Source organism: Pseudonocardia wallangbongensis, from assembly GCF_054486945.1.
In genome coordinates, this window is record NZ_JBRERS010000025.1 from 1 (window position 1) to 40,721 (window position 40,721).

General features: G+C 73.1%; 37 protein-coding genes. 15 read left to right on the top strand and 22 right to left on the bottom strand.

Going from position 1 to position 40,721, the window contains the following annotated elements; genetic code table 11:
- Both ACU436_RS41380 and ACU436_RS41385 read left to right on the top strand, forming a co-directional pair.
- Positions 1 to 288 (top strand): hypothetical protein (locus ACU436_RS41380; protein WP_459032652.1); only part of this gene is annotated, 288 nt, incomplete at its 5' end.
- Positions 289 to 461: 173 nt separating this feature from the next.
- Positions 462 to 1,343, top strand: a complete 882-nt coding sequence (locus ACU436_RS41385; RefSeq protein WP_459032653.1) for a formylglycine-generating enzyme family protein — start codon at positions 462 to 464, stop codon at positions 1,341 to 1,343.
- A 2-nt stretch (positions 1,344 to 1,345) separates the two neighbouring features.
- On the opposite strand, the gene ACU436_RS41390 is transcribed toward ACU436_RS41385, so the two are convergent.
- The 4 genes from ACU436_RS41390 to ACU436_RS41405 all read right to left on the bottom strand — a co-directional run bounded on the left by ACU436_RS41390 (position 1,346) and on the right by ACU436_RS41405 (position 3,907).
- On the bottom strand, positions 1,346 to 1,627 hold the full coding sequence (locus ACU436_RS41390) for a YggT family protein (protein ID WP_459032655.1): 282 nt from the start codon (positions 1,625 to 1,627) through the stop codon (positions 1,346 to 1,348).
- Between the two features lie 78 nt (positions 1,628 to 1,705).
- On the bottom strand, positions 1,706 to 2,440 hold the full coding sequence (locus tag ACU436_RS41395) for a dihydrofolate reductase family protein (RefSeq protein WP_459032656.1): 735 nt from the start codon (positions 2,438 to 2,440) through the stop codon (positions 1,706 to 1,708).
- Entirely contained in the window at positions 2,440 to 3,315 is an 876-nt protein-coding gene (gene folP / locus ACU436_RS41400; RefSeq protein WP_459032657.1) for a dihydropteroate synthase, read from the bottom strand. The genes ACU436_RS41395 and folP overlap by 1 nt, the downstream gene beginning before the upstream one ends.
- 37 nt (positions 3,316 to 3,352) lie before the next feature.
- On the bottom strand, positions 3,353 to 3,907 hold the full coding sequence (locus ACU436_RS41405) for a TetR/AcrR family transcriptional regulator (protein WP_459032658.1): 555 nt from the start codon (positions 3,905 to 3,907) through the stop codon (positions 3,353 to 3,355).
- A 99-nt stretch (positions 3,908 to 4,006) separates the two neighbouring features.
- Between ACU436_RS41405 and ACU436_RS41410 the strand changes: the two genes are divergently transcribed.
- The 6 genes from ACU436_RS41410 (at position 4,007) to ACU436_RS41435 (ending at position 8,551) form a co-directional block, all read left to right on the top strand.
- Entirely contained in the window at positions 4,007 to 4,945 is a 939-nt protein-coding gene (locus ACU436_RS41410; RefSeq protein WP_459032659.1) for a zinc-binding dehydrogenase, read from the top strand.
- 114 nt (positions 4,946 to 5,059) lie between these two features.
- Positions 5,060 to 5,446: an SCO5389 family protein gene (locus ACU436_RS41415; RefSeq protein ID WP_459032660.1), complete on the top strand. Its 387-nt coding sequence runs from the start codon at positions 5,060 to 5,062 to the stop codon at positions 5,444 to 5,446.
- 80 nt (positions 5,447 to 5,526) lie between these two features.
- On the top strand, positions 5,527 to 6,531 hold the full coding sequence (locus tag ACU436_RS41420) for a 4-hydroxythreonine-4-phosphate dehydrogenase PdxA (RefSeq protein ID WP_459032661.1): 1,005 nt from the start codon (positions 5,527 to 5,529) through the stop codon (positions 6,529 to 6,531).
- Positions 6,532 to 6,626: 95 nt separating this feature from the next.
- A complete protein-coding gene (locus tag ACU436_RS41425; RefSeq protein WP_459032662.1) occupies positions 6,627 to 7,262 on the top strand; it encodes a hypothetical protein in 636 nt (211 codons plus the stop codon).
- 50 nt (positions 7,263 to 7,312) lie between these two features.
- Positions 7,313 to 8,047, top strand: coding sequence for a B3/B4 domain-containing protein (locus ACU436_RS41430; protein ID WP_459032663.1), 735 nt, complete (start codon positions 7,313 to 7,315; stop codon positions 8,045 to 8,047).
- A gap of 30 nt (positions 8,048 to 8,077) precedes the next feature.
- Positions 8,078 to 8,551, top strand: a complete 474-nt coding sequence (locus tag ACU436_RS41435; RefSeq protein WP_459032664.1) for a hypothetical protein — start codon at positions 8,078 to 8,080, stop codon at positions 8,549 to 8,551.
- Between the two features lie 2 nt (positions 8,552 to 8,553).
- Here ACU436_RS41435 and ACU436_RS41440 read toward each other — a convergent pair whose 3' ends face one another.
- From ACU436_RS41440 to ACU436_RS41460, 5 genes are all read right to left on the bottom strand, one after another.
- Positions 8,554 to 10,974: a glycoside hydrolase family 65 protein gene (locus ACU436_RS41440; RefSeq protein WP_459032665.1), complete on the bottom strand. Its 2,421-nt coding sequence runs from the start codon at positions 10,972 to 10,974 to the stop codon at positions 8,554 to 8,556.
- Positions 10,975 to 11,035: 61 nt separating this feature from the next.
- Positions 11,036 to 11,878, bottom strand: a complete 843-nt coding sequence (locus tag ACU436_RS41445; protein WP_459032666.1) for a carbohydrate ABC transporter permease — start codon at positions 11,876 to 11,878, stop codon at positions 11,036 to 11,038.
- Positions 11,875 to 13,188, bottom strand: a complete 1,314-nt coding sequence (locus ACU436_RS41450; RefSeq protein WP_459032667.1) for an ABC transporter permease — start codon at positions 13,186 to 13,188, stop codon at positions 11,875 to 11,877. Before ACU436_RS41450 ends, ACU436_RS41445 begins: the two co-directional genes overlap by 4 nt.
- The gene (locus ACU436_RS41455) at positions 13,185 to 14,483 is read right to left on the bottom strand and encodes an ABC transporter substrate-binding protein (RefSeq protein ID WP_459032689.1); all 1,299 of its coding nucleotides are present in this window, start codon (positions 14,481 to 14,483) and stop codon (positions 13,185 to 13,187) included. Before ACU436_RS41455 ends, ACU436_RS41450 begins: the two co-directional genes overlap by 4 nt.
- Before the next feature lie 2 nt (positions 14,484 to 14,485).
- Positions 14,486 to 15,673 carry an ABC transporter ATP-binding protein gene (locus tag ACU436_RS41460; RefSeq protein ID WP_459032668.1) on the bottom strand — a complete coding sequence of 396 codons (1,188 nt, stop codon included), beginning with the start codon at positions 15,671 to 15,673 and terminating at the stop codon, positions 14,486 to 14,488.
- A gap of 48 nt (positions 15,674 to 15,721) precedes the next feature.
- Here ACU436_RS41460 and ACU436_RS41465 point away from each other — a divergent pair, with 48 nt between their 5' ends.
- Together ACU436_RS41465 and ACU436_RS41470 are read left to right on the top strand one after the other, a co-directional pair.
- Entirely contained in the window at positions 15,722 to 16,426 is a 705-nt protein-coding gene (locus ACU436_RS41465; RefSeq protein WP_459032669.1) for a response regulator transcription factor, read from the top strand.
- A complete protein-coding gene (locus tag ACU436_RS41470) occupies positions 16,402 to 17,634 on the top strand; it encodes an ATP-binding protein (RefSeq protein WP_459032670.1) in 1,233 nt (410 codons plus the stop codon). The genes ACU436_RS41465 and ACU436_RS41470 overlap by 25 nt, the downstream gene beginning before the upstream one ends.
- Before the next feature lie 460 nt (positions 17,635 to 18,094).
- Here ACU436_RS41470 and ACU436_RS41475 read toward each other — a convergent pair whose 3' ends face one another.
- From ACU436_RS41475 to ACU436_RS41490, 4 genes are all read right to left on the bottom strand, one after another.
- Entirely contained in the window at positions 18,095 to 19,132 is a 1,038-nt protein-coding gene (locus tag ACU436_RS41475) for a MinD/ParA family ATP-binding protein (RefSeq protein ID WP_459032671.1), read from the bottom strand.
- A 35-nt stretch (positions 19,133 to 19,167) separates the two neighbouring features.
- Positions 19,168 to 19,401, bottom strand: a complete 234-nt coding sequence (locus ACU436_RS41480; protein WP_459032672.1) for a hypothetical protein — start codon at positions 19,399 to 19,401, stop codon at positions 19,168 to 19,170.
- Positions 19,402 to 19,703: 302 nt separating this feature from the next.
- A complete protein-coding gene (locus tag ACU436_RS41485) occupies positions 19,704 to 20,846 on the bottom strand; it encodes a MinD/ParA family ATP-binding protein (RefSeq protein WP_459032673.1) in 1,143 nt (380 codons plus the stop codon).
- 165 nt (positions 20,847 to 21,011) lie between these two features.
- Complete coding sequence (locus ACU436_RS41490) at positions 21,012 to 21,704, bottom strand: GntR family transcriptional regulator (protein ID WP_459032674.1); 693 nt, start codon at positions 21,702 to 21,704, stop codon at positions 21,012 to 21,014.
- 240 nt (positions 21,705 to 21,944) lie between these two features.
- Here ACU436_RS41490 and ACU436_RS41495 point away from each other — a divergent pair, with 240 nt between their 5' ends.
- Positions 21,945 to 24,311: a hypothetical protein gene (locus ACU436_RS41495; protein ID WP_459032675.1), complete on the top strand. Its 2,367-nt coding sequence runs from the start codon at positions 21,945 to 21,947 to the stop codon at positions 24,309 to 24,311.
- Positions 24,312 to 24,379: 68 nt separating this feature from the next.
- Here the strand turns inward: ACU436_RS41495 and ACU436_RS41500 are convergent, their stop codons facing one another.
- The 6 genes from ACU436_RS41500 to ACU436_RS41525 form a co-directional block, all read right to left on the bottom strand.
- Complete coding sequence (locus ACU436_RS41500) at positions 24,380 to 25,333, bottom strand: MinD/ParA family ATP-binding protein (protein ID WP_459032676.1); 954 nt, start codon at positions 25,331 to 25,333, stop codon at positions 24,380 to 24,382.
- Positions 25,330 to 26,181, bottom strand: coding sequence for a MinD/ParA family ATP-binding protein (locus ACU436_RS41505; protein ID WP_459032678.1), 852 nt, complete (start codon positions 26,179 to 26,181; stop codon positions 25,330 to 25,332). Before ACU436_RS41505 ends, ACU436_RS41500 begins: the two co-directional genes overlap by 4 nt.
- 294 nt (positions 26,182 to 26,475) lie before the next feature.
- The gene (locus ACU436_RS41510; RefSeq protein WP_459032679.1) at positions 26,476 to 27,222 is read right to left on the bottom strand and encodes a DivIVA domain-containing protein; all 747 of its coding nucleotides are present in this window, start codon (positions 27,220 to 27,222) and stop codon (positions 26,476 to 26,478) included.
- 171 nt (positions 27,223 to 27,393) lie between these two features.
- Positions 27,394 to 27,876, bottom strand: a complete 483-nt coding sequence (gene coaD, locus ACU436_RS41515) for a pantetheine-phosphate adenylyltransferase (RefSeq protein WP_459032680.1) — start codon at positions 27,874 to 27,876, stop codon at positions 27,394 to 27,396.
- Positions 27,873 to 28,451, bottom strand: a complete 579-nt coding sequence (gene rsmD / locus ACU436_RS41520; RefSeq protein ID WP_459032681.1) for a 16S rRNA (guanine(966)-N(2))-methyltransferase RsmD — start codon at positions 28,449 to 28,451, stop codon at positions 27,873 to 27,875. The genes coaD and rsmD overlap by 4 nt, the downstream gene beginning before the upstream one ends.
- 64 nt (positions 28,452 to 28,515) lie before the next feature.
- Positions 28,516 to 31,893 carry a pyruvate carboxylase gene (locus ACU436_RS41525; RefSeq protein ID WP_459032690.1) on the bottom strand — a complete coding sequence of 1,126 codons (3,378 nt, stop codon included), beginning with the start codon at positions 31,891 to 31,893 and terminating at the stop codon, positions 28,516 to 28,518.
- Between the two features lie 201 nt (positions 31,894 to 32,094).
- Between ACU436_RS41525 and ACU436_RS41530 the strand changes: the two genes are divergently transcribed.
- On the top strand, positions 32,095 to 32,895 hold the full coding sequence (locus ACU436_RS41530) for a hypothetical protein (RefSeq protein ID WP_459032682.1): 801 nt from the start codon (positions 32,095 to 32,097) through the stop codon (positions 32,893 to 32,895).
- Positions 32,896 to 33,795: 900 nt separating this feature from the next.
- Here ACU436_RS41530 and ACU436_RS41535 read toward each other — a convergent pair.
- Genes ACU436_RS41535 through ACU436_RS41545 form a run of 3 tightly spaced genes read right to left on the bottom strand, consistent with a single transcriptional unit; the run spans position 33,796 to position 38,581 of the window.
- Positions 33,796 to 34,713, bottom strand: a complete 918-nt coding sequence (locus ACU436_RS41535) for an anti-sigma factor RsbA family regulatory protein (RefSeq protein ID WP_459032683.1) — start codon at positions 34,711 to 34,713, stop codon at positions 33,796 to 33,798.
- A gap of 56 nt (positions 34,714 to 34,769) precedes the next feature.
- Positions 34,770 to 36,953 carry an ATP-dependent DNA helicase RecG gene (recG, locus tag ACU436_RS41540; protein ID WP_459032684.1) on the bottom strand — a complete coding sequence of 728 codons (2,184 nt, stop codon included), beginning with the start codon at positions 36,951 to 36,953 and terminating at the stop codon, positions 34,770 to 34,772.
- A complete protein-coding gene (locus tag ACU436_RS41545) occupies positions 36,950 to 38,581 on the bottom strand; it encodes a DAK2 domain-containing protein (RefSeq protein ID WP_459032685.1) in 1,632 nt (543 codons plus the stop codon). Before ACU436_RS41545 ends, recG begins: the two co-directional genes overlap by 4 nt.
- A gap of 117 nt (positions 38,582 to 38,698) precedes the next feature.
- Between ACU436_RS41545 and rpmB the strand changes: the two genes are divergently transcribed.
- The 3 genes from rpmB to ACU436_RS41560 all read left to right on the top strand — a co-directional run bounded on the left by rpmB (position 38,699) and on the right by ACU436_RS41560 (position 40,512).
- On the top strand, positions 38,699 to 38,890 hold the full coding sequence (rpmB, locus tag ACU436_RS41550; protein ID WP_459032686.1) for a 50S ribosomal protein L28: 192 nt from the start codon (positions 38,699 to 38,701) through the stop codon (positions 38,888 to 38,890).
- A gap of 162 nt (positions 38,891 to 39,052) precedes the next feature.
- On the top strand, positions 39,053 to 40,174 hold the full coding sequence (locus ACU436_RS41555) for a serine hydrolase domain-containing protein (protein ID WP_459032687.1): 1,122 nt from the start codon (positions 39,053 to 39,055) through the stop codon (positions 40,172 to 40,174).
- A 5-nt stretch (positions 40,175 to 40,179) separates the two neighbouring features.
- The gene (locus ACU436_RS41560) at positions 40,180 to 40,512 is read left to right on the top strand and encodes a hypothetical protein (RefSeq protein ID WP_459032688.1); all 333 of its coding nucleotides are present in this window, start codon (positions 40,180 to 40,182) and stop codon (positions 40,510 to 40,512) included.
- Positions 40,513 to 40,721: the final 209 nt, after the last annotated feature.

Here is a 40,721-nt window from a genome sequence, read left to right on the forward strand (position 1 = left end):
GACAACCTCGTCCTCACCTGCACCCACCACCACAAGCTCATCCACGACGCCGGCTACCGGATCCGACGACTGCCCGGGCGGTGGGAGTTCCTCCGCCCAGACGGCACCCCGATTCCGATCACTGCAGCACCGTTGACCGGCAACACCGAAAGTTTGATCGAGATGCACACCCGGGCCCGGCAGCGGATCGGCCGCAGCACGTTGACCCCGGACTGGGACGGCGATCGCCTCGACCCCGAACCCATCCTGGACGTGCTGTTGCCGAAGCGGATCAGGACAGCAGCCTGAATGGGTCGCGTTCCGCGGAACGCGCCGCGCAAAAAGGGAGAGGGGAACGGGACCACAGGATAGTTGAGCAGGCACCCGGCAGAAGGGCGCCGGCGACGTGACCTGGCCGCGTTCCGCCGGGACGTACCCGCCGGCAGCGAGCACGTAGGCTCCGCCGAGGAGGAGGTGTTCCGATGTCGTCCTGCTGTCCCCCCGGTCGTTCCGGCGCGGAGTCGCTGGAACGGGCGCCGGTGGCGGTCGGCGCGACCCGGCTCGACGGCATGGTCGCGCTGCCGGGCGGCACGTTCCGCATGGGTACCGAGGACCCGGACGGGTTTCCCCAGGACCGCGAGGGGCCCGTGCGGGAGGTGTCGGTGGAGCCGTTCGCGATCGGGGCGCACGCCGTCACGAACGAGCGGTTCGCCGAGTTCGTCGACGCCACCGGCTACGAGACCGACGCCGAGCGGTTCGGCTGGTCGTACGTGTTCGCGAGGTTCCTGCCCAAGGAACTGCGACGGGCCTCCCCGCGGCTGGAGCAGACACCGTGGTGGTGCGGGGTGACCGGGGCGCTGTGGCGGCGGCCGGAAGGGCCGGGGAGCGACCTCGACGGGCGCTGGGGCCACCCCGTCGTGCACGTGTCCTGGCACGACGCGGCCGCGTTCTGCACGTGGGCGGGCGCGCGGCTGCCGGCGGAGGCGGAATGGGAGTACGCCGCGCGGGGCGGGCTCGACCAGGCCCGCTACCCGTGGGGCGACGAGCTCACGCCCGGCGGCGAGCACCGCTGCAACATCTGGCAGGGCCGGTTCCCGGTGCAGAACACCGAAGAGGACGGGTTCACCGGCACCGCCCCCGCGGACTCGTTCGAGCCGAACGGCTTCGGCCTGTACAACGTGGCGGGCAACGTGTGGGAGTGGTGCGCCGACTGGTTCGACCGGGCCGAGCAGAGCCGCGCGATGCGCGGCGGCTCCTACCTGTGCCACGAGTCGTACTGCAACCGCTACCGCGTGGCTGCCCGCACCGCCAACACGCCGGACAGCTCGGCCGGCAACCTCGGGTTCCGCGTCCTGACCTCCTGATCTCAGAGCCAGACGACGACCTGGCGCAGCAGGATCGCCGCGACGAAGACGACGATGAACGCCAGGTCGATCCCCACGGAGCCGAACCGGACCGGCGGGAGTACCCGGCGCACCGGCGCCAGCACCGGCTCGGTGACGCCGTGCGTGACACGCCGGGCGGTACGCCGCCACTCGGGTTCGGGACCCGACGACAACACGGCGATCCAGTCGACTGCCATCCGCGCGATCAGCACGAGCTGGAAGAGCAGCAGCACCGTACCGAGCAGTGCACCGATCGCGGACATTCAGGTCTCCTCCCGTTTCCTGCTCGGTGAACGTCCGAGGAGGCGGCAAAGTGTCCGGATCGTCCGGGAAGAACTCGCTCAGCGCAGCACGCCGTAGCGCACCATCAGCGTGTCGCTCTCCGCCACCACCGAGAGGAGCTCCAGGCGTGCCGGATCGATCTCGACGCCGGAGGCGATCCGGCTCGCGCCTCCCGACACGAGCACGGGCGAGACGGTGAGCCGCAGCTCGTCGACCACTCCCGCCGCGAGCAGCGAGCCGAAGAGCTGCGCCCCGCCCTCGGAGTCGACGCGCTGCAGCCCGTCCGCGGCGAGCCCGTCCACGGCCAGGCGCAGGTCGACCTCCCGCTCCCCGGCAATCACGACGGTGGCGCCGGCCGCGGCCCAGGCTGCGCGCTTGCGCTCCGGTGCCGTCGCGGTGGTGATCACGTAGGTGGGCACGAGCGCCTCGGTGACGACCGGTGCGTCCTCCGGCAGCCCGCCCATCGTCACCACGGCCGTCGGCGGGATCGGGGCGAGGCCGTGGCGCTCACGCCGGGCGGCGGTCTCCTCGTCCGGGTGCGCGCCGCGGAACTCCTCGACCATCGCGGTCGTCGCCCCCACCAGCAGGACGTCGGCGAGGTCGCTGCCCAGCCGCAGCACCCGCCGGTCGGGATCGTTGGACAAGGCACGCGCGCGTCCGTCCAGCGACACCGCGCCGTCGGCGCTCGCCACGAAGTTGACGCAGAGCCACCGCCTCGCGGGGTACGCGTAGAGCCGCTCGAGCTGCTCGTCGCCGAGCACGCCCGCATCCTGGGGCGGCCAGATCTGCCGCATCAGGCGATCCACTCCGACGCCCGCACCGGGCGCCTCCCGTCGAAGACGCTGGCGACGATCTCCAGCGCGTGCCGGGTGGGCTCCACCTCGTGCGCCCGGAAGACGCGGGCGCCCGCCTGCGCGGCGATGGTGGTGGCCGCGAGCGTGCCGGCGAGGCGCCGGTCGAGCCCGACGCCGAGCGTCTCGCCCACGAACGTCTTGTTGGACAGCGCCATCAGCACCGGCCACCCGGTGGCCACGAACCGCGGCACCGCTCGGAGCAGTTCGAGGTGGTCGGCCGTGTTCTTGCCGAACCCGGTGGCGTCGATCAGGATGCCCGCCCGCGGCACGCCCCGCGCCTCGGCCAGCTCGGCGAGCCCCACGGTGTGGTCGAGGACGGCCGCGGCGACGTCGTCGTAGTCGGGACGGACCGGCGCGGAACGCGGCTCCCGCCCGCCGGTGTGCGTGCACACGTACCCGGCGCCGTACTCCGCGGCGACGTCGATCAGCTTCGGGTCGTAGCCGGCCCACGCGTCGTTGAGCAGGTCGGCGCCGGCCCGGCACGCCGCGGCGCCGACCTCGTGCCGCCAGGTGTCGATGCTGATGATGATGTCCGGGTACCGGCCGCGGATGTACTCGACCGTCGGCACGACCCGGCGGATCTCCTCGTCGGCGTCCACGTCGTCGCCCGGGCTCGCGGCCACCCCACCGATGTCGATCATGTCGGCGCCCTGGGAGACGGCCCGGTCGATCGCGGCCTTCGCGGGCTCGTCGGCGAACGTCGCGCCGTTGTCGTAGAACGAGTCGGGGGTGCGGTTGACGATCGCCATGACCAGCGCGCGGTCGCGCACCGGCCGGCGTCCACGTATCACCAGATCGCTCGCCGCGTCCGCCATGCGCACCCGCTCCCGCTCGATACCCCTGAATCGGACTCTACGTCTCGACCGCGCCGGCCAGCACGACCGGCAGGATCGCCGAACGGATCAGGGACTCGGCCGGTGGAGTGCCGTGCGTGACCAGGTGCAGGACGATCAACGCGGGCCCCACGTCGGCACGCACCTCGAGGTCGGGCACCGGGCCGATCACGCGCCGGAGCAGGTCCCTGATCTCCGCGCGCACCGGCTCGACCTTGGCCTCGCGCACGGCGGCGGCCAGCTCCGACTGCGGGGCGGAGAACAGGACCGCCAGCAGCGCGGCGCGGCGGCCGAACGCGTCGGCGATCCGCACCAGGCGGGCCACCAGGTCCTCGAGCGGGTCGCCGGTCGGCTCGGCGTCGTGGTCCGCCACCGCGGCGCACAGGGCGTCGACGACGAGCTCGTACTTCGTGGGCCAGCGCCGGTAGAGCGAGCCGAGGCCGACACCGGCCTTGCGCGCGACGTCGGCCACGCGCAGCCCGTCGTAGCCGTGCTCGTCGAGCAGCACCAGCGTCTCGCGGAGTGCGGCCCGGCCGACCTCGGGGTCGCGCGGCCGCCCCCTGTCCTTGCCCACCCGCACGAGCTTACGGGAACGTTGACTTCCGGAAGTCGCGGTGCTAAACCGGTAACCGTCATTATCGGAAGTGGCAGTTATCGAAATCTGGAGCACGAGATGAAGGCAGTCGTCACCGACCCCGGCACGACCCCGGGGCTGCGCCTCTCCGACGTTCCGCCGCCCGAGCCCGCCGCGAACCAGGCCGTGGTCAGGGTCGAGGCGTTCTCGCTGAACGCCGGCGAGACCCGCACCGCTCAGGAGGCGACCAGCAGCTACGTGCCGGGCTGGGACTTCGCCGGCGTCGTCGACGAGCCGGCGGCGGACGGGAGCACCCCACCCAAGGGGACCCGGGTGTTCGGGTTCATCCCGCAGGGATCCTGGGCGGAGTACCTCGTCGCGGACTCGCGGATGATGGCCGAGACCCCGGACGGCGTGTCGAACGCGCAGGCCGCTGCCCTGCCGGTGGCAGCCGTGACGGCCCTCGCCTCGCTCGAGTCGGCCGGCACGCTGCTGCGCCGCACGGTCCTCGTCACCGGCGCCGCGGGTGGCGTCGGGCGCTTCGCGTGCCAGCTGGCACGCCTCGCCGGCGCCGACGTCGTGGCCGTCAGCCGGCGTCCCGCCCTGCCGGAGCAGCTGCGCTCGGACGGCATCGCGTCCCCCACCGTCTTCCCGACGGCCGCGGAGGCCGCCGCGGCCGGTCGCTACGACGTGATCCTCGACGGGGTCGGCGGGGACACGCTCGCGCAGGCCCTCGCCGCCCTCGCCCCCGGCGGGGTCTGCGTCAGCTTCGGCAACGGGAGCCGCCGGCCCACGAGCTTCGACGCGGGCGAGTTCTACCACACGCAAGGCGCGCGACTGCAGGGCTTCTGGCTCGGCCAGTACCTCGCCGCGGGCACCGACTGCCGGCCGATGCTGGCGTGGCTGGCCGACCTCGTCGGACGGGGCCGGCTGCACACCCCGGTGCATGCCGCCCTGCCCTGGACCGAGGTCGCGACGGCCGCCGGCCTCCTCACCGGGCAGGAGGTCGACGGAAAGATCGTGCTGACCGTCGAATAAGGCCACGTGCGAATTCATGCATGCGAGAAAAGCTCCCCTGATCGGGTGTTTTCACGGTCCAACCGACGCCGTAGCGTTCGCACGCGTCCAGTTCACTCGAGCTCGGGAGGTTCGGTGTCACTGACGGTTCCGGCGGCCTTGCTGGAGAAGGCTAAAGAAGGGACAGTCGACGACGAAGAATTTGTCGCCTGCATCCGCGATTCACTTCCGTACGCGTGGTCGATGGTGGAGCGGCTGGCGAAGGAGCTGGAGGCGGGCGGCACGCCCTCGGCGCAGAACCTGGAGGTCCCGCCGGACGAGCGCTCGTGGGGCGAGGTCTTCCGGCTGGTCGGGAGCGACTCCATGCGTGGTGCCGTGCAGCGGCACTTCGGCGTGCGAATGGCATTTCAGAACTGCTGCCGCGTCGGATTGTTCCGGCCGGACGCCACGGCGGAGTACGAGGAATTCGTCTCGCCACGCGCCCAGCTGCTGAACCAGAAACCGGAGCTGCTCAACTGCTGAGGTGACGCGCGCTGGGTGTGGTCTTCGCAGGGTCCGCGGACCCTGCGAAGACCGCGCCCGGCGCGCGTACCCTTTTGCGCATGACCACCAGCCACCCCGCCAAGCCCCGCATCGCCGTCACCCTCGGCGACCCCGCCGGGATCGGCCCGGAGCTGGTCGCCCGGCTGCTGGCCGAGGAGAGCACCACGGAGGCGGCCGACGTCGTGCTGATCTCCGACGAGCGGGAGCTCGCCGACGCCCAGGACGACGCCGGGGTGACGTTCGCCCACAACGAGCCGGGCGCGCCGCGGCTGCACGACAACGGGGTGGCGCGGCCGGGCACGTTCCGGCGCCCATTCGAACGCAAGGTCGCCACCGAGGCGGGCGGGCGATGGGCGATGAGCAACCTGCGCGTCGCGCTGGAGATGGCCGATGCCGGCGACGTCGACGCGATCCTCTTCGCACCGCTGAACAAGTCCTCGCTGCACCTGGCCGGGATGCGGGAGAAGGACGAGCTGCGCTGGTTCGAGACCATCCTCGGCGACGAGTCGTTCACCTGCGAGCTGAACGTGCTCCCGACCATCTGGACCGCGCGGGTCACATCGCACGTCTCGATCGCCGAGGTCGCGGACGGCATCACCCGGGAGAACGTGCTCGGCGCCGGCCGGCTGCTGCACTCCGTGCTGCGCGACTCCGGCATCGCCGCGCCGCGCCTCGGCGTGTGCGCCCTCAACCCGCACGCCGGCGAGAGCGGGCGCTTCGGCCGCCACGAGATCGACGTCATCGCGCCCGCCGTCGGCGAGCTGCAGGCCGAGGGCGTCGACGCGACGGGCCCGTTCCCCTCGGACACGATCTTCCTGCGCCGGGAGGAGTTCGACGGGATCCTGACCATGTACCACGACCAGGGGCAGATCGCGATGAAGCTGGTCGGCTTCGACGGCGGGGTGACGATGGCCGGCGGGTTGCGGGTGCCCATCTGCACGCCGGCCCACGGCACCGCGTTCGATCTGGTGGGGCGCCGGGCGGCCAACACCGGTTCGATCCGCAACGCGTTCGACCTCGCCACTCGGATCGGCGCACGCCGCCGTGCCAGCCGTTCGGCCTAGCCGATCTACCGCCGTTCGACGCAACGCAACGTACTCGTTACGGACCGGAACTCGGCACACATGCAAGTGCACGTGCGAGTAACATACGTGTCACTGTGAGTCAGGAGCTGGGCATGGCGGAGCGCGGGCTGGACCGTTTCGCCGTCCGCGTGCTGGAGGGGATCGGCAAGCAGCTGTGGGGCTTCCCACCCCGCCTGATGGGGCCGATCGTCTCCCAGTTGGGAGCCGCGCAGGCACTCGGCTGGTTCCTGCGCAACATGCCGCGCTACGAGCGCACCCTCCGGATCCTCGGCCCGCTGCGCACCCACCTGGTCTGCACCCTCATCTCGCTCCACAACGGCTGCCGCTACTGCTCCTTCGGGCACCTCTACGCGGTCGAGCTGATCTACCTCGACCAACGCGGCCGGCTCTTCCCCGTCGACGCGCGGTCGGTGTCGGAGTGGGTCGACCTGAAGCCGCACGAGCTGCGCAGGCAGATGGTCCAGGTGCTGCAGCAGGCCGATCTCCACGGGGAAGTGCTGTGGGTCGGCCCCGCGCTGGCGCTGGCCGACGGGTCCCAGCCGCCCGTCGACGCGCAGGAGGCCCGCATCGCCCACCTCGCATCGATGTTCCGCGTACTCAACGACGTCGGCATCGAAGGCCGTGTCGAGCCCGACGAGGCGCACGACCCCCTCAACAAGAACCTCCGGCTCAAGGAGCGTCACCACCAACTGCGGGCGTCGTCGGCATAGGACGGTCCACTCGGCGTCATCCGCACTGGTCATCGTGCAGAATCGGGCCCGTGCCCACCACCCTCACCGTGCACGCCGACGTCCGGGCGCGGTTCCCGCAGCTGCGCGTCGAGCTGGTCGTCGCCACCGGCCTCGACAACACCGGTCACTGGCCGGATGTGGAGGCCGCGCTGGCCGCGGCCGAGACGGACGCCGCGGACGGCTCGATCGCCTGGTCCGAGAAGGACCCCGCGATCGCTTCGTGGCACGCGGCGTACCGCGCGTTCGACACCAACCCGCGCCGCACCCGCCCCAGCGTGGACGCGCTGCTGCGGCGCCTCGTGCGACAGGGCCGGCTTCCCCGCGTCAACGGCGCGGTGGACGCGTACAACGTGACGTCCGTGCGGTTCGCCGTGCCGGCGGGCGCGTTCGACCTCGACCGGCTCGGCACGCACGTCGAGATCCGGCCGGCCACCGCCGACGACCGGTTCACGCCCCTCGGGGAGCCCGACGAGGTGGAGACGCCCGGTGCCGGGGAGGTCGTCTACGCGCAGGGCACCGAGGTGCTCACCCGGCACTGGAACCACCGCGACGCCCACGCCACGCGGGTCCAGGAGGCCACGACGTCCGCGGTGTTCATGCTGGAACGCGTGAGCGCCGACGTCCCCGCCGAACACCTGGCCGACGCCGTGGAGCACCTGACGACGCTGCTCACCCCGCACGCCACGACCGTCACCACGACGACGCTCACGGCGGAGACGCCCGAGGTGCGCCTCGACACGACCACCGGGCACGCCGTGCTGTAGGCCGGACACCGATGGGGCACGCTGTGTCCCGTGCCACGCCGGACCGCATCGACGCCCAGCCTGTCCCGCTACTGGAACGGCTACGTCGACCACTGCGCGGGTTCCGTGGCCCGCTTCCGCCGGATCACGTACGCGCTCCCGGCCGGGCCAGCACGCACCTGGCTCGGCGAGATCGCCCAGCGGCTCGACGTCGAGCTCGACGCCGTGCGCAGGCTGGCGATCGTCGGTGACTCGATCGAACCCCGGTGGTTCCGGGTGCGCGAGGCGCCGGCCAAGCGCATCGCGCAGCGCCTCGAGGCCGCCCGCACCGCGTTCGCCGACGCGGTGTCCCAGGCCGCGGAGGTGGCCGAGCAGGTCGCGCTCGACCCCGCCCACAGCGACGTCCGGGCCAACCTCGAGGTGCTGAGCCGCCAGGCGTCGCAGCTCGCCCTGACCCCGGCCCCACCGGAGCCGGAACCGGAGCCGCCGCGACGGCGCCGGAGACGCCGCCGCGAGGGCGTATAGCGTCAGCCCGTCCGGCGCAGCGGCTCCTCGACGCCCGACCCCGGGATCGGGATGACGCCGCGGGTCGCGTTGCCGGGGTACCGGGAGCGCGGGGCGCGGCCGTGCGGCTGCTCCACCGGCTCCACCGGGTCGAGCGCGGGGACCGGCAGCACCTGCGGCTCGTCGTCGTCGAGAGCGATCGCCTCGCCGTGGTGGCGCAGCCGCATCGGCGGGCCCGAGACCAGCCGGTACTCCGCCTCGTCCGGCCGGATCTCCACCCGCAGCTGCCGGCCCTGCCACCTCAACCCGAACGAGATCCGCGACAGCGCCGGGGGCAGCCGCGGTGCGAACCCGATCCCGGACTCGTCCATCCGCATCCCGCCGAACCCGGCGACGACGGCCGTCCAGGTGCCGGCCATGGACGCGATGTGCACCCCGTGGTCGGAGTTGCCCGCCAGGTCGTCCAGGTCCACCAGCGCGGCCTCGGCCAGGTAGTCGTAGGCCAGGTCCAGGTGCCCGGTCCAGGCCGCCACCACCGCCTGCGTGCACGCCGACAACGACGAGTCCCGCACCGTCAACGCCTCGTAGTAGGCGAAGTTGCGGCGCATCTGCTCCGGGGTGAACGCGTCCGGGCGCAGCTGCATCGCCAGCACCAGGTCCGCCTGCTTGATCACCTGCTTGCGGTACAGGTCGAAGTACGGCACGTTCAGCAGCAGCGGGTACTTCTCCGCCGGCGTGTTCTCGAAGTCCCACACCTGGTGGTGGGTGAACCCCTCCGCCTGCGGGTGCACCCCCAGGCCCTCGTCGAACGGGATCCGCATCGACTTCGCGGCGTCGCGCCAGCTGGCCATCTCCTCCGCGTCGACGCCGAGGCGGCCCGCGGCGCGGGAGTGGCGGGCGGCGGCGTCGGCGGCGTAGCGCAGGTTCTGCTGCGCCATCAGGTTCGTGTAGACGTTGTTGTCGACGATCGCCGTGTACTCGTCCGGGCCGGTCACCCCGTCGATGCGGAACTCCCCCGCCGAGTCGTGGTGCCCCAGCGACCGCCACAGCCGGGCCGTGGCCACCAGCAGCTCCAACCCCACCTCCCGCTCGAACACCACGTCCCCGGTGGCCGCGACGTAGCGGCGGACCGAGTCGGCGATGTCGGCGTTGATGTGGAACGCGGCCGTGCCGGCCGGCCAGTAGCCCGAACACTCCTGGCCCCGGATCGTGCGCCAGGGGAACGCCGCCCCCCGCAGCCCGAGCTGCTCGGCGCGCTCGTAGGCCTGCGGGAGGATCGAGTGCCGCCACCGCAACGCATCCGCCGCGGCGTGCGGCGCCAGGTGCGCGAGCACCGGCAGGCAGAAGGTCTCGGTGTCCCAGAACGTGTGCCCGTCGTAGCCCTCGCCGGTCAGCCCCTTCGCCCCGATCGCGCGGCGCTCGGCCCGGGCGCCCGCCTGCAGCACGTGGAAGGTGGCCAGCCGCACCGCCTGCTGCAGCTCGGCGTCACCGTCGATCTCGATGTCGGCGGTCTCCCAGAACTCGTCGAGGTACGCGCGCTGCTCGGCGACGAGGCCGTCCCAGCCCGTGTAACGGGCGGCCGCCAGCGCCGCGCGGACCTGGTCGTGCAGGGCGGGCAGCGACCGGCGCGACGACCAGCCGTAGGCCAGGTACTTCACCAGCCGCAACGGCTTGCCCGGTTCGAGGCGCGCGATCACGGTGGTGCGGGCGATGTCCTCGGCCGCCTCCGTGGTCACCTCGGCCGTCTCCGGCCCGTGCACCTCGTGGTCCATTGCGGCGGCGACGTTCAGCCCCGACCGGCGCGTGCCGTGGATGAGGTACGCGCCCGCACCCGAGCAGCCGTGCTGCTCGGCCCGCAGCGGGTCGGTGAGGGCCGCCTCGACGCGCGGGTCGGCCTCGTTGCGGCCGGGCAGCTGCTCGTTGGCCACCAGCTCCGACTGCAGGACGACCAGCGCCGGCGCGTCGACGACCTCCACCTCGTAGCAGATCGCCGCGACCGCGCGCTGGGTGTGCGACACCAGGCGGGTGGACCGGACCTGCACCACCCGGCCCGCGGGCGAGGTCCACTCCACGTCCCGCGACAGCGTGCCGGCCCGCAGGTCCAGCACCCGCTCGTGGCGCCGCAACTGGCCGTATCTCAGGTCGAACGGCTCGTCCTCCACCAGCAGCCGGATCAGCTTGCCGTTGGTGACGTTGATGATCGTCTGCCCGGACTCCGGGTAGCCGTACCCACCCTCCGCGTACGGCAGCGGGCGCCGCTCGTAGAACGAGTTCAGGTACGTCCCGGGCATGGCGTGCGGTTCCCCCTCGTCGAGGTTCGCCCGCAACCCGATGTGCCCGTTGGACAGCGCGAACACCGACTCGACCTGGCCCATCGAGTCCAGATCCAACCGTGGCTCCCGCACCACCCACGGCTCCACCGCGAAGACGCGACCGGACGACATCAGACGGACCTCCATGGATCGGGGAGCGAGCTCGGATCATGGTGCAGCAGACGCTCGACGTTCACTTCGTCGACCCCGCCAGGACGCCTTGCACGAAGGCACGCTGGAACGCGAAGAACACGACGAGCGGCACGATCATCGAGACGAACGCACCGCTCGCCAGAACGTCGACGTTGCTACCGAACTGCCGGAGCTGGCTGCGCAGGGCCACCGTGATCGGAGCGGAGTCCTCGCCAGCAAAAACAAGCGCGACGAGCAGGTCATTCCACACCCACAGGAACTGGAACGTCGCGAGCGCCGCGACGGCGGGCCGCGAGATCGGCAGCACCAGTCGCCAGAAGATCCGGAATTCGCGCCCGCCGTCGAGCCGGGCGGCCTCGAGCAGGTCACGCGGGATTCCCACGAACGAGTTGCGCAGCAGGAACACCGCGAACGGCATCCCGAACGCCACGTGGAACGCGACGAGGCCGGGGATCGAGCCGTACAGGCCGATGCCGCCGAGCAGCTCGGCCACGGGGACGAGCGCCACCTGGACCGGCACGACGAGCAGCGCGACGACGCCGATCGTCACGACGTCCCGCCCGGGGAACTCGATCCACGCCAGCGCGTACGCCGCGAACGCGCCGATGACCACCACGAGCACGGTGGACGGCACGGCGATCAGCACGGTGTTCCACAAGGAGCCCATGACGGCCCGGTCGGCCAGGAGGTCCGCGTAGTTGGCGAGCGTGAGCTGCGCGGGCGCCGTGACGACGGTCCACCAGCCGCTGCGTGCGTTGTTCGCCTCCGGCCGCAGCGAGGCCACCAGCAGGCCGAGCACCGGGAGCATCCAGAACAGCGCGACGGCCACCAGCCCGATCCGCACGATCGGGCCGCCCAAGCGGGCCACCAGCCGCGCGGTCACGAGCGATCCCCCCTGAACCGCCGGATGTTGAACACGACCGCCGGCAGCACCAGCAGGAACAGCAGCACGGCGAGGGCGCTGCCGAGCCCCTGGTCGCCGCCACCGGCGCCGAACGAGACCTGCCACACCTGCAGGGCGAGCACGTTCGCCTCCTCCTGCACCGAGCCCGGCGCGATGACGAAGACCAGGTCGAAGACCTTCAGCACGTTGATCACCAGGGTCACGAACACGACGAGCAGCACCGGTGAGAGCAGCGGCACCGTCACGCGCCGGAACACCTGCCATTCGGTGGCGCCGTCCACCCGCGCCGCCTCGAGGGCGTCGCGCGGGATGCTCGCCAGCCCGGCCGCGATCAACGTCATCGCGAACCCCGTCATGATCCACAACCACGCCGCGATCACGACGGGCGTCACCAGGACGGGCCCGAGCCAGGTCAGCCCGCGGAACGGCTCGGCGAAGCTCGCCGCCGGCAACCGCACGGTGTAGGGCCCACCCTCGAGGTCGGGCACGGTGAACCGCCCGTCGTCACCGGTGGTCGCGGTGGCGACGACCCGGCCCGCCTCCAGCACCTCGACGGCGATGCCCGGCATCCCGCGCTCTCCCGCGTCCACCTCGCCGGTGCGGTCCCGGGTGCCGCCGACGTCCAGCCAGACCAGGCCGCGCAACCCGGCGCCGGGCTCGGGCAGCACCGCGGCGGAGGCCTGCCGGGGCAGGTCCACGGGATCGAAGCCGGTGACCGGCAGGCCCAGCGCACCCTGCGCACCCACGGGCGCGGACGTGCCGAGCGCGCCGTCCGGTGCGACGACGAGCCCGCCGCCCTCCCGCGGGCGTGCTCCCTCGTAGGGCGAGGCGGGCGAGAACACGTCGTGCACCGACACGACCACGGCGTTGACGAGCCCGCGGTCCGGGTCCTCCTCGTAGACGAGCCGGAAGATGATCCCCGAGGCGACCAGCGAGATCGCGAGCGGCATGAACATCACCAGCCGGAACGCGGTGGCCCATCGGATCCGCTCGGTCAGCACGGCCAGGACCAGCCCGATCGTGGTCACCAGGCTCGGGGCGACGACGACCCAGATCACGCTGTTGCGCAGGGCGACGAGCGTGCGGTCGTCGGTGAACGCGGTGACGTAGTTCTCGACGCCGACGAACTCGTCGCCCCGGGCGTCGAACACGCTGCGGACCAGCGAGTACGCCGTCGGGTACACGAGGAAGACGACCACCAGGAGCAGCGCGGGCGTCAGGAACAGCGCCGCGAGCCGGGGGCTCCCACCCGACAGCGGTCCCGTGGGCCGGGTCGCGGGTCGCGTCACGAGTCACCGTTCTCGTACGCCGCGGTGGCCTCGGCCTCGAGCTCGGCGAGGATCCGGTCGGCCTGCGCCGGATCGGCGAGGTAGTCCTGCATCGCACGCCAGAAGCCGTCGCCGCGGGTGGCGCCCAGCGCGCTCGGCATCAGGTCGGACATGTCGAACCGCAGGTTGTCCGCGCCCACCAGCTCCTCGGCGATCTGACGCGTGCTGTCGTCGGGGTACTCGTCCAGCTCGACCTCCCGGTTCGGCGAGACGAAACCACCCTGGGCCGCCCAGATCGACGCCGCCTCCGAGCTCGCCAGGAACTCCATGAGCGCGCGCGTGCCCGGCTCGTCGGTGAGCGCGACGAGGGTGTCACCGCCGCTCACCACGGACGACGCCGGCCCGATCCGCGGGAACGGGAACACCCGCGCGTCCGCGCCCACGCGCGCCGACGTGCTCGCCGCGATCGCCCCGGCGACGAAGTCGGCCTCGAACACGATCGACGCCTGCGGGTCCTCGCCGAACACGTCCACGACCGACTCGGTGAACTCGGTCTGCAGCGCGCTCGAGATCCCGCCGGGCAGGTACTCCGGCCGGAACACGCGACCCAGCGTCTCCAGGGCCGTGCGCACGGACGGGTCGGTCCAGGGGATCTCGTGGCGCGCGAGGCGGTCGTACATAGCGCCGCCCGCGGTCTGCAGGTAGACGTTCTCGAACCAGTCGGTGAGGGTCCAGCCGTCGGCGCCGCCGACCGAGAGCGGCGTGCGCCCGGTGTCGGACAGCTTCCGCAGCGTCTCCACGAACTCGTCCCACGTCCGCGGCGGCACGAAGCCGGGGCCGAGCTGGCCGGCGTCGAACCAGACGGTGGACTTGTTCGCGGCCTTGAACACGAACCCGTACAGCTTCCCGTCGACGGTGCCGAGCTCCTTCCAGACGGGCGCGAACTGGGCGTCGATCACGGACTCGGTGCCGGGGTCCAGCGGCACGAGGGACCCGGCCCGGGCCAGCGTGCGCACCAGCGCGGGCTGGGCGACGCCCGCAACGTCCGGGGGCGAGCCGCCGGCCAGCCGGGTGGCGAGCACGGTGGGCACCTCGTCGCCGCCCGACACGTAGGTGACGGTGGCCCCGGTGCGCTGCTCGAAGACGTCGAGCACCCGCTCGAACGCCGCCTGCTCCTCGTCCGACCACACGGCGAGGACCTCGATCGTCTGCCCCGCGAGCGGCCCGGGCCGGGCCGGCGCGGGCTGCGGGCCGCCACAGTCGGCGACGACGAGGAGCGCCGTCACCAGCCCGCCGACGACCCGCTTCCCCCGCATCGTCACCCCCGGATCGAGCGGCCGGTCTCGGGGTCGAAGAAGTGCAGCCCCTCGGTGTCGACCCGGACCGTGATCGGCTGGCCCTCGAAGACCCGCGTGCGCGGGCCGAACCGGCCGACGAGCAGGGTGCCGCCGTCCGCCGCGCGCACGCGGCCGGACTCCCGGTCGAGCGTCTCGCGTTCCTCGGTGCGGGCCTGCTCGGCGGCCACCGGGAAGTGCACCATCACGTCCGCGCCCATCGCCTCGACCAGGTCCGCGACCGAGTCGACCGTGCTGCCCTCGGCGCCACCGACGACCGTGGCGTCGTCCATGTCCTCGGGCCGGATGCCGAGCACGAGCCGACGCCCGGCATAGGCGTGCAGCGCGGGCCGCCTGCGCAGCACGATCTCCGGCACGGCGAGCCGCTGCCCGCCGAACGAGACCGCGGCCCGGCCGGCGTCGTCGACGTCGAACGCGGCGATCAGCATGTTCATCGGCGGCGCCCCGATGAACCCGGCGACGGACATGTCCACGGGCTGGTCGTAGAGGTCCTGCGGCGACGCGATCTGCTGCAGCACGCCCGCGCGCACCACCGCGACGCGGTCGCCGAGCGTCATCGCCTCGGTCTGGTCGTGCGTGACGTAGACGGTGGTGACGCCCAGGTCCCGCTGGATCCGGGCGATCTGGGCGCGCATCTGCATGCGGAGCCTGGCGTCCAGGTTCGACAGCGGCTCGTCCATGAGGAACGCGCGCGGCTCGCGCACGATCGCCCGCCCCATCGCCACCCGCTGCCGCTGCCCGCCGGACAGGTGGCGCGGCCTGCGCCCCAGGTGCTCCTCGAGCTCCAGCACCTCGGCCACCTCGCGCACCCGGCGCTCGACGACGTCGCGCGGCACCTTGCGCAACGTGAGGCCGAACGCGATGTTGTCGAACACCGTGAGGTGCGGGTACAGCGCGTAGGACTGGAAGACCATGGCGACGTCCCGGTCGCGGGCCGGCACCCCGTTCACGACCTCGCCGCCGATGCGCACCTCGCCGTCGCTGATCCGCTCCAGGCCCGCGATCATCCGGAGCGCGGTGGTCTTGCCACAGCCGGACGGGCCGACCACCACGAGGAACTCGCCGTCCATGACGTCGATCGACAGCTCGGTGACCGCACGCGTGCCGTCGGCATAGACCTTGCTGACGCGGTCCATCTCGATCCCCGCCACGATGCGATCGTAGGCAGTGCGCCGTAGCAGGTGGTCTACGGTGCGTACATGGCGCTGGTGCTGCTGGTCGAGGACGACCACGCCGTGCGGACGGCGATGACGGGAGCGCTGCGGAACGCCGGTCATGTCGTGCAGCCGGTCGGCACGGCCCTCGACGCCCTGCGCACCGTCACCGACGACCACGTCGACCTCGTCGTGCTGGACCTGGGCCTGCCCGACCTGGACGGATTCGAGGCGCTGCGGCTGCTGCGCGGCGTCAGCGAGGTCCCGGTGATCATCGCAACGGCCCGCACCGACGAGCCGACGATCGTGCGGCTGCTCAACGCCGGCGCCGACGACTACGTCACCAAGCCGTTCTCCAGCGAGCACCTCACCGCCCGCGTCGGCGCCGTGCTGCGCCGCTCCAAGAGCGCGGCACCCGCCGCCGACGAGCCGATCGAGGTCGGCGAGCTCGTCGTCGACCCGGCCCGGCGGGAGGCCGTGCTCGGCCGGAACCCGCTCACGCTCACCCGGCGCGAGTTCGACCTGCTCGCCTACCTCGCGGCGCGCAGCGGGAAGGTCGTGTCGAAGGCGGAGCTGTGCCGCGAGGTGTGGCGCCAGCCCAACCTCCACCTGGACCAGACCATCGACGTGCACCTGTCGTGGCTGCGGCGCAAGCTCGGTGAGACCGCGGCCGACCCGCGGTTCCTGCACACGGTCCGCGGGGTCGGAGTCAAGCTGATCGACCCGTGCGGCACCTCGTCCTCCGCCTGATCCTCGCGACGGCCGCGACGGCCGTCGCCGCGGTCACCGCCGCCGCGCTGCTCCTGCACCTGATCCACGAGCGCGACCGCCTGCACGCCGCGTCGGAGGCCGACCTCGCGGCGCTCGTCAGCCTCGCCGAGGTCACCTCGGACCGGGAGGCCCTGCTGCGCGGCATCGCGCGCACCGCCGCCGGCCGCGAGGGCAGGTTGGCCGTGCACGTCGACGGCACGACCGTCGGTTCCTCCCCGCTGGAGCAGGACGGAACCGTGCTGGTCCGGGCCGCGGGGCCGGCCACCGTCGAGGTGTTCGTGCCCGCTCTCGCCCCCGGCACCGCCGGGCTGGGGCTCGGCGCGCTGCTCCTCGGTGCCGGCGCGCTGGCGGCGGGCGCGCGCACGGTTGCCGCGGCCCGCCGCCTGCGCCCCGTCGCCACCGATCTCGCCGAGCTGACCGCGGAGGCCGCCGCGCTCGGTCACGACGACCCGCCGGCCGAGCGGCGTCCCATGCACGTGCCCGAGACCGAGGCGCTCGCCACCTCCCTCGCCGCGTTGGCGGCCCGCTTCGCCGAGGCCCGCGGCCTCGAACGCAAGATCGCCGCCGACCTGTCGCACCGCCTGCGCACCCCGCTCACCGCACTCGCCCTCGACGCGAGCGCGATCGACGACGGCGCCGCCGCCGAGCGGCTGCGCCGGACCGTCACGTCCCTCCAGAGCGACGTGGACGCGCTGATCCGCGCCGCGCCCGCCGTCGACGGTGCCGCCCGGTGCGACGTGGCGGAGGTGGTGCGCAAGCGGATGAGCTTCTGGTCGGCGCTCGCCCAGCACGGCCGCCGGCCCTGCGAGCTGCGCGCCCCGTCGTCCCCGGCCCCGATCGCGCTCGCCGCCGACGATCTCGCCGCCGTCGTCGACGTCCTGCTCGGCAACGTCTTCGCCCACACCCCCGCCGGCACCGCGTTCGCCGTCGTCGTGGTCCGCCACGCCGGGTGGGTCAGCCTCGTCGTGGACGACGCCGGCCCGGGCGTCGCCGACCCCGCCGCCGCCCTGAGCCGCGGCGGGAGCAGCAGGTCCGGCGGCACCGGCCTCGGTCTCGACATCGCCCGCGACGCCGTGGAGGCCACCGGCGGCACCATCCACGTCGAGCGCGCGGCGCTCGGCGGCGCCCGGATCCGCCTGCGGTTCGGCGAGGCGAGCGGTGGAGCGAACGGCACTTCCGCCCGCTAGCCGAGTGAGTCCGAATCCGGCCGCGCCCGCCGGGCCCCGGTCCCGGCCTCCGAGGGCATGGTCACGTCGACACCATCGGTCTTGCGCCTTGATCAGAAACGCAAGGTGTCGACATGACCATGAAACGTTGCGGTGGGCGCGCCGTACCCGGCCGGTGACCGGCTGCCCCAGGTCCTGATCAGCGGGAACGGGACATCAGCTGCAGGGGTGCAGCGCATGTCCCGGCTACGCTGATCATGAACGGCCCTGGTGGCGATCCCGGCCGACTTCCGCGCGAGGCCCGGGTCCGGGCGCCGGGGCAGAACCGGCCAGCCGGGAACGGCACGCCCGAGCAACCGTCCCTGCCCGCAGGACCGACCAGCCGCCAACCGTCGAGCTCGGACCTACTCATCCAGGTGCGAGCGATCGTGCCTCGTTCGGCCCCCTGCGCCCGGCGACCCGGAGCAGGTTCGTGGGCACCTCACTGGCCGCGGTCGACCGTCACCATCTCCGCCCCCACCCCGATGGGCGTGGCGTCGAACCGGTCGGCCAGATGGGCGGCGATCGCGCGGAACGCGTCGTGGGTGGCGGGCCGCACCCGGTCCATGTCGATCTGCGCGCCGGTGGCCAGGTGCGGGTCGAACGGCACCTCGACCACCGCGCGGCAACGCGCCTCGAAGTGGCGCCGGACCCGCTCGGTGTCGACGTGCTTACCGGCGCGGTCGCAGGTGAGCACGAGCACCGCGTCGGCCACGCGTTCGGCGGGCCCGCGCACGAGGAGCCAGTCGAGGGTCTTGCTCACCCGGGTGGCGCCGTCCGCGGTGGGCGACCCGACGATCACCAGGCTGTCCGCCACCGCGAGCGTGCCGCCGACGGCCGAGTGCACGAGGCCGCTGCCCGAGTCCGTGATCACGACGTTGTAGAAGCGGCGCAGCACCTCGCAGACACGCTCGTACTCGGCGCGGTCCAGCCCCTCGCTCATCGCGGGATCCTGCTGGGAGGCGAGGACCTGCAGCCTGCCGGCGAGGCTCGTGAACCGGGAGACGTCGGCGAGGGAGACCAGCGAGTCGATCTCTCCCAGCATGTCCTTGACGGTGGTCGACGTGTCGCCGGTGAGCCGGTCGGCGAGCGTGCCGGCGTTCTGGCTCGCGTCCAGCGCCACCACCCGGTCGCCCCGGTGCTCGGCCAGCACCAGTCCGACGCAGGCCGCCACCGTGGTCTTCCCGACGCCGCCGTTGATCGAGGTGATGCCGATCTGGTGGGCGCTGCCGAGCGGGCGCCGGATGCGGCGCACCTGATCCCGGAACGCGTGCTCCTCGGGGCCCACACCGGGGTTGAGCAGTCCGCCGCTCGCGCTGAAGACGGCCCCGCGCCAGCCGCCCTGCGGCCGGTCGACCCGCCGGCGGACGATCGTGTCGGCGGTGAGATCGCCCGCGCGGGAGAGTCCGGGCGCGCCACTCTCCGCGGCGCCGATCTCCGGCCCCTGGTCCGGGTCCGCGTCCTCCGATGATCTCGGCACGGAGGCAGGCTACCCCGCGCCGCCCGGCCCGGCGATCAGGCGGGCTCGACCTGGAACTCGGCGCCCCCGCCATCCGCCTCGCTCACCGAGATCCGGTACTCGCCGACCGTCTCGGTGGCGCCGGGCGCCACGGGGACGGTGGCACCGTCCGCGGAGAACGTCACGCCGGACGAGTCGATCGACTCGATCGCGATCAACGGTCCCCTGCCGCACGAGAAGGACGTGCGGCCGTTCGTCGTGATCGTCCGCCCACCGGCGCCCCGACTCACGATGGAGCCGTTCGGCGAGACCTTGATCTGACAGGTTCCGGCGGCGGGACGGCCCGACGAGCGTGACGGCGGCGACGACGAGCTCGCGCCCGCCCGATCGTCGGACGCGGGGGCCGCCTCGCCCGATACGCTCGAGGAGCACCCCGCCGTCAACAGCGCGACCGACGCCACTCCGACGAGTATCCGCGCCGCCGCGGTCCGTGACTGCGTACGCAAGATCTTCACAGCAGGCATGGTGCCGCTCCCCGCTCCCGGCTGCCACGCGGGTCCGGCAACCGCTCCGCGGGGAGGCGAATGCACCGCTATTCGGCCCGTACGGGCGGCGGGTTGCCGAAGTCGTCGGCCACGAGGGCGGCCAGCTCGAGGAAGGCGTCCGACGTGGCCTGGCTCAATTTGTCGAGCTCGATCCGGCCGCCCGTGGCCAGGTGCGGGTCGCGGGGCACCAGCACGACACCCCGGCAGCGCGCCACGAAGTGGGCGACGAGCCGCTCCCCGTCGATCTCCGGGCTCGTGCGGTCGCAGGACAGCACGACGACCGCCCGCTCGACCAGCTCGTGCTGCCCGTGCGCCACGAGCCAGTCCAAGGTCTTGCTGGCGCGGCTCGCACCGTCGACGGTGTGCGAGCCGACGATCACGAGACCGTTCGCGAGCGCCAGCGTGCCGTCCATCGCCGAATGCACCATGCCGGTGCCGGAGTCGGTGACGACCACGTTGTAGAAGCGGGACAGCACCGCGCACACGCGCTCGTACTCGACCCGGTCGAAGGCCTCTCCGCGGGCCGGGTCCTGTTCGGAGGCGAGCACCTGGAGCCGGCCCGACAACGTGGTGTACCGGCCGATGTCGCTCAACGACCCGACATTGCCGAGGGAGTCGAGCAGGTCGCGGACGGTCGAGTCGGTGCGGCCGGTGAGCCGATCGGCGAGGGTACCGGCGTCCGGGTTGGCGTCGAGGGCCACGATCCGGTCGCCACGGTGCTCGGCGAGCATCAGCCCCAGCATGGCGGTGACCGTGGTCTTGCCGACCCCGCCCTTCATCGACGCGACCGCGATCTGCCGCGGACCCGGCAGCGGGCAGCGGATGCGCAACGCCAACTCCTGCCTGCGCTGCTCGTCCGGCCCGATCCCCGGGTTGACCAGTCCGACGCTCGCGACGTGCACGGCCCGGCGCCAGCCCGAACCCGGCTTGTCCGACCGTCTGCGGACGATCGTGTACTCGGTCAGCTCGGACGCCGTGCGCGGGCGCGCGTCCAGGACCGGCCGCTGCGGCGGCTGCGGCGCCGGCTGGAGCGGCGGCTGCGGCGCGACGACCTGCTCCGCGACCGGCGGTGCCTCCTGCGCGGGCGCCGTCGGGGGCCGGTCCGGCACCGCCGGTTCGACGGGCGGCCCCGGCCTCGGCCGAGGCCGGGGGGCGTCGGCAACGGTGGCGTCGACGGGCTCAACGGGCACCGTCGGGCTCTCCGACGTCGGGGCCTGCGGCCTCGGCTCCTGCCCGGCCGTACCCGCGTCCGCCGGTGCAAACGATCGCTTCGGCATGCGTTACCCGTTCCCCCTGGTCCGACCGCGAACGTACCTATCTTGCCCCGGCCTCTCTCCAGCGGTTCGCGGGCCCGATCACGTTCCCCGCACGGCCCCCTGCTCGGCGAAGGCCTGGACCAGCTGGTTCTCGGCGTCGCGCAGGTAGACGTCCAGCGCCTCGGCCCCGCCGGGACCGTCGCCCTGCTGCAGCTGTTCCAGGATCTGCCGGTTGCGGGCGAGGTAGGGCTCGTGGAACCGCTGCGGGTCGGCCATCACGTGGAAAACGAGCCGCAACTCGGCGAGGATGCCGCTCATCAGCTCGTCGGTGCGCGGGCTGCCCGCGAGCGCCACGAGCGCCTGGTGGAACTTGATGTTGGCCGTGCCGAGGGCCTGCCACTCGCTGGTGCTCAGCGCCTCCGCCCCGTCGTCGACGGCGGCGGCCACCCCGGCGAGCCCGGGGTGCGGGCCGGTGACGGTGCGGATCACGCCGCACTCGACGAACCGGCGCACCTGGTAGAGGTCGACCACGTCCTCGACCGTGAGCGTCCGGACGAACATCCCGCGGTTGAGCTCGTGGGTGAGCAGCCGTTCGTGCGACAGGAGGCGGAACGCCTCGCGGAGGGTGTTGCGGGAGACGCCGAGGGCGCTGCCGATGGCGTCCTCGGCCAGCCGGGTGCCGGGTGGGAAATAGCCCTCGATGATGCGCGTGCGCAGGATGGCCGCGACCCGCTCAGCGGTGCTCGTCCGCGACAGCAGGGCGCGGTCGGCGGCCAAGGCTTCGGTGGTCAACTCGCCTCCAGCGGTTCAAACACATGGGGTTGTGCGTTTCGAAGGATCGTACAACAATCGAACGACCGAAGTGGTTTGCGGTGACCGATCGAAGTCGGATTGATCACGGAGAGCAACTTCATCGGTTCAAGGTCGACTCGACATCGTGCCTTCACCCGATAGGCAGTACGCTTCTCCCGATCGGGTGAAGGCACGCCGTGACGACACACGGCAGCGCTGAGCTGTCCTTGGGGGGACGACATGACCGACGGGCCGCAGCCGTGCGCCCTGCCCGGGTGTAGCGAGATCGTCGAGCAGCCGGACGACGGTGGGCCACGGCGCCTGTACTGCTCGCCTGCACACCGGGCGGCAGCACGCAAGGCACGCCACGCCGCCCGGATGGAGGCGGTCGCGGCGGAACCGGCATCCGACGTCGCATCGACGGACGAGATCACGCAGCCGATCGCGCCGGAGGACCAGCCGTCCGAGCAGCCGACCACCGAGCTGCCCGCGCCCCTCGGCGTCACCCGCGAGGAGGACCCCGAGCCGGCTCCGGTGCCCGAGCGCGAGTGGAGCCCGGCCGCGGCGTGGACGGTGTCCCCGCCCACCCTGCCGCCCGCCCCTCCCCCTCGCACGGTCCGCACCATCACATCCAAGCGCGTCAAGAAGCAGAAACCGGCCCGCACGGCGGCCGAACGCAAGAACGCCGTCACGCACATGCGGCGGCGCGCGATCGCGAGCGTGGCCATCGCGAGCCTGGTTGCCGGTGGCGCCAGCTACTTCGTCGCCAACAACGTCATCCCCACGACACCCACCCCGCTGCCGCCGCAGGCCGCGAACGACCCGACGATGGACGCCGACGTCTGGGCCGGCAAGGCGGAGGTCGTGCTCGCCTCCCTCGGCAGCCAGCTCGACGCCGTCTCCCAGGCCGAGGCCAGCTGGCTCGCCCTTCCCGAGCAGCGCCGCACGCAGGAGCCCGCGGCCGTGCAGGCCCTCAAGGACCGCAAGGCGTTCCTCGAGCAGCAGCGCGCGACCCTGACGTCCCAGCTCGAGGCGTTCAAGACCCTGCCCGACCGCACCGCGGAGCTCACGTCGGCGCAGGCCCAGCTCGACGCCGTCGAGCGCACGCTCAACGAGTCCACCGACACGGCAGCCTCCCCGGACTACCAGGAGGCGCTGCGGCAGCTCGAGTCCCAGCGGAGCATCCGCCGCGAGCAACGCGATCACGCCGCCCAGACGCTCACCGAGCTGCGCAACGGCGTGGAGCAGGCCCTCAGCGCCCCGCTGCCCGCCGACAAGGACCGGACCACCAACGTCGTCGAGCGGGTCAAGGCGGTCGTCGCGGGCCGTCCCGACCCCGGCGAGAAGAAGGACGACGAGAAGAAGGACGACCAGGAGCACAAGGCTGCCGACGAGAAGGACCCGGCCACCGCCGCGCGCCGCGACGACGGCGACGAGAAGCGGGGCGACGTCGGAGACACCGCCCCGCCCGACCCGGAGCGCCCGAACACCCCCGACATCCTCGCCGACGGCGGCTCGCCCGCCTCGAACGGCGGCAACAAGGACGCCGGCGACAAGGGCGGCAACGAGAACGCCGGCGACGAGAACGGCGACGCCCGGTCCGGGGGGCCCGTCGAGTCGATCGCGGGCGCGCTGGGCAGCGCGCTGGGCCAGGGCGACACCAGCAACCGGGACGAGAGCGCGAACAGGCGCGAGGCCCGCGGCGACGACGACCACGGCAGCCAGGACAGCGGCGCCCAGGACAGCGGCAACAAGGACAGCGGCAACAGCAGGAGCGGCGACCACGGCGGTGGGCTCGGCGGCGTCCTGCGCGGCGTCGGCGACGGACTGCTCGGCGGCTCCCACCGCGACGGTGACAACGACGACCGGAACGACGGCGACTCCCGCCGCGAGCAGAACAAGGAACGCGACGACGACGACGGCGACGACGACCGGAGCGACCACTCGAGCTGGTTCTCCGACCGCGACGACGACCGGGACGACGACCGGGGCGACGACCGGGGCGACCACAAGGACAACGACAAGTCGGACCACGACGATGACGACGACGACGGCGACCACGACGGGCTCCGGGGCATCGCCGACCGTCTGACCGGCGGCGACGACGACGAGGACGACGACAAGAAGGACCGCGACAAGGCCGACCGCGACGACGAGGACCGCGATCACAAGCGGCCCAGCGGCAAGGCCGAGCGCAAGCGCGACAAGGACCACGAGGAGTCGAAGAACCGCCACGACAAGCACGACTCCGACGACGACAAGGACGACGACGACAAGAAGGACCGGGGCAAGAAGGACCGGGACGACGACGGCGACCACAAGCGGCCCAGCGGCAAAGCCGAGCGCAAGCGCGACAAGGACCACGAGGAGTCGAAGAACCGCCACGACAAGCACGACTCCGACGACGACAAGGACGACGACGACAAGAAGGACCGGGGCAAGAAGGACCGGGACGACGACGGCGACCACAAGGACAAGGACTCCGACGACAAGGACTCCGACGACAAGGGGTCCGACAAGAAGTCGGACAAGGGCGACGACGACGGCGGCCACTCCGACGACGGCGACTCAGACGGTGGCGACTCGGACGGCGGCGACGACGACTGACCTTCCCGGCGACGCGCGAGCCCCGCTGCACCTGGTGCAGCGGGGCTCGTGTCGTTCGGGGCCGGTCGTCAGCGCAGGGTCTGGCGGCCGCCGAAACCGTCTGCCAGAAGGGCGGCCAGGGCGAGGAAGGCGTCGTGGGTGGCCGGGCGCAGCCGCTCCAGCTCGATGCGGCCACCGGAGGCCAGGTGCGGGTCGTGCGGGATCTCCACCACGCCGCGGCAGCGGGACTCGAAGTGCCCGCGAACGCGCTTCGGGTCGACCTCCGCGCTGTTCCGGTCGCAGGACAGCACGACGACGGCGTTGGCGACCTCGGCCTCGTAGCCGTGTGCCACGAGCCAGTCGAGCGTCTTGCTGGCCCGGCTGGCGCCGTCGACGGTGGGTGCGCCGACCACCACGAGGCTGTCGGCGAGCGCGAGCGTGCCCTCCATCGCCGAGTGCACGAGACCGGTGCCCGAGTCGGTGATGATGAGGTTGTAGAAGCGGGTGAGCACGGAGCAGACCCGCTCATACCCGGTGCGGTCGAACGCGTCGCTCATCGCGGGGTCCTGCTCGGACGCGAGCACCTGCAGCCGCCCGGCGAGGCTCGTGTAGCGGGCCACGTCGGCGAGCGAGTAGGCGGATTCCAGGTTCTCCAGCATGTGGCGCACGGTGACCGACGTGTCGCCGGTGAGCCGGTCGGCGAGGGTGCCCGCGTCCGGGTTGGCGTCGAGGGCGATCACCCGGTCGCCGCGGTGCTCCGCGAGCACGAGGCCGAGGCATGCCGACACCGTCGTCTTGCCGACCCCGCCCTTGATCGAGCTCACCGCGATCTGGTGGGTCCCTGGCACCGGGCGGCGGATCCGCCGCAACCGGTCGCGGCGGGCCCGCTCGGCCACGCCGAGGCCCGGGTTCACCAGGCCGCCGGTGAGGCGGTACAGCAGGCCGCGCCAGCCGCGTTCGGGCCGCTCACCGCGGAAGCGGACGATCGCGTCCTCGGTGAGATCGCCTGATCTGCCGTCGAGCGCCTCGCTCGTCTCGCTCATGTGACGAAGCGGTCGGCCATCAGGGCGGCGAGCTCGTAGGCCGCGTCCCGGGTGGCCGGACGCAGGTGGGCGAGCTCGACGCGGCCGCCGGTGGCCAGGTGGGGGTCGTGCGGGATCTCGACGACCGCCCGGCTGCGTTCCATGAAGTGCTTGCGGATCCGCTCCTGGTCGACCTCGGCGCTCGTGCGGTCGCACGACAGCACGACGACCGCCTCCGTGGCGAGCGCGGAGTGGCCGTGGGCCAGCAACCAGTCGAGCGTCTTGCTGGCCCGCCCCGCGCCGTCGACGGTGGGTGCGCCCACCACGATGAGGCTGTCGGCGAGCTTGAGGGTGCCCTCCATCGCCGAGTGCACGAGGCCCGTGCCCGAGTCGGTGATGATGATGTTGAAGAAGCGGTCCAGCAGCGCGCAGATCTGCTGGTACTCCTCGCGGCTGAACGCTTCGCTCGATGCCGGGTCCTGCTCGGACGCGAGCACCTGCAGGCGGCCGGCGAGGCTCGTGTACCGCGAGACCTCGGTCCAGGAGTGGATCCGGTCGAGGTCGCGCAGCAGCTCCCGCACGGTGACCGAGGACTCCCCGGTGAGCCGGTCGGCGAGCGTGCCGGCGTCGGGGTTGGCGTCGAGGACGATCACGCGGTCACCGCGGTTCTCGGCCATGACGAGCCCGAGCAGGGTGGACACCGTGGTCTTGCCGACCCCGCCCTTGATCGAGCTGACCGCGATGCGGTGGGACTGGATCAGCGGCCGCCGGACCCGGTGCAGCAGGTCGCGAAAGCGCACCTCGGCCGCGCTCGGCCCCGGATTGATCACGCCGCCGGTGGCCCGCAGCAACGCGCGGCGCCATCCCATCGACGGCTCATCGGGCCGGGCCCGGAGAATCGCGTCGGCGTCGAGCGCCGCCGCGCTGCCACCGGGCTCCCCCGGCGGAGGACCGAGCGGAGAGGCGGACCCCGTGGAACTCACTGCACCCCCTGGCTGTTCGGGTCTCCACCCGGTGTGCGGAACCGGTTCGAGCCGGTGACCGTACCGCTCCCACCAGATCGAGGGATCTGGTTCGGCAGGACGGCGCACCACGGGGTGAGCCTAACGCGAGACGTGACCGACGTCCCCCGATGGTGATCGATCAGAGACGTCCGGGTTCAGTCAGTCGATGAGATCCATGCCCGTACCGGAGCGGCCGTTCAGGCCAACCCCGGCTGCGCCGTTCTGCTGATTGCCCCGCCAGAGGTTGCTGCGGCCGCGGGTGATGGTGCGCAGCGCCTTGCCGAGTGCGTCCTCGAACTCGGCGAGCTTCGCGTCGACGTAGCCGTCGCACTCCTGGCGCAGCCGCTCGGCCTCGGCGTCGGCGCTGTCGACGATCCGGGCCGCCTCGGCGTTCGACGCGCGGACGACCTCGCTCTGCGACACGAGCCGCGCCTGCTCGGCCTGCCCGTCGGCCACGTACCGGTCGTGCGCGGCGCGACCGGCGTGGGCGATCCGGTCGGCATCGGCCTGCGCGCGGTCGGTGAGCTCGGTGTACTGCCGGCGACCCTCGGCCACGGCACGCTCGGCCTCGTGGCGGGCGCGGGCCACCGTCTGCTCCGCCTCCGCCCGCGCCTCGGCGAGCAGCCGCTCGGCCTCCGCGCTCGCGTCCGACACCAGCTGCTCGGCCTCGGCCTGGGCGCCGCTGCGCGTCTGCTCGGCCTCCTGCGTGGCGTCGTCGACGATCTCGTCCCGCCGGTCCAGGACGTCCTGGGCGTCGTCGAGCTCGCCGGGCAACGCCTCGCGCACGTCGTCGAGCAGGTCGAGCACGTCACCGCGCGGCACGACGCAGTTCGAGGTCATCGGGACGCCCCGAGCCTCCTCGACGACCGTCACCAGCGCGTCGAGCGATTCGAAGACCCGGTACACGTCGCGAATCCTCTCACCGCCGATCGACCGAACCGCATATTTCGCGTGCCCGCGCGTGTCAAGTTCCGAACGAGTGATGTCACCGTGAAGGACCGACCGATGATCAGGAGTTGGGGGCGTTCCCGGGCGGATTTCGCCCGGGAACGCGCCGATCTGGCGATCATGGTGCCGTCAGGAACGCTCGGCGATCCGCTCCATCAGCTGCCGGTGCACGGTCTCGGGGAGCAGGTGCGCGACGTCCCCGCCGTACGTCGCCACCTCCTTGACCAGTGAGCTCGAGACGAAGCCGTACTCGGGGCTCGTCGACAGGAACAGGGTGTCGACGCCGGAGAGCCGCTGGTTCATCTGCGCCATCTGCAGCTCGTAGTCGAAGTCCGTGACCACCCGCAGGCCCTTGACGATGGCCTGGATCTCGTGGTCGCGGCAGTAGTCGACCAGGAGGCCGTGGAAGGAGTCCACGCGGACGTTCGGGTACGGCGCGGTGACCTCCCTGAGCATCGCCATGCGCTCGTCCACCGAGAACACGCCCTTCTTGGACTTGTTCACGAGCACCGCGACGACGAGTTCGTCGAACAACGCCGCGGTGCGGCTGATGACGTCGAGGTGCCCATTGGTGGGCGGGTCGAAGGATCCTGGACAGACGGCGCGCCTCACGAGCGGGACGCTACCTCCTCCGGCGCGAGAACGGCCGTGTGCAGGGTCGTGTCCCCGTACCGGCGCGCCTTACCGGCCCGGAACGCGGGCGGCCACGGGAACGGCCCGTCGCGCCCGGCCCGCTCGACGACGACGACGGCGTCGGCGGCGAACCAGCCGTGCGTCGCCGCGGCGGAGAGCCACTCCGCCACCTCGGAGGCCGGCACGTCGTACGGGGGGTCGACCAGGACGACGTCGTACGCACGCTCGGCCGGTGCGGCGAGCACGGTCGCGGCCGGCGCCACCCGCACCTGCGCCCCGGCCAGCCCGAGCCCGGCCGTGTTGCGGCGCAGGACGCCCGCCGCCCGCCGGTCGGACTCGACGAAGAGCGCGTGCACCGCACCGCGCGACAGCGCCTCCAACCCGAGCGCCCCGGAACCGGCGCACAGGTCGAGCACCGCGGCGCCGTCGAGGCCGGGGTCGGCGTCGAGCGCCGAGAACAGCGCTTCCCGGACGCGATCCGACGTCGGACGGGTGCCTTTCGGGGGCACCGCCAGCCTCCGACCGCCCGCTACCCCCGCGATGATCCTGGTCATGCGCCTACTGCCGTGAGTGGATACGGGTGCTCCAGCACTCGTATCCACTCACGACGGCTCCTGCTCACTCCAGCACCAGCAGCAGATCGCCGCCCTCCACCTGCTGCACCTTGCCGATCGCGAGTCGCCCGACCGCGCCGCCCTGGTGCGTGGTGATCGACGCCTCCATCTTCATCGCCTCGATGGTGGCGACGGTCTGGCCGGCCTCGACCTCGTCGCCCTCTCCGACCTGCAGCGTCACGACGCCCGCGAACGGGGCCGCCACGTGCTTCGGGTCGGACCGGTCGGCCTTCTCCGCGGCCTTGACATCGGTGGCGACCGAGCGATCCCGCACCGACACCGGTCGCAGCTGGCCGTTCAGCGTGGTGACCACGTTGCGGAAGCCGCGCTCGTCGGGTTCGGAGATCGCCTCGAGCTCGATGATCAGGGTGACGCCCGGTTCCAGCTCGGCGGTGTGCTCGATGTCGGGCTCGAGCCCGTAGAGGAAGTCGCCCGTCGAGAGCACGGACGTGTCGCTGTACGCCTCGCGGTGGGCGTCGAACTCCTTGGTCGGCCCGGGGAACAGCAGCCGGTTCAGGGCGGCCCGGCGGTCGTCCTTCAGCGCGGCGCGGTCCTCGTCGGACAGCTCCGCCACCTCGCGTGCAGCGGTTCGCCCCTGCAAGGCCCGGCTGCGGAACGGCTCGGGCCAGCCACCGGGCGGGTCGCCCAGCTCGCCGCGCAGGAACCCGATCACCGAGTCCGGGACGTCGAACTGGCCCGGGTCGGCCTCGAAGTCCGCCGGCTCCACCCCGGCGCCGACGAGGTGCAGCGCGAGGTCGCCCACCACCTTCGACGACGGCGTGACCTTGACCAGCCGACCGAGCATCCGGTCGGCCGCGGCGTAGCAGTCCTCGATCAGCTCGAACCGGTTGCCGAGCCCGAGTGCGATGGCCTGCTGGCGCAGGTTGGACAGCTGCCCGCCGGGGATCTCGTGGTGGTAGACGCGCCCGGTGGGCGACGGCAGCGCCGCCTCGAAGGGCGCGTACACCTTCCGCACGGCCTCCCAGTACGGCTCCAGGTCGTCCACGGCCTGCAGCGAGAGGCCGGTGGTGCGCTCGGTGTGCTCGGTGGCGGCGACCAGCGCCGAGAGCGACGGCTGGCTCGTGGTGCCGGCCATGGACGCCACGGCCGCGTCGACGGCGTCCACGCCCGCATCGATCGCCGTGACGAGCGTGGCCAGCTGGCCGCCCGCGGTGTCGTGCGTGTGCAGGTGCACCGGCAGGTCGAAGCGCTCACGCAGGGCCGTGACGAGGGTGCGGGCCGCGGGCGGGCGCAGCAGGCCGGCCATGTCCTTGATCGCGAGGACGTGGGCCCCGGCCTCGACGATCTGCTCGGCGAGCCGCAGGTAGTAGTCCAGGGTGTAGAGCTTCTCGGCGGGATTCGACAGGTCCGCGGTGTAGCAGAGCGATACCTCGGCGACCGCGGTGCCGGTGGCCCGTACGGCGTCGATCGCCGGGCGCATCTGCTCGACGTCGTTGAGCGCGTCGAAGATCCGGAAGATGTCCATCCCGGTGCGGGCCGCCTCGTCGACGAAGGCGTCGGTGACCTCCGTCGGGTACGGGGTGTAGCCCACGGTGTTGCGGCCCCGCAGCAGCATCTGCGTGCAGATGTTCGGCACCGCCTCGCTGAGCGCGGCCAGCCGCTCCCACGGGTCCTCGGCGAGGAACCGCAAGGCCACGTCGTAGGTGGCGCCACCCCAGCACTCCAGCGACAGCAGCTGCGGCACCGTGCGCGCCACGTGCGGTGCGACCGCCAGCAGGTCCCGGGTGCGCACCCGGGTGGCGAGCAGCGACTGGTGCGCGTCGCGGAAGGTCGTGTCGGTGACCGGCACGGCGGTCTGCTCGCGCAGCCACCGCGCGAACCCCTCCGGCCCCCGCTCGCGCAGCAGCTGCCGCGATCCGTCGGGGGCCGGGGCGTCGAGGTCGCACCGCGGCAGCTTCTCCGCCGGCTCGACGACCTGCGGGCGGGCGCCGTTCGGCCGGTTGACCGTGACGTCGGCGAGGTAGCTCAGCACCCGCGTGCCCCGGTCGGCGGGCTTGCGGGCGGAGAGCAGCTGCGGACGCTGGTCGATGAAGCTCGTGGTGACGCGGCCCTCCGCGAAGTCCGGGTCGTCGAGCACGGCCGCGAGGAACGGGAGGTTCGTCGACACGCCCCGGATCCGGAACTCCGCGATCGCCCGCCGCGCCCGGCGCACGGCGTTCGGGAAGTCGTGGCCGTAGCAGGTGAGCTTCACCAGCATCGAGTCGAAGTGGGCGCTCACCTCGGCGCCGGTGTGCGTGGTGCCGCCGTCGAGCCGCACGCCCGGGCCGCCGGGCGAGCGGTAGGCGCTGATCGTGCCGGTGTCCGGGCGGAAGCCGTTCTGCGGGTCCTCGGTGGTGACCCGGCACTGCAGCGCCGCACCGCTGAGCGTGATCTGGTCCTGGGTGAGCCGCAGCCCGGGCAGCGTCAGCCCGGACGCGATCCGCAGCTGGGCGATCACCAGGTCCCGGTCCGTGACCTGCTCGGTGACCGTGTGCTCCACCTGGATCCGCGGGTTCATCTCGATGAACACGTGCTTGCCGCGCTCGTCCAGCAGGAACTCGACGGTGCCCGCGTTGACGTAGCCGATGTGGCGGGCGAACGCCACGGCGTCGTTGCAGATCCGCTCGCGCAGCTCCGGGTCGAGGTTCGGCGCGGGCGCGATCTCCACGACCTTCTGGTGGCGCCGCTGCACCGAGCAGTCCCGCTCGTAGAGGTGCGCGACGTTGCCGTCGCCGTCGGCGAGGATCTGCACCTCGATGTGGCGGGGGTTCACCACCGCCTGCTCCAGGAACACGGTGGCATCGCCGAACGCCGACTCGGCCTCCCGCATCGCCGCCTCGACCGACTCGCGCAGGGCCGACGGCTCCTCGACCCGGCGCATCCCGCGCCCGCCACCACCGGCCACGGCCTTGACGAAGATCGGGAAACCGACCTCGTCGGCGGCGGCCAGCAGGGCGTCCACGTCATCGGACGGCTGCGACGACGCGAGCACCGCCACGCCGGCCTCCCGGGCGGCCGCGACCGCGCGCGCCTTGTTGCCGGTGAGGTGCAGCACGCCGGCGGGCGGGCCGACGAACGTGATGCCCTCGCGCTCGCACGCCTCGGCGAGGTCGGGGTTCTCCGACAGGAAGCCGTACCCGGGGTAGATCGCGTCCGCGCCGGCCCGCCGCGCGGCCTTGATGATCTCCGCGACGGACAGGTACGCCCGCACCGGGTGACCGGGCTCGCCGATCTGGTAGGACTCGTCGGCCTTCGCCCGGTGCAGCGAGTTGCGGTCCTCGTAGGGGAACACTGCCACCGTGGACACGCCCAGTTCGTAGGCGGCACGGAAGGCGCGAATGGCGATCTCGCCGCGGTTGGCGACCAGGACCTTGCGGAACATCCGGTTCGTCACCAGGGAACCGTACCTGCGGGCACTCGATCGGACCCGTGCGAAGAACGCCACTTCTGCGGTACCAAGGAAGGGAAGTCGACCGAGCCGAGGGGTGTCGCCATGCGTCCCGACCCGGCGGCCCTCCAAGGCGCCGCATTCGCCGAAGGCCGACGCCTGCGTGAGCGGGCCGAGCGCCGCCATGCGCGGCACATGGCTCGCATGGAGGCCCACGTCGGACGGATGCACGCCCGCCAGGCGCGGCGGATCGGGCGGCGCCGCGCACACCGGCCACCGGTCGCCGTCGCGCTCGTGATCCTGCTGGTCGCCACGGCGGCGGCGGGCAGCGCGGCAGCCGCGATCGGGGCGATCATCGCCCTGATGATCGCCATCGCCGCCGTCGCGGGCCCGGCGCTGATCGTCGGCGGCACGGCCGTCGCGCTCACCCGCCGTGGCAGGCGCCGCCGCGCCGTGGCCGCCGGCACGGCCCCGCTCCCGGCCCGCCCGGCCGCCCCGCCACGCCCCGAAGCCGTGTGGACGAAGGCCCGCGAGCGGTTCACCGCGCTGCGCGGCGAGTACGCCGCCTTCGAGTGCGACGCCATGGCGGTGCTGCACCGGCCCGCGCTCGCGGACGTCTCGGTGGCCAGCACCGCCCGGTTCGTCGACGCGTTCGCCGAGGCCCAGGCCCTGGACACCGACTCGTTCCCACCCGCAGAGCACGCGAGGGCGTTCGTGTCGGCGGTCGACCGCGCCGAGCGGGCCTGGCACGCCGCCGCCGAGGCGGCCGACCGGATCCGGCTCTCCGGCCTGTCCCCCGCCGAGCGCGGCACGGTCGAACGCGTGATCAAGCTCCTCACCACGGCCCGCGACTCCGACAGCGACCCCGAGCGCCTCGCCGCCTACACCCGCGCCCGCAGCGAGCTCGCCAAGCTCGACCGCTCGGGCGTGATCCACCTGCCCCGCACCGCCCGGGCCGCCCTCGACGAGGCCGCCCGGGGCGAGCTGCCGGCGTAGCACCGCTCTCGCCCGCGGGGGGCCCAGGACCGATGGTCCGGAGCGCCATGATCGGCGCGATCGGGACATGAGCTGCATGGGTGCAGCTCATGTCCCGATCCTGCTGATCACGGCCACCACGGAGGCCACCTCAAGAGCCGGCTCTCCGGAGGACCGGGCACCACCCTCGATCCGCCCGCCCGCCGATCACCCCTGCAGTCCACGAGCCTCCCGGTGACGGCCCCGGGCCGTCGCCGACCGCGCCAGCCCCGGCGAGCCGCACGCCACGGTCGCGACCACCACGCTGGTGTGCCGCTCGGGCCGATCATGTGCTGCGGAGAAGTACGCCAGCGTGGTCGCGGCCGCCGCCGGGTGCTGCTCGCATCGATCACGGGTCGCACCGCTGCGCGGCGCGAGCATTCCCCGCGGATCCGCCGCGGTGGGCGCGCCGTACCCGACCGGCCGCTACCGGCCCCACCTCCCGCCGCCGGACTCGCGCGTGTTCGCTCCGGTTCGTCGAACCCCGTCGCCTCAGGGTGGGTGGCCGGGTTGGGTGCACCACCGGATCCTGGGGTTGCGTGGCCGGCCGTCCCCGGCTGTCACGCACGCCGGTCCCGACGAGACCGTCGCTGCCGGGTGCGCGCGGACCATCCGGTGGTCCCGTCCCCACCCGCATCACGGCTGCGGCGAGAGTCGGGGTGCGTTCCGCGGAACCGCTCCGCGCGTGGGCCCACCGGCTAGACATCGAGTCACTGCGCCCCGGGGCAACTCGACCGCGGAGCCCCGGGACGGCACGTAGCTCTGCGCGGGATCGGACCCGCATCGCCTCGACTCGGCAACACCCTCGATGCGGCCGTGAATGCACCGATCTGCTGATCAAGCAACCCGCCTGGCTTGATCAGCAGGCGGGCGCGGGTCGCGCTAGATCCTCAGGTAGACCCGGATCGTGGTGCCCCGATCCGACCGGTGGATCCGCACGAGGTCGGCGAGGTGGTTCACCAGCAGCAGCCCGCGCCCGCGCAGCTGCTCGGGCGGGGCCGGCCGCCGCCCGGCCAGTGGGTCGTCGAGCCGGCCGCCGTCGACCACCTCGCCCACGAGGTGCCCGTCGTCGACCCACACCCGCAACGCACACAGGGTGCGGGCGTGCTCGACGCTGTTGGTGATCAGCTCGTTGACGACGAACTCGAAGTCGTCGGACCGGTCCGGCCCGAGGCCCGCCCGCATCGCCGCCGCCATGGCGAACGCCCGGGCCTGCGACAGCGTGTCGGTGTCGACGAGCACGGTGTCCGCCATCGGGGGCACGGGCAGGGCCTCGTTGTAGTCGGCGAGCGCCTCGTCGGGCGCGTACCGGCTGCTGCGGCGGCGCCCGGTCGGCCCGATCACGGTCGGGTGGGTGCGCTCGGCGTCGTCGAGAGCGCGGCGGGGCAGGCCGGCGGCGTCGTAGGGGCACAGGATCTCGACGCTCCGCCCCGCGAACGCCTGGTTGATCAGGGCCTCGTGCTGCACGCAGGCCGGGTACTCCACGTCGCTGCGGCCCGGCCAGATCGGCTCGCCGATGATCCGCACGCGGTCGGCGTGCCGGTGGCGGTCGGCGAAGTCGAGGAGCACGCCCGGCAGGATCCGGCCCGGGTTGCGCCCTTCCTCGGTCATGTCGATCAGCTGCACGCGCGCGGCCGAACCGGCCAGTGCTGCCCGCAGCGGCTCGTGCCTCGCGCCGGGCACCGCCACCGCGACCGGCTCGCCCGCTGCCAGGCCCTCCTCGATGAACGGCAACGTCCCGTCGAGGTACTCACCGGCACCGCGGTAGAACAGAGCGGGATGCCGGAACGGCTGGTTCACGGCTGCATCCTCTCGACGACGCGGTCCGGATACCCCACCGTGACGGGGCTGACCCATCACACCTTGTCCAGGTAGGCCGCTCGTTCCTCGTCGCCCACGGTCTCGCCGACGAGGGCGGCGAGGCCGGGGTGGCGACGCAGGCCGGGGTCGTCGGCCACGATGTGGGCCGCGTAGACCTGCGCCTTGGAGATGACCTCCTCGTGGCGCAGCAGCGACAACAACCGCAGCCCGGAGCGCCGGCCGGACTGCAGGGCGCCCAGCACGTCGCCCTCGCGGCGCAGCTCGAGGTCGAGGCGGGCGAGCTCGAAGCCGTCGGTGGTGCCGGCGACGGCGTCGAGGCGCTCCCGGGCGGTGGTGCCCGCCGGCATGTCCGTGACCAGCAGGCACACGCCGGCCGCCGAACCGCGCCCGACGCGCCCGCGCAGCTGGTGCAGCTGGGACAGCCCGAAGCGGTCGGCGTCGAGGATGACCATGCCGGTGGCGTTGGGCACGTCGACGCCGACCTCGATGACGGTGGTGGCCACGAGGACGTCGAGCTCCCCGCGCTCGAACGCCCGCATCACGGCGTCCTTCTCGTCGGGCGGCAGCTTGCCGTGCAGGACGCCGATCCGCAGGCCGTGCAGCGCTCCGTCGGCGAGCTTGGGCGCCACCTCGAGCACCGCCAGCGGCGGGCGCTTGGCCTGCCCGTCGTCGGAGTCGGCGCCGATGTCCGGGTCCTCGGTGTCGACGAGCTCGGGCTCCGGGTCGGTGCCGCCCACCCGCGGGCACACGACGTACGCCTGATGCCCTGCCGCGACCTCCTCGTGGACTCGCCGCCACACGCGCTCGAACCAGGAGGGCTTCTCCGCGAGCGGCACGACCGTGGTGGCGATCGGCGACCGCCCCTTCGGCAGCTCGCGCAGCGCCGAGACCTCGAGGTCGCCGTAGACGGTCATGGCGACCGTGCGCGGGATCGGCGTGGCCGTCATGACGAGCATGTGCGGGGCCAGCTCGCCGCGGTTGCGCAGGGCGTCGCGCTGCTCGACGCCGAACCGGTGCTGCTCGTCGACGACGACGAGGCCGAGGTCGGCGAACCCGACGTGCTCCTGGATCAGCGCGTGGGTGCCGACGACGATGCCGGCCGCGCCCGACTGCGCGTCGAGCAGCGCCTGCCGGCGGGCCTTCGCCCCCAGCGAGCCGGTGAGCAGGGTGATGCTGGTGGCCTGCTCCGCGGCGCCGAGCTCGCCCGCCTCGCCGAGCGGGCCCAGCAGCGCGCGCAACGAGCGGGCGTGCTGGGCGGCGAGCACCTCGGTGGGGGCGAGCAGCGCCGCCTGCCGGCCGCCGTCGACGACCTGCAGCATCGCGCGCAGCGCGACGACGGTCTTGCCCGCGCCGACGTCGCCCTGCACGAGGCGGTTCATCGGGTGCTCGCGGGCGAGGTCGGCGGCGATCTCGGTGCCGACGCCGTGCTGGCCCGCCGTGAGCGCGAACGGCAGCCGGGCGTCGAACGCGTCGAGCAGCCCACCCGGCACCGGGGGGCAGGCCGCGGCCGGGCGCTGGGCGGTGGCATGGCGGCGCAGCGCCAGCGCGAGCTGCACGCCCATCGCCTCGTCCCACACGAGCCGGTGCCGGGCGGCGTGGATGTCGGCCTCGGCCTCGGGCACGTGGATCCGCCGCAGCGCCCGTCCGAGCTCGGTGAGCTTCTCCCGGCCCCGCACGAGCTCGGGCAGCGGGTCGGTGGGGTCGTCGAGCAGGTCGAGGACCTGCCGCACGCAACGCGCCACCTGCTGCGAGGTGATCTTGCCCGTGGCCGGGTAGACCGACAGGAAGGGGCGGATCTCGTCGGCCTCGTCGAGCGGCTCGAACTGCGGGTGGGTGAGCTGCAGCTTCTGGTTGAAGACGCCCACCTTGCCGGAGAACACCGCGCGCACGCCCGGCTTGATGATGTGCTGCACCTTGTGGCCGTTGAAGAAGGTGCAGTCGATCGTGGCGCCCTTCTCGTCGCGGATGACGACGCTGAGGAGCTTGCCGCGCCGCGACCGCATGTCGCGCAGCACCGACTTCTCCACCTGCGCCACGAGCGTGGCCTGCTCGCCGACCTCCAGCCCGGCGATGTCGGTGAGCTTGCCGCGGTCGACGTAGCGGCGCGGGTAGTGGCGCACCAGCTCGCCCACGGTGGCGATGTCGAGCGACTCCAGCGCCGCAGCGGTGCGCTTGCCGACCAGCGGCTCGAGCGCGCTCGACATGTCGATCCCCGTCATTCCACCCCCAGCACGAGCGGGTAGTCGGCCTGCCCACCGCGGTGCACGACCACGTCGACCTCGGGGTGGGTGCGGCGCAGGTCGGCCGCGAGCCCGTCGGCCAACGACTGCTCGGCGCCCTCGCCGAGCAGAACGGTGACGATCTCACCACCCGCGGTGAGCATGCGGTGAGCCAACCACAGGGCACCGACAGCCAGGTCGGGGGCGATCAGCACGACCTCGCCGTCGGTGAGCCCGAGTACCTCGCCGGGCTCGCAGCGGCCCACCCACGTGAGCGCCTCGGACTCGGCCACGAGCAACCCCCCGGTGCGGGTTCCGGCCGCGGCCTCGGCCATGGCGACGACGTCGTCCCCCGCGCGGCGCTCCGGGTCGTGCACGGCGAGCGCGGACAGACCCTGCAGGACGGAGGCCGTGGGCAGGACCAGTACCTCCTGACCGTCGCGGCGGGCGACGGCCGCCGCGCGCTCGGCCAGCGGGGCGAGCTCCGCGTCGTCGGGGAGCAGCACGACGTGCCGCGCGCGGGCGCCGGCCAGCGCCGCCACGATCTCGCCCACGTCGACGTGGCCGCCGGGCTCCCGCTCCAGCACGACCGCACCCGCGGACCGCGCCAGCGCCGCCACCTCCCGCCCGGTGACGACCATCAGCACCGCCCGCTCGCGGGAGAACCGGCCGGCCGGCTCGGCCGGGGCCCCCTGGTCTGCGAAGCGCACCACGGTGATCCGGTGCGGCCGCCCCGCGGCGATACCGGCCTCGATCGCGGCACCGATGTCGGTGCAGTGCACGTGGACGTTCCACAGCCCGTCGGCGTCGCCGGCCACCGCCACGCAGTCGCCGAGCGCGGCCAGCTGGGCACGCAGCTCGTCGACGCGGGCGTCGTCGGTGCCGTCCAGCAGGTACATGACCTCGTAGTCGTGCTCGTCCGACCCGGCCTCGCGCTCCGCCACCAGCACCTCCCGACCCCGGGCCACCGGCGTGGACGTCCCCGGCAGCTCACCACCCGGCGCCCGCCCGGACGCGATGGCGGCGAGGGCGTCCAGCACGAGGTAGAGGCCGAGCCCGCCGGCGTCGACGACCCCGGCCCGCGCGAGCTCCGGCAACTGCCCGGTCGTTGCCCGCACGGCGGCGCCCGCCGCGTCCGCCGCCGCGACGGCCACGTCGTCGAGCCGGTCCGATTCCGCCGCCGCGGCCGCCCGCGCGGCCGCGGCCAGCACCGACAGCACGGTGCCCTCCCGCGGGCCGCTGACCGCTGCCGTGGCGAGCCGCTGGGCCCGCTGCAGCGCGTCCGCCAGCACCGCGCCCGCCGGCCGGGGCACCGGCGTCACCGCCTCCGCGAGCCCCCGCAGCACCTGCGAGAGGATCACCCCGGAGTTGCCGCGGGCACCGACGAGCGCCCCCCGGGCCAGCGCGGCCGCCGCCACGGCCACCCCGCGCCCGGCACCGTTGTCCCGCACCACCCGCCGCACGGCGTCGGCCGCCGCGCGCATGGTGAGCAGCAGGTTCGTGCCCGTGTCACCGTCGGGAACCGGGAAGACGTTGATCCGGTCGATCTCCGCGCGGTGGCGTTCGAGCGCCGTGGTGGCCGCCCGCGTCCAGCCCGTGAGCAGCGCGGCGTCCAGGATCGGGGGCACCCCACTGAGCCTAGGCCGTAGGCCGCGTGCACGATGCCGCGACGGCGCAGGTACGCTGGGAACTCGCGACCGGGGCATCCCCGGCTTACCTCATCGTCTACCCGAGGAGTGTCCGACGTGGCTGCCGTCTGTGACGTCTGTGGAAAGGGTCCGGGCTTCGGCATGTCCGTCTCGCACTCGCACCGCCGTACCCACCGCCGCTGGAACCCGAACATCCAGACGGTGCGGACCAGCGTGAACGGCGGGAACCGGCGCCGCCTGAACGTGTGCACCTCGTGCCTGAAGGCCGGCAAGGTCGCGCGCGCCTGAGCGGCTGACACTGCACGAAAGGCGCTCTCGCCCGACAGGTTCGGACGGGAGCGCCTTTTGCGCGCCCGGGCATCGATGATCGTCGACAGCCATTCGCTTTGCCGTTATTCCGTAAATCCGTAATACTCGGATGGTCCGACCGGAACCACCGAGGAGCCCCGCGTGCCGACCACCGCCCCACCGACGCCGCCGCAGTCGCGACGAACCCGGTCCGCCTTCGTGGTCGCCGTCTGCACCGTGCTCGCCCTCGCGGCCGGGCTGGCCCTGCGCCCGGCCCCGGGCCGGCTGCCATCGGGCCAGGTGGGGGACGCCGGGCTGGCTGCACTCGCCCGCGAGGTGGTCGGCGAGAACCGCCCGGCGCTCGCGGTCGCCGCCGTCACCCCGCACGACACGCGCACCGCGGTGATCGGCGCAAGCCCCGACGACCGGTTCGAGGTGGGTTCTATCAGCAAGGCGCTGACCGGGCTGCTGTTCGCGGACATGATCGAGCGGGGTGAGGTCCGGCCCGATACCCGGGTGGGAGAGCTCGTGGAGATCGGTGGGCCGGTCGCCGACGTCACGCTCGCGCAACTGGCGACGCACCACTCGGGGCTGCCGCCCCAGCCGCCGACGCTGTCCCAGATGGCCCGCAACTGGTGGGGCTCGGTGGCCGCGGCCAACCCGTACGGCGCGACCGTCGCCGAGCGGGTCGAGTCCCTCGACGGTGCCGAGCTCGACGCCGCGCCGGCCACCTACTCCAACTCGGGGTTCGAGCTGCTGGGCGCCGCCCTGGCGGCCGCGGCCGGAACCCCCTACCCGCAGCTGCTGGCCGAGCGCGTGCTCGCACCGCTCGGCATGGGTGACACCACCGTCCCCGTCGCCGCCGCCGACCTCGGCCCGCGTGACCTCCGCGGCGAGACCGTGGGCGGGCGGCACGCCTCGCCGTGGGTCGGGGAGGCCATCGCGCCCGCGGGCGGGGTGCGCAGCAACATCACGGACATGGCGGTCCTCGCCCGGGCCCTGCTCGCCGGGACCGCGCCCGGCCTCGACGCGCTCGTCCCGAAGTCACCGTTCCCGCCGGAGCCCGACGAACGGATCGGCTGGGCGTGGTTCACCACCCCGGCACCGGGGAGCGGCCGGCCGGTCGGGTGGCACAACGGCGGGACTGGTGGCTTCACCGCGTTCATCGGGATCGACCGCGGGACCCGGGTGGGCGTGGTCGTGCTCTCCGCCGTCGGCGAGAGCCCGAACCACGTCACAGAGGCGGGCTTCACCCTCCTCGAGCGCATCGGAGGCCGCCGGTGAACACCGTGATCGGAACCGTTGTCCTGCTGGTCGCCCTGGCGATGGTCGCGAACCAGGTGCTGCGCGCCTGGTCCCGGGGGCGGTTCGCCGCCCCCGGCCGGTACGAGCTCGTCGGCTCCACCGTCGACGCCGTCGTGGCGCTCGCGCTCGTGCGCGCGGTCGCCCCGCCGCCGGATGCGCTGTCCTGGGTGTGGGTGGCAGCTGCCGCCGCGGTAGGCGTCGGCGTCGCCGGGGCGATCCTGCGCTGGCCGACCCTCGGCTGGGCGGGCGGCCACCGCCGGCTGCTCGCCGCCGGCTACGCCGTGGCCGGTGCCGGCGTGCTGGCGGTGCTCGCGTAGGAGTGGCTGCTCGGCGATCGTCGGTGCGTTCCGCGGAACCCTGCTGGGCTGTCCACAGCCTCGAAATCGACGTGGTGGGGCTCGGTTCAAGGGCGGATTCAAGGAGTGATCGCAACACCCTTCTGAACTGGGGTGATTGTGATGGCAGGGTCTCGGCGGTATCCACGGGAGCGGGTGCGGGCGTTTTGGCGGGCACGGCTGGCGGGGGT

Excerpts from the sequence above, each read along its gene's own strand:
- ACU436_RS41385 (WP_459032653.1), top strand. The coding sequence starts at position 462 with ATGTCGTCCTGCTGTCCCCCCGGTCGTTCCGGCGCGGAGTCGCTGGAA.
- ACU436_RS41390 (WP_459032655.1), bottom strand. The coding sequence starts at position 1,627 with ATGTCCGCGATCGGTGCACTGCTCGGTACGGTGCTGCTGCTCTTCCAG.
- ACU436_RS41395 (WP_459032656.1), bottom strand. The coding sequence starts at position 2,440 with ATGCGGCAGATCTGGCCGCCCCAGGATGCGGGCGTGCTCGGCGACGAG.
- folP (WP_459032657.1), bottom strand. The coding sequence starts at position 3,315 with ATGGCGGACGCGGCGAGCGATCTGGTGATACGTGGACGCCGGCCGGTG.
- ACU436_RS41410 (WP_459032659.1), top strand. The coding sequence starts at position 4,007 with ATGAAGGCAGTCGTCACCGACCCCGGCACGACCCCGGGGCTGCGCCTC.
- ACU436_RS41420 (WP_459032661.1), top strand. The coding sequence starts at position 5,527 with ATGACCACCAGCCACCCCGCCAAGCCCCGCATCGCCGTCACCCTCGGC.
- ACU436_RS41440 (WP_459032665.1), bottom strand. The coding sequence starts at position 10,974 with ATGTCGTCCGGTCGCGTCTTCGCGGTGGAGCCGTGGGTGGTGCGGGAG.
- ACU436_RS41455 (WP_459032689.1), bottom strand. The coding sequence starts at position 14,483 with ATGCGGGGGAAGCGGGTCGTCGGCGGGCTGGTGACGGCGCTCCTCGTC.
- ACU436_RS41465 (WP_459032669.1), top strand. The coding sequence starts at position 15,722 with ATGGCGCTGGTGCTGCTGGTCGAGGACGACCACGCCGTGCGGACGGCG.
- ACU436_RS41495 (WP_459032675.1), top strand. The coding sequence starts at position 21,945 with ATGACCGACGGGCCGCAGCCGTGCGCCCTGCCCGGGTGTAGCGAGATC.
- ACU436_RS41500 (WP_459032676.1), bottom strand. The coding sequence starts at position 25,333 with ATGAGCGAGACGAGCGAGGCGCTCGACGGCAGATCAGGCGATCTCACC.
- ACU436_RS41505 (WP_459032678.1), bottom strand. The coding sequence starts at position 26,181 with ATGGGATGGCGCCGCGCGTTGCTGCGGGCCACCGGCGGCGTGATCAAT.
- rsmD (WP_459032681.1), bottom strand. The coding sequence starts at position 28,451 with ATGACCAGGATCATCGCGGGGGTAGCGGGCGGTCGGAGGCTGGCGGTG.
- ACU436_RS41525 (WP_459032690.1), bottom strand. The coding sequence starts at position 31,893 with ATGTTCCGCAAGGTCCTGGTCGCCAACCGCGGCGAGATCGCCATTCGC.
- ACU436_RS41530 (WP_459032682.1), top strand. The coding sequence starts at position 32,095 with ATGGCTCGCATGGAGGCCCACGTCGGACGGATGCACGCCCGCCAGGCG.
- recG (WP_459032684.1), bottom strand. The coding sequence starts at position 36,953 with ATGACGGGGATCGACATGTCGAGCGCGCTCGAGCCGCTGGTCGGCAAG.